Raw genomic sequence first — 56,272 nt, 5'->3', positions numbered from 1 at the left:
GTGGACGTGTATGGCTGCCCTGCCTCGAGCTTTGTCGAGGTTGTCGAGCACGAGCTCGCCTCGGGCGCGCACCTGCAGGAGCAGTGGCTCGAGAACGAGGATATTTTTGATACGCCAGCCGTTCGCGCGCTGGTCAACGCCACTGTCGAGCCACTGCACGATCGTGGCATCGATACCGTGGTGCTCGGCTGTACGCACTTTCCGCTGCTGGTGGGCCCCATCCGTCATGCGTTGGGGCCCGGGGTGCGCGTGGTGAGCTCCGCCGAGGAGACCACCCGCGAGCTGACCGATATCCTCACGCGCCGTGAGCAGCTGGCGGGCAACACCGCCGAGCCGCAGCATCGCTTTGCCACCACGTCCGACAACATTGCCGAGTTTGCGGTGGCGGGCAGCTTTATCTTTGGCCAGCCGCTCAAAAGCATCGAGCATGTCGATATCGACGAACTCGGTTAGGCACGCAATGTCGCCGGAGTCTTCGCCACTCTTTTGCCGAAAGGATAGTTCCATGGAATATATGCAGGTCAACCGCGCCAACGGCCGCGCCGCAAACGAGCTGCGTCCCGTTAAGCTCACCCGCGGCGTCATGAAGCACGCCCACGGCTCGTGCCTGGCAGAGTTTGGCGACACGCGCGTGCTGTGCGCCGCCACCATCGAGGAGGGCGTTCCGGGCTGGCGCAAGGGCGCTAAGGCCGGTTGGGTAACGGCGGAATATGCGATGCTGCCGGCGTCGACCGGCAAGCGCTGCAAGCGCGAACATGCCAACCGCAAGGGCCGTTCCATGGAGATCGAGCGCTTGATCGGCCGCAGCCTGCGCACCGTCGTCAATATGAAGGCGCTCGGCGAGTACACCGTTACCGTTGACTGCGATGTGATCCAGGCCGATGGCGGCACGCGTACGGCGAGCATCACCGGCGCCTGGGTGGCGCTGCACGACGCCCTTGCCATGTGGGTCGAGGCGGGCAAGCTCGAGCGCATTCCGCTTACCGGTCAGGTTGCCGCTATTTCCATGGGCGTCGTCGACGGCAACACCCTGCTCGACTTGGATTATTCCGAGGACAGCCACGCCGAGGTCGACATGAACCTCGTCGCCACCGACTCCGGCGAGATGATCGAGCTCCAGGGTACCGGCGAGCAGGCGCCCTTCGACCGCAAGCGTCTCAACGCCCTGCTCGATCTGGGCGACAAGGGCATCGCCGAGCTCATCGAGCTTCAGCGTCAAGCCCTCGCCTAACCTGCCAAAAGGGGATGTTGATTTTGGCAGGTTTAATCTGCGAAAACGCCGAAGTATAAGACTGCCGTTGATTGAGAGGGGAGAGGCCGAGGCCCTCGTCGTCCTCTACACGGCATTGCTATAAGAGACAAGGAGGCCAGCTATGGCACTTGAGAAGATTGACATCGACACCCTCGACCCGGCGGCGACCATTGTTGTGGCCACGGGTAACGCCCATAAGCTCACCGAGATCGAGGCCATTTTGGGCACGGTCATGCCCGAGGTGCGCTTTGTGGCGCTCGGCCAGCTGGGCGATTTTGAGGACCCCGAGGAAAACGGCACGACGTTTTTGGAGAACGCCATCATCAAGGCGCAGGCTGCGGTCGAGGAGACGGGCCTTATGGCCATCGCCGACGATTCCGGCTTGGTCGTAGACGCGCTGGACGGTGAGCCGGGTGTGTATAGCGCGCGTTATGCGGGCGTACACGGCGATGATGCCGCCAACAATGCCAAGCTTCTCGTTAATCTGGAAGGCGTGGCAGACGAGGATCGCACCGCACGCTTTATGAGCGTCGTTGCGCTCATCGACCAAGACGGCCTGGTCACCTATGGCGAGGGTGCCTGCGAGGGCGTTATCGCACACGAGGGCCGCGGCGACCACGGCTTTGGCTACGACCCGCTGTTCCTGCCGGTCGATACGCCGGGCAAGACTATGGCCGAGCTCACAGCGGACGAGAAGAACGCCATCAGCCATCGTTTCCATGCACTCGAGCACCTGTCCGCCAAACTCACGGGCGAGGAGTAGGCCGTGCGTGCGGTGGTGCAGCGCGTGCTCAACGCCGGTGTGACGGTCGACGGCGAGTGCGTGGGCCGCATTGGGCGCGGCTATCTGGTATTGCTGGGTGTGGGCCATGGCGATACGCGTGCCGAGGCCGATAAACTATGGGGCAAGCTCCGCGGGCTGCGTATCAACGAGGACGAGAACGGCAAGACTAACTTGGCGCTTGCCGATGTCGACGGCGAGGTGCTCGTGGTGTCGCAGTTTACGCTGTTTGCCGATTGCCGCCACGGCCGTCGTCCGTCGTTTACGGATGCTGGCGCGCCCGATGTCGCCAACGAGCTTTATGAGTACTTTCTGACGCTCGTCGCCCAGGACGTCGACCACGTGGCGCACGGCATCTTTGGCGCCGACATGAAAGTCGACCTGGTCAACGACGGCCCGTTCACCATTGTCCTCGATACCGACAATCTGTAAGTAGCCTAATTAGCTACTTGCGTGGGGTTGTAACAGGGTGCTATAGTATTAGAGTTTTGTCTATCTTAGGGGTATTATCCCCTTTTTGAATTGCACCTTCTGGAGGCCCTGTTCATGGAAGAGATGGAAGTCAATTACGTCGACGACATCCACGAGAAGCTGACCGATATGGTGGGCGATCGCGTCAAGGTGAAGGCCAACATGGGCCGTACCCGCGTTGTCGAGCGCATGGGTACCATCAAGAGCGTCCACCCGGCTGTCTTTATCGTCGAGGTTGACGAGCGCCGCGGCCGCAAGTCGCGTCAGTCCTACCAGTACATCGACGTCCTTACCGGTCAGGTTGAACTGTTCGACCCCGAGAGCGGCGAGCACATCTTTACTCCGCTCGGCAACCAGCTCGAGGAGCATTAACGGTGACCGATCGGTCCCTCATCCTTACTGCGCCGGCAAAGATTAACCTCTACCTGGGGGTTCATACCGAGCGCGATACCCGCGGCTACCACAAAGTCGATTCCCTGATGGCAGCTGTCGGCCTAGCCGATACCGTGACGGTCACGCCGGCGCAGGCGTTGACCGTCCAGACGGTTCCGGCATCAGATTTTCCCATGCAAAAGAATACTGCCTACCGCACCGCCGTCGCCATGGCCGATCATTTCGGGCGCGAGGCAAACGTGTGCGTGACGATTGAGAAGCGCATCCCGCTGTGCGCCGGCCTGGGCGGCCCCTCGACGGATGCCGCGGCGGTTATCGTTGCCCTGGCTGAGCTGTGGGGCATCGACCGCACTGATCCTGCGCTGGACGAGATTGCGCGTGGCATCGGCGCCGACGTGCCGTTCTTTTTGCATGCGAGCCCCGCATTCTACGTGGGTGGGGGAGACGTTCTGGCAACTGAGTACCCCGCGCTTCCTGTGACGCCCGTTGTGCTGGTCAAGCCGCGGGAGGCGAGCGTTTCGACAATTGAGGCCTATCGACGTTTTGACGAGGCCCCGGTGCCCGCGACTGCGCCCGGTGCCATTGCATCGGCTCTTAGCGTGAGTGATGCGAAGATGGCGTATTCGCTCATCCATAACAACTTGGGCGTCATTTCTGCTTTGATGGAGCCGCAGATCCAGGCGGTTCTCGACTGGCTGAGCGAACAGGAGGGAACCGTTGCCGTGGACGTGTGCGGGTCGGGTGCCTGCTCGTTTGCCATTTGCGACACCGCCGCCACGGCCGAAAGGCTTGCCGGGGCTGCCCAGCAAAATGGCTGGTGGTCCTGCGCGACTGAGCTTATTCCCAACACGGTTCAAATCGACGCGCCAAAGAAATAAAAATTTCTCTAGCACGTGGCGAAAAACTTTGTTACTATAGTCGAGCTAACGGGTTGTGGCTCAGTTTGGTAGAGCACTGCGTTCGGGACGCAGGGGTCGCTGGTTCAAATCCAGTCAACCCGACCAGAGCATGAGAAGGGACCGCTTCTTGCGGTCCCTTTTTTTAGCTATTGTTGTGATACCGCGATACCCGCGGTATACTCATTCGAGCTTGTCTCGCTGTTTTGTGGAGGTCTACATGTTTGGACTGAGGGCTCCTGAGCTCATCATTATTCTCGTCGTTGTCCTGATTATCTTCGGGCCCAAGAACCTGCCGAAGCTCGGCAAGTCCCTCGGCTCTACCGTCAAGAATATCCGCGAGGGTATGGAGGGCGACGATAAGGACGAGACCAAGCAGGCCGAGGACGTTGTGGTCGAGGAGTCCGAGGAGGACAAGAAGATCGCAGAGCTCGAGGCCCAGCTCGCCGCCGCCAAGAAAAAGAAGGCAGAGGACGGCGACGCGGACGCAGAGTAGTCCCATCCCTTTGGGGTGAGCACCTGACCGGCTTGCCCGCAGGCTAGCCGGTCTTTTTCGTTATGTTGACAGTTGATTGTTACATCATAGTTGGGGAGATATCCGTATGGACGCAAGCCAGATCGTACTGACCGCTGAGGGCCGCCAGAAGCTCGTCGAGGAGCTCGCTTGGCGTGAGGGCGATTACGCCAAGGAGATCGTCGAGGACATCAAGGAAGCCCGCGCGTTTGGCGACCTTTCGGAGAACTCCGAGTACGATGCCGCCAAGGACAAGCAGGCTCAGAATGCTGCTCGCATTGCCGAGATTCAGGCTATTCTCGCCAACGCTCAGGTTGCTGCCACCACGGGCGATCTGACCGTCTCCATCGGTTCCACCGTTTCGCTGATTGATCCCAACGGTGAGGTCATGGAAGTCACGCTCGTCGGTACCACCGAGACCAACTCGCTCGAGCACAAGATCTCCAACGAGTCCCCGGTCGGCCACGCCATCATCGGCCACGGCGAGGGCGACTCCGTCGAGGTCGTTACGCCTTCCGGCAAGACTCGCGTCTACACCATCGCCAAGATCACACGCTAGACCACGGTCCCGCGTAAAGGTATGTTTTCGCTCCCTGGGACCGAATCCTGGGGAGCGTTTTAGTTTGAGGAGCTAACTTATGGCAGAGAACCAAAACGCCGCCGAGCAGGCATCGACGCTCAACGACGAGCGTGCCACGCGCCTGGCCAAGCGCGCCGCCCTGTTCGAGGCGGGCCAGAACCCCTATCCCGAGCACTCCGAGATCGAGGACTACGTTGCCGACATCGAGGCTAAGTATGCCGATCTTGCCGATGGCGAAGACACCGAGGACGTCGTGAAGATCGGCGGCCGCGTGGTCGCCAAGCGTGGTCAGGGCAAGATCATGTTCATCGTCGTGCGCGACGCAACCGCCGAGATTCAGCTGTTCTGCCGCATCAACGACATGGACGAGGCAGCCTGGAATACGCTCAAGGCCCTCGACCTTGGCGATATCCTGGGTGTGACCGGTGTGGTTGTGCGCACTCAGCGCGGCCAGCTCTCCGTCGCCCCTAAGAGCGCGACCCTGCTCTCCAAGGCCGTTCGCCCGCTGCCCGAGAAGTTCCACGGTCTCTCCGACAAGGAGACCCGCTATCGTCAGCGCTACGTCGACCTGATCGCCAACGACGATGTTCGCGAGACCTTCCGCAAACGCTCGCAGATCCTCTCCACCTTCCGTCGCTTTATGGAGTCCGACGGCTACATGGAGGTCGAGACTCCCATTCTGCAGACCATTCAGGGTGGCGCTACGGCTAAGCCGTTCATCACGCACTTTAACGCTCTCGATCAGGAGTGCTACCTGCGCATTGCTACCGAGCTGCACCTCAAGCGCTGCATCGTCGGTGGCTTTGAGCGCGTCTTCGAGATCGGTCGTATCTTCCGTAACGAGGGCATGGACCTCACCCACAACCCCGAGTTCACCACGATGGAGGCCTACCGTGCCTTCTCCGATCTCGAGGGCATGAAGGCGCTCGCCCAGGGCGTCATCAAGGCTGCCAACAAGGCCATCGGCAACCCCGAGGTCATCGAGTACCAGGGCCAGACCATCGATCTTTCCGGTGAGTGGGCAAGCCGCCCCATGACTGATATTGTCTCTGACGTGCTCGGCAAGAAGGTCACCATCGACACGCCTGTCGAGGAGCTTGCTGCCGCCGCGCGCGAGAAGGGCCTGGAGATCAAGCCCGAGTGGACTGCAGGCAAGATCATCGCCGAGATTTACGATGAGCTGGGCGAGGACACCATCGTCAACCCGACCTTCGTGTGCGATTACCCCATCGAGGTCAGCCCGCTCGCCAAGCGTTTTGAGGACGATCCGCGTCTGACCCACCGCTTTGAGCTGGTCATCGCCGGCCACGAGTACGCCAACGCATTCTCCGAGCTCAACGACCCGGTCGACCAGGCTGAGCGCTTTGCCGCCCAGATGGCCGAGAAGGCCGGCGGCGACGATGAGGCCATGGAGTATGACGAGGACTACGTGCGCGCCCTCGAGTACGGTATGCCTCCCGCGGGCGGCATTGGCATTGGTATCGACCGCGTGGTCATGCTACTTACCAACCAGGCTTCTATCCGCGACGTCCTGCTGTTCCCGCACATGAAGCCCGAGAAGGGTTTCCAGTCCGGTGCCGCTGCCGCCAAGGCCGCCGAGGCCGGCAACGCCGCGAGCCCGTTCGTTAAGTCGCTTAAGCCCACGCTCGATTACTCCAAGATCGCCGTTGAGCCGCTGTTCGAGGAGTTCGTCGACTTCGATACCTTCTCCAAGAGCGATTTCCGCGCTGTGAAGGTCAAGGCGTGCGAGGCCGTCAAGAAGTCCAAGAAACTGCTGAACTTTACGCTCGACGACGGTACCGGTGCCGACCGCACCATCCTTTCTGGCATCCATGAATACTATGAGCCCGAGGACCTGGTCGGCAAGACCCTGCTCGCCATCACCAACCTTCCTCCGCGCAAGATGATGGGCATCCCCAGCTGCGGCATGCTCATCAGTGCCATCCACGAGGAGGAGGGCGAGGAGCGCCTCAATCTGATTCAGCTCGACGCTTCCATCCCCGCCGGCGCAAAGATGTACTAGGGGGTTACGCGGTTCTACGAACCGCGTAACGGCTCGACGCTGCGCGCCGCCCAGGGCGACAATTTGTCATTCAAAAGGCAAGGCATGACCAGAAGGTCTATGCCTTGCCTTTTTCATGCCAACTTGTTCGCCCTGGACGTCGCTCGCTGTCGTTGCCAAAACATCGGCGTTGCCGGAGTAGTCGTTGGGGACGTTCTTAAACGACTACCCAACGGCTATTGTGCACATGTCTCGCATGACAGTTGTCTCTTTTATGTTTCCTTTAGCCGTCGCTGTCTAGGATGGGGGTTAGTCGATAGGAAGGGAGCACCGGGATGGACGATGCGAGCGAGCGCGCAATCGAAGAGGACATGCTCGATCAGTTCAATTACTTTGATGATGAGGACGAGGAGCTGATCGACCGTCGCGAGCCAGCGCCGCTTGATTCCTTTGATCTGGTCGATGAAGAGACTGATGAGGTTGAGGACGAATCAACGGAGTCCCCACAGTCTTCGCGCCTTAACTCGCTGCTTTCGAGAGCCCCCATGCACCACGGCGTTCGTGCCGGCGCGCTCCATATGAAAACTGACTGGCACCAGATCGTGACGGCAGGCGATGAATTTGCCGTCGATGCGCCGCTCACCGATAAATCATCCATCGTCTGCCGCACCGGTATGCTTATGCTCGCGAGTGGAACGGGTGCCTGGCGCGTACGCGATACCATGAATCGAGTCGCCGCCGTACTCGGTGTCACCATCCATGTTGACTTAAGTCTCCTGTCGTTTGAGTGTACTTGCATCGAAGATGGCCACTGCTTTAACGAGGTCGTCAGTCTGCCGACAACCGGCGTCAACACCCATCGCATTTGGATGATGGAGAGTTTCCTCAAGGAAATCGAGACCTATGGTCGTCGCTTCACGGTGCACGAGTATCACGAGATGCTCAAGACCGTTGAGAGTTCAAAACCTGATTACGCGCCCTGGCAACAGGGCCTTGCGGCAGCCTGCGCCTGTGGCGCCTTTGTCTTTTTACTTGGTGGCGGTCCCATTGAGATGGCATGCGCGTTCGTGGGCGCGGGTGTCGGCAACTTTGCCCGCTCCCATATTCTCAAGCAAGGCCTTGGTCAGTTCAGCGCTTTGACGCTCGGTGTCGCACTGGCCTGTATCTCATATTTGCTGGCATTGCTCGGCCTCGCCCAGGTTGTTCCGGGTGCAATGTCGCACCAAGAAGGCTATATCGGCGCCATGCTCTTTGTGATTCCTGGCTTTCCGCTCATTACGGCAGGTCTCGACATCGCTAAGCTCGACATGCGAAGCGGTATCGAGCGTCTTTCGTATGCTGTGTCGATTATTGTGATGGCGACCCTCGTAGGTTGGATGGTTGCCGAGTGTGTGGGACTGGCGCCGGACGACTTTGCCCCACTGGGCCTTTCGCCGCTTGCCCTTACGCTCCTGCGCGTGGTGATGAGCTTCGTTGGCGTATTCGGCTTCTCGGTGATGTTCAACAGCCCGGTAAAGATGGCCGCGGCAGCTGGGTTGATCGGCGCCGTGTCAAATACCCTGCGTCTGACCCTTGTCGATGCGCCGACGATGATTCCCTTCCTGGGCCTCAGCACGGGAATGCCTCCCGAGGCAGCAGCGTTTATCGGCGCGCTGGTATCGGGTCTGCTGGCAAGCTTGGCCGAAGTCAAGCTCACCTACCCGCGCATCGCCCTCACGGTGCCTTCGATTGTCATTATGGTGCCCGGTCTGTATCTCTATCGCTCTATGTATTACATGTGCACCTTCGACACAGTCAATATGCTCGGCTGGTTTGTGCGCGCAGTGCTCATCGTAGCGTTTCTGCCCGTTGGGCTGGGTGTGGCGCGTACGCTCACCGACCCTCGCTGGCGCTACACCAGCTAATTGGTACAAGGGGGACAGGTTACTTTGCACCAAATGAGTTGCGGTGAAATAGGGACTGAATTGCTGCTTAAAGGGTCAAAACAGTCCGTATTCCACTGCAACTTATGGGGTCGGGGGATTATCGGTGCCCTGCATCTTCATAAACTCAACGCTTACGAAGCGCGCGCCGTTCGTGTTAGGGTAGTTCCACCACATAAGTAGTCGCAGACGCACGTACCACGGGCGGGCGAGATGAAGTCCCAGTAGCTCCATCTCGCCCGCCCGTTTTTGTTGTGCACCGCGGCGTAACACAGAAAGGATTTTGCCCTTTATGCCTATCAATAAACGAGAGAGCTTGCTGTTTACCTTTATCATGTGCTTTTGCATGGTGCTCTGGATGAGCATCTACAACGTTGCCCTGCAGCATGGGGCCATCAACGGCGAGGTCATTGCCGCCGCGTGGCTCGGCTTCCCCGTTGCCTATATTTTTGCCATGTGCTGCGACTGGTTTGTTGCCAGTCCCCTTGCCAAGGGTTTCGCTTTTAAATTCCTGGTCACGCCGGGTAAGAGCTCACCGCTTGCCATGACGCTCGCCGTCAGCTCCTGCATGGTCGTTCCCATGGTCATCATCATGTCGCTCTACGGCGCGTGCGAAGGCCTGCTCCATATGCCCGGCGGCCCGCTTGCCAATCTGCAGGTGCTGCCGATGATGTGGCTCGTCAACATTCCGCGCAACTTTATCATGGCCCTGCCCTGGAACCTGCTGGTGGCTGGTCCGGTTGCTCGCTTTATCTTCCGCCATGCCTTCCCCATGGGAACCGTCTTTGAAGAGCAGCATATGGAGCTCGTACGTATGCCGGGCGCTCCCGTTGCCGATGTCGTCGATGACGTTGCCGAGAGTATGGACGCCGAGCCCGTCTGCTAGGCAAGAGCCACTAACCTAGAGCGCCCGCCGCACCCGGCGATTCCTTTTTTGTAGACGTTGTCGTATGGCTGCACGCGGAAAAGGCCACAGCGGTTAACATATACTCCATATGGGTAAAGAGACCAAAGCGCCGCCACGAGTGGCGCTTTGCGTTTGAAAAACTAGCTCGTCTAAGAGGAACTAGCATGTTGGACCGTTTTACCGATCGCGCGCGCAAGGTCATGTCCATGGCCAAGCAGGAGGCGCTCGATCTTCACTCAAATAAGGTGGGTACCGAGCATCTGCTGCTCGCGCTCGCCAAGGAGGACGAGGGCATTGCCGCCGAGGCACTGCGCTCACTCGATATCTCCTACGATGACATCATGGACACGCTCAAGGAGGTCCAGACCACCGTTCCCGAGCCCAGCGAGGAGACCGAGGCCGCTAAGCTCGCCTTTACGCCGCTCGTCATCAGCGTGATGGAGCGTTCCTTCCGCGTGGCGCGCGAGAACAACCAGACCTATGTGTCGACCGAGCACCTGCTCATCGGTATCGTCGAAGAGGGCAACGGCATGGCCATGGACATTCTCATGCGCCTGGGTGTTTCGTCCGCTTCCATTAAAAAAGCCATCGAGAAGCTTACCGCCAAGGATCAAGACAAGAAGCGCCCGCTCGCCGGTGCCGGTGCCGGGCGTCCCGGTACAGGCCTGCCGTTCTTTAGCGGCTCGGACGCCTCGCAGCAAAAGGGGAGCGGCACCGACACGCTCAAGCAGTTCGCCACCAACCTTACGCAGAAGGCGCGCGACGGCGAGCTCGACCCGGTGATCGGTCGCGAAAAGGAAGTCCAGCGCATGATGGAGATCCTTTCGCGCCGCACCAAGAACAACCCGCTTATCTTGGGTGACCCCGGCGTGGGCAAGACGGCCATCGTCGAGGGCCTGGCGCAGCAGATCGCTGCCGGCAACGTGCCCGAGAACCTTATGAACCAGAACATCTGGACGCTCGACCTGCCGGGTCTTGTCGCGGGCGCCAAATATCGCGGTGAGTTTGAGGAGCGTCTCAAGAACGTAATCCAGGAGGCAACCGAAGCCGACGACGTCATCCTGTTTATCGACGAGATGCACACCATCATCGGTGCCGGTTCTGCCGAGGGATCCATCGATGCAAGCTCCATGCTCAAGCCCGTGCTCGCGCGCGGCGCTTTCCAGATCATCGGTGCCACCACGGCCGAGGAGTTCCGCAAGTACCTCACCAAGGACCCGGCCTTCGAGCGCCGCTTCCAGACCATCGATGTTGAGGAGCCAAGCGTCGAGGACACGGTCAAGATCCTGACCGCGCTCAAGCCGCGCTACGAGGAGCACCACCACGTGCGCTATACGCAGGGTGCCATCGAGGCCGCCGCGAACCTCTCCAACCGCTACATCCAGGATCGCTTCCTGCCCGATAAGGCCATCGACCTCATCGACGAGGCCGGCGCCCGCGCCCGCATTGCCGCCAACCGTGCGCCTGAGCCGGTGCGCGAGGCCGAGCATCGCGTGGAGGAGCTCAAGGCTGCCGCGCAGGAGGCCACCGAGGGCGACGACATGAACAAGGCCGCCGAGATTACCGAGCAGCAGAAGGCTGCCGAGATTGAGCTCGCCGAGGCCAAGGCAGCTTGGACGGCCGAGCTCGACGCCAGCCCGCTCACCATCGATGTCGCCCAGGTTGCCGACATCGTGTCCGTGACCTCGGGCGTGCCGGTGTCTTCGCTCACCGAGAGCGAAAGCCGTCGTCTGTTGCAGACCGAAAGCGTGCTCAAGACCCGCATTATCGGCCAGGATGAGGCTGTCGAGGCCGTGGCCAAGGCAGTGCGCCGCAGCCGCTCGCCGCTCAAGGACCCGCGTCGTCCCGGCGGCAGCTTTATCTTCTTGGGTCCTACCGGCACAGGCAAGACCGAGCTCGCCAAGACGCTCGCCGAGTATCTCTTTGGCAGCAAGGACGCGCTCATCAGCTTCGACATGTCGGAGTTTGGCAGCGAGTTCGAGGTCTCCAAGCTTATCGGTAGCCCCCCGGGCTACGTGGGCCACGACGAGGGCGGTCAGCTCACCAAGGCCGTTCGCCGTCACCCGTACTCGGTCGTGCTGTTCGACGAGATCGAGAAGGCGCACCCCGATATCTTCAACATCTTGCTGCAGGTGCTTGAGGAGGGTCGCCTGACCGATAGCCAGGGCAAGACGGTCGATTTCCGCAACACCGTGATCATCATGACGTCCAACGTGGGCGCCCGCGAGATTGCGCAGGATGCGAGCGTTGGCTTTGGCACCACCGGTGAGCAGGGTCTTACCTCGAGCGAGATTAAGGGCCGTGCGATGGGCGAACTCAAGCGCCTGTTCCGCCCCGAGCTGCTCAACCGTATCGATGACATCGTGGTGTTTCAGAAGCTTTCGGGCGAGAACCTGACCAAGATCGCTCACCTGCTGGTGGACGACCTGCGCCAGCGCCTGATTGCCAACGGCATGAACATCAAACTCACCGATGCGGCCTACGACAAGATCGTAGCCGAGGGTACCGACCTCACCAACGGCGCACGTCCGCTGCGCCGCGCCATCCAAAAGCTCATCGAGGATCCGCTATCCGAGGAGCTGCTGGCCGGCGAGTGGGGCAGCGGCGATACCGTCATGTGCGACGTGGCCGACGGCAAGTTCGTCTTTAGCCACGGTACGGGCGAGATCCCAGCGCCGCGTCCGGCAGGTGCGCTTGGGGGCGATACCGCTCCGGAAGCGCCGCACACCGGAAACGCCGCGCCTGTGAGCAGTGGCGTAAGCTCGGGCCCCGGCGGCATGATGCAAGCCGGTTCCGGCGCGCTGTAGGGCGTAACAAAACCTTGTGTCCACGAGGGCGTTCCAAAGGAGCGCCCTTTTTTGTTGGAAAGGCCCCTCGTTCAAAGCAAATCTCATTAAACATACCAACGGTGTATGCATAAGCGTTGATCAGGCGTTGAGGTTGGTTGAAGGGTCCAACGTCCCTTCGGCGCGGTCCGTCTACCTGCTTTATCTTAATAAAGCGGCGTTTCTCCGCCGTTAGCCGATGATGCGAGAGCGCTCGGCGTTTTCGACTGGTTTATGCAAACGAAGTCTGGGAATATACAAGGCGCATGTCTTATTGTCTAACCAGTTGCGCCAAGGAGGCACCATGGACTACAAGATCACCGGCTATGAGCCCGCCCAGCTGTTCCATTTCTTTGAGGAGGTCAGCGCGATCCCCCGTGGGTCTGGCAACGAGAAGGGCATCAGCGATTTCCTGGTTGCGTTTGCCAAGGAGCGCGGTCTCGATGTGTATCAGGACGAGGTCTACAACGTCATCATTCGCAAGCCCGCATCTGCCGGTGCCGAGAATGCCCCGACCGTGATGCTGCAGGGCCACATCGATATGGTGTGCGACAAGTTGGGCTCCGTTGAGCACGACTTTACGACCGATGGTATCGATCTGCTCGTCAAGGACGGCGTTCTCACCGCTAACGGCACCACGCTGGGCGCCGACAACGGTATCGCCGTCGCTCTGATGCTCACTGTTCTCGATGACGATTCGATCGTTCACCCCGCCCTCGAGTGCGTATTCACCACCGACGAGGAGACTGGCCTGGTCGGCGCCGAGACGCTCGACAAGTCCCAGATTAGCGCCCGCACCATGATCAACCTTGACTCCGAGGAAGAGGGCGTTGCCACCGTCAGCTGCGCCGGCGGCGTCGTCGTTACCTACACCTGCCCGATCGCGCGCGAGCACAAGACCGGTAGCACCCTCACGTTCGACATCTCCGGCCTGCTGGGCGGTCACTCCGGCAGCGATATCCACCTGGAGCGCGGCAACGGCAACCTCATCATGGCCCGCATCATCGACCGCCTGATGGTTGCCGGCGAGCCCGCCATCGTTAGCTTTAACGGCGGCACCAAGGACAACGCCATCAACCGTGAGTGCAAGGCTGTTCTGGTCTACGCCGACCACGCTGCCGCCGAGGCCGCGGCCCAGATCGCAAAGGGCATTATCGCCGACGTCACTGCCGAGCTCGAGGTCTTCGACCCCGGCTTTACCTGCACTGTCGAGATTGCCGACGACGCCGAGGTCGAGGCCATGGACGAGAAGTCCGCGCTTGCCCTCATCCGCGCCCTGCGTCTTGCCCCCAACGGCGTGATCCGTCGCAACGTCGCTACCGACGGCTCCGTTGAGGTTTCCTCCAACATCGGTGTGGTTGCCACTTCTGACGACGAGGTCAAGATCATGCTGTCCCCGCGCTCCTCGATCACCTCGCTGCAGAACGAGTTCAAGGACCGCCTGCAGACGCTGGCCGATGTCCTGGGCTTCGACGCCAAGTTTGAGTTCGAGTATCCCGGCTGGAGCTATGCCGAGCATTCGCCGGTCCGCGACGTCTTTGTCGAGAGCTATCGCGAGCTCTTTGGCTCCGAGCTGCGCATCGAGTCCATTCACGCCGGCCTTGAGTGCGGCCTGTTTGCCGAGGCCCTGCACGGCCTGGACGCCATCGCCGTGGGCCCGACGCTCTCCGATGTCCACACCCCGGACGAGAGCATGGAGCTCGCTTCTGCCGAGCGCTTCTACGAGCTGCTCATCGACGTCCTCAAGCGCCTTGCCGCGTAAAGGTCGCCTTGGTTAAGCCGCTCTAAAACGGCTGGCTATGAAAACGGCCGCCTGGCGTAATGCCGGGCGGCCGTTATTCGTTACAGTGCGAGGATCCCAAGGTGCTCAAGTAGGATCTTAAGCCCGATGAGGACGAGTACGACGCCACCCACGATGGTGGCGGGTTTTTCGTAGCGCGCGCCAAAGGTGTGACCGATCGCTACGCCGGCGACGGAGAAGATAAACGTTGTGACGCCGATAAGTGATACAGAGGGCACGATATCGACCGAGAGCGCGGCAAACGAGATGCCCACGGCGAGCGCGTCAATCGAGGTGGCGATGGCAAGGATTAGGTACTCGCCCAGGTCGATCTTTTCGGCATCCTTGCCGTCGCCTTCGTCCTCATCCTCGTCTTCGGTAAAGGCTTCCCACAGCATCTTGCCGCCGATAAAGGCCAAAAGGATAAAGGCGACCCAATGGTCTGTGGGACCGATGATGCCCATGAACTGGCTACCGAGTGCCCAGCCGATTACGGGCATGCCGGCCTGAAAGCCGCCAAAGAACAGGCCGAGCACAACGGCGACTTTAAGGTTGATCTTTTTCATGCCGAGACCCTTGCAGATGGAAACGGCAAAGGCGTCCATCGAAAGGCCAACGGCGAGCAACACGAGCTCTGCGAGTCCCATAGTCTGGCCCCCTCTCTGCGGGCGAACCCGATTACACGACCACTCCCTCATTTATATGAGACCCGATGCTACCACATGAGCAGCCAAAAGAGCCCCGTCCCAAATGAGCTACCTAAGCGGTGTTCGCTCATTCTGTAAGCATCGGAATTTGCGGGCGTCACAGGGGCAAACCGTGAGAAACTTATTGACGTTTATGGAGCGTATACGATGGGAGCGATGCCTTGGATAAGAACGAGCTGCAAAAGCGTATGGAACAGGCCATCCGCCTGACGGCACCTGGTCAGCCGATCCGCACCGCCCTTGACATGATCATCGCCGGTCACCTGGGCGCCCTTATCTGCGTCGGCGACACCGAAAACGTGCTCGCTGCCGGTAACGACGGCTTCCCGCTCAACATTTCGTTTACCTCGAACCGCCTGTTCGAGCTTTCCAAGATGGACGGCGCCATCGTCATCGACGGCGACCTTACCCAGATCCTGCGCGCCAATTTCCACCTCAATCCCGACCCCTCGCTCGCCACGAGCGAGACGGGCATGCGTCACCGTACTGCCGCTCGCATGTCGGTGCTCACCGACGCCATCGTGATCTCGGTCTCGGCCCGTCGTGCCGTCGTCAACGTGTATGTGCACGGCAAGAGCTATGAGATTCAGCCCGTCACCACCATCATGAGCTCGGTCAACCAGCTCGTCGCTACGCTTCAGACCACCCGTCAGTCGCTCGACCGCTCCCTGCTGCGTCTGACGGCCCTCGAGCTGGACGACTACGTCACGCTCGCCGACATCACCGGCATTTTCTCGAGTTTCGAGATCATGCAGCAGGCAAAGACCGAGCTTAAGGATTGCATTGTCAAGCTGGGCAACCAGGGCAAGCTCGTGCAGATGCAGCTCGAGCAGCTCGCCGGCTCCAGCATGGATACCGAATACGACTTGATGATTCGCGACTACGCAAGCGATTCCTCCGAGGCAAACGCCGAGAAGATCCGTGCCGAGCTTAGCCGTATGACGCCCAAGGACTTGTCCGACCCGCAGCATGTGGCGGCGGTTCTGGGTTACGACGACCTGGACGAGGACTCCGTCATGACGCCGCTGGGCCTGCGCACGCTTTCGCGCGTGTCCGTCGTGCGCGACGGCGTGGCCGAGAAGATCGTCGACGAGTATGGCTCGCTGCAGGAGCTCATGGACGACATCAGCAAGGATCCGGAGCGCCTGGGCGACTTTGGCGTTAACAACCCTGCCATTCTTGCGGACTCCCTGTACCGCATGAAGGGCACCAAACAGGGGAACGCATAATGGCGCCCGTATGCGCCGTGGTCGTTGCCGGTGGCAGCGGCCAGCGCTTTGGTAATCCCGGTGGCAAGCAGCTCGTCAATGTAGCGGGCCGTCCGCTTATGAGCTGGTCCATCCGCGCGTTTGACCGTAGCGATAAGGTCGGCCACATCGTCGTGGTTTGCCCTGCCGAGCGTCGTGCCGAGATGCGCCGCCTGGCCATCAGCCCGTATTCGTATAACACACCCATCAGCTTCGCCGATGCCGGCGATACTCGCCAGGACTCCACTCGTGCCGGCGTGCATGCGGTGCCGGCAGGCTTTGAATACGTCGCCATTCACGACGGCGCTCGTCCGCTCATTACTACCGAGGCCATCGATCACGCTATCGACGTGCTCGTGAGTGACCGCTCGCTCGACGGTGTCGTGTGTGGCCAGCCCGCGATCGACACGCTCAAGATCGTCGATGGGGACAACATCGTCGAGACGCCGCCACGCGAACTCTATTGGGCCGCGCAGACGCCGCAGATCTTTAGTGTCGACGCCATGAAACGCGCCCATGCCGCGGCGATTGCCGAGGGCTTTATCGGTACGGACGATTCGTCACTGGTCGAGCGCATGGGTGGGCGCGTCCGCTGCGTCCAGAGCCCGCGCGACAACCTTAAGGTGACGGTGCCCGAGGACTTGCGTCCCGTAACCGCGATTTTGCTCGGGCGGATGGCCGAGAGAGAGGACCTTCCCCATGTTCAGTAACCTGCGCATTGGCCACGGCTACGACGTCCACCGTTTGGTGGAGGGGCGTCGATGTATCATCGGCGGGGTCGACATTCCCTACGAGCGCGGCCTGCTGGGCCACTCGGATGCCGATGTGCTCGCGCACGCGCTGTCCGACGCTATTCTGGGCGCCTGCCGCGGGGGAGACATTGGCAAGCTGTTCCCCGACACCGACCCCGCCTACGAGGGTGCCGACTCGATGGTGTTGCTTGCCCGCGTAATGGACTATGCGCGCGAGCTGGGCTTTGAGTTTGTCGATGCCGACTGCACCATTGCCTGCCAGCAGCCTAAGATCACCCCGCACCGCGATGCCATGCGTGCCAACTTGGCCCACGCCCTGGGCGTTGACGTCGAAAACGTGGGCGTCGCCGCCACCACGACCGAAAAGCTCGGTTGGGAAGGTCAAGGCGAGGGAATTGGCGCCTGGGCCGTCTGCCTGCTACAGAAAACCGTTAAGGAGTAACGAATGCGTATCTACAACAGCGCTACCCATAAAAAGGAAGAGTTCCAGCCCATCGAGCCCGGCAAGGTCCGCATGTACGTGTGCGGCCCCACGGTTTACGACAACATCCACATCGGCAACGCACGCACGTTCATCAGCTTCGATGTGATTCGACGCTGGCTCATCGCGAGCGGCTACGAGGTCACGTTCGCCCAGAACCTCACCGATGTCGACGACAAGATCATCAAGCGCGCCAACGAGCAGGGCCGTACGGCCGCCGAGGTCGCGACGGAGTTCTCGGATAAGTTTATTGGCGTCATGCGCGCTGCCAACGTGCTCGATCCCGATGTGCGCCCTCGCGCCACCAAGGAGATCGGCCCCATGATTGCCATGATCAAGGCGCTCATCGAGCAGGGCCACGCTTACGCCGCCGATAACGGCGACGTGTACTTTTCCGTGCGCAGCGATCCCAACTACGGTCAGGTCTCGGGCCGCAACATCGACGACCTTATGGTGGGTGCGCGTATCGAGGAGAACGAGGACAAGAACGACCCGCTCGACTTTGCCCTGTGGAAGGCCGCCAAGCCCGGCGAGCCCAGCTGGCCGAGCCCCTGGGGCGAGGGCCGTCCCGGTTGGCATACCGAGTGCGCCGCCATGGTGCACCGCTACCTGGGTACCCCGATCGACATTCACGGCGGTGGCTCCGACCTTGCCTTCCCGCATCACGAGAACGAGTGCGCCCAGGCTGCCTGCGCCTGGCACCAGGGCTTCTCCAACACCTGGATGCACACGGGCATGCTGCTGGTCGACGGCGAGAAGATGTCCAAGTCGCTTGGTAACTTCTTTACGCTGGCCGAGGTGCTCGAGCAGCACTCCGCTGCCGCCCTGCGCCTGCTGATGCTGCAGACGAGCTATCGCTCGCCGCTCGACTTCTCCTGGGAGCGCCTGGAGGGTGCCGAGAATTCGCTCACGCGTATCGCCGGTACGGTCGAGAACCTGCGCTGGGCCGCGAACCATGCGACGGCCGATGCCGATGAGGCAGCATCTGAGGCGTTTGCCGCCAAGGCTGCCGAGACCCGTGCCACCTTTAAGGAGTGCATGGACGACGACTTTAACACCGCCGGTGCCATGGGCGCCGTCTTTGGTTTTGTCACCGAGTGCAATCAGTATCTGGAGCAGGCGGGCGACGCTGCCGACAAGGCCGCGGCTCTTGCTGCCGCCGATACGCTGGTCGAGCTGCTCGATACGTTTGGCGTTGAGCTTCCCGAGCCCAAGGTCGAGCTGCCGCTGGGCCTTTTGGGCGTTGCCGCCGGCTTGGTCGCCTACACTGGTGACGACGTGGACGAGGCCGCTGCCAAGATTCTCGAGGCTCGCGCCGAGGCCCGTGCCGCCAAAAACTGGGACTTGGCAGACGCCATCCGCGATCAACTCAAGGACCTGGGCCTGACGATTGAAGATACCGCCGCCGGCACCCGTATCAAATCCCTCTAACCCCTGCGGGTTTCCCAAGCACCCGACCGCCCGAGCCACGGCACCTTGCCTTTCAATCGTCGGGCATGACCTCAAGGTCTATGCCCTCTTCTTTCAAGGCAATCTGCCGCACTTCGGGCGGTCGGTCTATTTGTTTCGTTTGATAGTTGTATTTAGGAGGCCGTCCTATGGCCGACAATCGCAAGCGCGCGCCTCGTGGCGGCAAACAGGCCGCTTCTGGCTCGCGTCCGATTCGCCGAAATGACCGCGCTGCCGCTTCCAAGGGCCAGCGCGATCGCACCCAAGCTGCGCGTCCGCAGCGCGATCGCAACCGCGACGCTGTCCAGGCTCCCAAGGGCGAGTTTATCGAAGGTCGTCGCGCTGCCGTCGAGGCGCTGCGCACCGGTTTTCCCATCAAGTGCGCGCTCATTGCCGAGGGCGGGGAGCGCGATGCCGCCCTGTCTCGTCTGGTCGATGACCTCAACGCCGCGGGTGTCCGCATTAAGTATGTGCCGCGCGCGCAGCTCGATGCGCTGTCGAGCCATGGCGCTCACCAGGGCATTGCGCTCGAGGTGGGTAACTTCCCTTATGCCGATGTCGCCGATATCCTCGACCGTGCAGGCGAGGGTCCGGCACTTGTCGTGGTGCTCGACCACGTGACCGATGACGGCAACTTTGGCGCCATCGTGCGCTCCGCCGAGGTTGTAGGCGCCGCGGGCGTCATTATTGCCAACAAGCGCGCTGCCGGCGTGACCGTGGGCAGCTACAAGACCTCAGCCGGCGCCGTCATGCATCTGCCTATCGCACAGGTCCCCAATATCGCTCGTGCACTCGACGATCTTAAGGCCGCTGGCTTTTGGGTGGGCGGTGCCTCCGAGCACGCCGAGGGCAGTTGCTGGGATGCTCCCTTCGAGGGCCGCGTGGCGCTTGTCATGGGCTCCGAGGGCGACGGTATCTCGCGCCTGGTACTCGAGAAATGCGACTTTTTGACCAAGCTTCCTCAGCGTGGCATGACCGAGAGCCTCAACGTTGCCCAGGCAACGACGGCACTGTGCTTTGAGTGGCTACGTCGCAACGCCGGCGAGCTCATGGGGGAGGAGTAGCGCATGTCCAAGAAGAACCGCGCCAAGTCTAAGGCCAAGCGCTTTGGCGAAGGCTCGGCCAAGCCGATTGTCTCGGCCGCGACCTACGGCGTAGGCGGCAATGCGTTTGCGCAGGCTATCGCCGACCCGGTCTCCACGGTGCACTCCAATAAGCCCGAGCTGCTGGTGGTCGACGGCTACAACGTGATCCACTGCACGCCGCGCTACGAAAAGCTCGTGTACGACCATTCCGACGATCCGTATTCCAGCGACGTTCACGATATGGCGCGCACCGCCCTTATCAACGACGTTGCCGCCTTTGCCCAGGGCCGCTACGAGGCCGTGATTGTGTTTGACGGCGCTGGCAATATCTCTAGCGAGCGCCCCAACCTGCCGGCTCGCGGCGTGCGCATCGAGTTTTCGCCGACGGGTGTATCGGCCGATACCGTGGTACAAAAGCTCTGCATTGAGGCGCGCGAGGAAGGCCGCGCGTGCTCCGTGGTATCGAGTGACGGCACAATTCAAGCCGTCGTCATGGGCAAGGGCGTTACACGCATCTCGAGCCGCATGCTGGTGGACGAGATCAAACAGATCGATAACGACGTCCGCGAGGCAGAGGAGGCTCCGCAGATCAAGATGACTCTGGGCAGTCGCCTGAGCCCCGAGGCACTGGCCAAACTCAAGGCCCTGCGCGGGAGGTAGGTAAACCTTCTATGGGGAGCTGCTTTCTCGATTGATCAACCAACTGGTTTGTAATCAATGGGTTGCGGCTTGGCATCGCCAAAACGAATAGTTTTTGGTTCTGGCGAACAGATAAAACTATTCGTTCTGACGAATAGTTTTGAGATATGGTCGATCAAAGGGCCTGTTGCGCCCCGTCCGCAATTCCTTTATTCTTAATTGGCTTCGCGCGAAAGCGCCAAGTGTGCCAGTGTGGCGCAACGGTAGCGCAACTGATTTGTAATCAGTGGGTTGCGGGTTCGATTCCTGTCACTGGCTCCATGAGAGTTTCGGGCTCTGTTCCCTAGTGGGACAGGGCCCGTTTCTTGTGGGCAGCTAGATTCGACTGCCCGCCGTCAGTTTAAAAGCTTTCAGGTACAAGATGCCGCCGATAACGTACATGCAGGCATCAAGCGGATCTGGGGTACTAAACTCGAGCACCATGGGCGCAAGTACTTCCCAGCAGATTGAGCATCCCACCGATAATGCCAAGCTACTTGCAAAGTTGCATATCGGCGTTTTCCCACTCACCACTTCGCAGAGGACGTTTACGTAGGCGGGAAAAATGATTCCTCCGCACAGATCTCCGAGCTGATAATGGGCGAAGTCGTAGGGGAGGAAAAAGTCGAAGCTCGCAATGTATCTGTTAACGAGATACACGATGCCGGCAAGCAGCGGCAGAAGATTTGCGCTGGAAATAAGCGCAGATCTGAATCGTTTAGCCACAGACCGCAAACATAGTCAGGCCAAGGCAAATGCCCAAAGCAATGATGATGATCTGGCTGCAGCCGTTACCCGAAGGGACCATGACACTCTCTTTCTCGATACATTAGTAAATTAAAGTATGCCACAGCCAGCAGCGTATTTGTTGAGCAACAACCCGTGGCCGCCGGCACGCTTTCGGTTTGTATCGCCTAAAACGTCAGTCGAATGACCGGGTGCCCGCCGTGATAACTCTTGACAATAGCGCTGGCGTTATCGACAGCCACGAGATTCCTGAGCCTATTGGGGAATCCGCCCGCAATGAGGGCAAATACGACGGCGATGGCAAGGGCACAGTACGTGACCAAGCGTGCCTTCTTGCGAAATTCCCCAAGCTGATCGACCTTATCTCAGTAAAACATTCTGGCGATGATTAGTTGCTTGTGGAGTGTCGCACATGCGGAGGTAGAGGGTGGGGCGTCTCGGCGACGTTGCGTATGGGTGCACCTGCAACGGTATGTCATTCCGCCCAGTTAACCCTCCAGCCCACAATAACCAAGCACTGCTTGGTCGTTTGATATGGCCCCACAAAAGAGAATGGGATCAACAAGGTCAGCGAAACGGAATCGTTGGCATCAGGTCTACGGAAAGGAAAAAGACCATGATTTACCCTCTTTGCGACATTGCCGGCAGGGACAGGGAAACAGATAAGCCGATCGTCAGTACTTGTGTCATGGATATGCAGATGCAGCTACTACGCTACTTTCGCGATTATGGCTTGGATAACGATCCGGATTGGCGCGAGTCCCTCGATGCCATTCTCGAGTCTCAACGAGAAGACGGTTGTTTTCCTCTGAGCAGCTATTGCCATATGCCCAGTGATGCACGTGTCGATTTTCTCTATCGACCTACGTACGCTTGCTGCCAGATCATGATGCGAGCCCTATTGGGTGGAAAGCTATCGGACGAGCAGGAGCAACGCGTCAAAACTGCCCTGTCTCGCGGCCTTGCTTTTTCCTGCGGGCGTGGTCTTAATGGTCACGGTATCGAAGATCTTGAGCGCCAGTGCGAGGATGTTGCCGATTTTGGCCATGCGGGGATTACGGAAATGGCCGAGCGTTATCCCATGCTGTGCCCCGAGTTTTTCTCTCTCATTAACAAAATTGGAGACGAATACGTTGAGCGAATCGCCAACGGGGATGTGATTTACTACTTTGGATCAAATCTTGCACAGAAGATTTTGACGGCGGCAGAGTCCCTGGGCCGGACCAATCTGTCGCTCGACAAAATCCAGCGCTATCTTGAGGTGGACTCGAAGAGAAAAAATCGATAGGTTAAAGATTAGAAAGGCGGGCGCCGCCAATGCTGCTTGGACAGTTCATAAAAAGAAACATGCCATATGCGGCCGAGCTCAACGATATGATTTCCCGTCCAGGCGAGGGATATGCTATTAGCCAGATGGCGGTAGCGCCCGTCGATACGGGGAGCTTGCACATGCGCATCAAAGCATATGCAAATGGACCCGATGGTCCATATTTGGAGGGACGCCTTGCTCTCTACCATCAGGTGCACGAGCTTTTTGCGCTGCTTGCGGCCGAGCCGCCCAACAAAGGCATGAAGGGCTACGAGCTCAAGGATTCCTTTATTGGCGGTGAAGAGGCAGACTTGATTATGCTCACCGTTTCCCACGAAGAGCGCTCGCAGGAAGACATCGCCTATAACGTTTTGCTGTGTAGCAAGAACGCGGTGGGGGAGCGCCGTGCCAGGATTCGCGATGGCGTGCGTATCGGCGGCATGTGCGTAGCCGAGGAGTTTGGGTATCGCGGCGAATTCAGGTCCTCGGTGCACCCGCTGGCGCTGCCGCTCAATTTGAGCGAGGTCTATGTGCTTATGGACGCGCTGGCTGCCTATGAGCGCGGATGCAGCCGGTTTGATCCCCATGGTAGGACGGCTCGGCGTATTGCAGGCATGATCAAGCGCGAGCTGAGCGGTTACGCTAAGGAGAAACTTGGTTCGCGTTTGGAGGGGATGGGCTTTGCTCAACTGGAGGAGGTCGACCCTATGTTTGTTCCTGATATTCCAGGGGATAAAGTGCCTGAGGGCAGATCTTCGCAGGTTGCCAATTGGCTCTTATATGAAAAGGCTGGTCGCTGGGCGCGTGTGTGTCTCGCGGGTGGCGGGAGCGTGCAAGGGATTATCTTGCCGCGAGATGAGCTTGGCCGCTTCTTTGCGAGTCGTCCACAAGCGGCGAGGGATGGTGCGGCCCAAGCGGATTCACGACCCAAGTGTGTCGTCTGGCGAAGCGATGATGACTACGACGTTATCGATTGGGCAGATGTCGTGGATGTAAGGCGAGAATAGATAAATGTCTCGATCTGTAACACGAAGGGGCGGAAAACCGTTCTAACTGTTACAGAATGAGACGTAAGCTAGGGTCTCTGCGAAACATCTCAATCTGTAACAACTAGGGAAGGAAAACCGTTCTTGCTGTTACAGATTTAGATAAACGGGAGACCGCCAGGGAAACATCTCGATCTGTAACAGATAGGGGAGAAAATGTTCTCTAAATGTTACAGATCGAGACAAAGGCCGGACCGGTCCCAGTCATCCTGGTTGAGCGAGGATATTCGGACGCACGAGGATCGTTATCGAAAGTCGATACCGCAAGGGTACTCCACCACACCAAAGTGTTCCCTCGGGAAATGTCGCCAGCGCAGCCAAATCCGCCGTTCTTCATATCTAAATTCAGCAAAACCGCAGGTCAAAGGTATATAGATACGCCCGGCACCGTGTATTTAGAGGTTTTCGTTGACAGCCCCCAAGGTTGCATCGTATTATCTTTTTCGTTCGCGGGGGCGGAGGCCCAAAAGACCAAAGAACCTGCGGATACTTGAACGATTGGGAGTTTGCCCGAGTGGTTAATGGGGACGGGCTGTAAACCCGTTGGCTCTGCCTACATAGGTTCGAATCCTATAGCTCCCACCCGTCAAGTGCCTGTATAGCTCAGTCGGTAGAGCACTTCGTTGGTAACGAAGAGGTCACCAGTTCAAGTCTGGTTGCAGGCTCCATCCGGCGGTGTAGCTCAGTTGGTTAGAGCACACGGTTCATACCCGTGGCGTCACTGGTTCGAATCCAGTCACCGCTACCATAGGTAACACGGTGGCTTCTCAATAGTATGTTGAGAGGCCACTATGGTATAAAGGCATAGTCCCGTCCGGGGACGACCTGTTTAGAGGAGGGCTTTATGGCCAAAGAGAAGTTTGAGCGCACTAAGCCGCATGTTAACATCGGCACCATCGGTCACGTCGACCACGGCAAGACCACGCTGACCGCTGCCATCACCAAGGTTCTCTCCGAGACCGAGGGCTGCAAGGCTGACTTCACTGCGTTCGAGAACATCGACAAGGCTCCCGAGGAGCGCGAGCGCGGCATTACGATCTCCGTCTCCCACGTCGAGTACGAGACTGCTGCCCGTCACTACGCTCACGTTGACTGCCCGGGCCACGCTGACTACGTCAAGAACATGATCTCCGGTGCTGCTCAGATGGACGGCGCCATCCTGGTCATCGCCGCTACCGACGGCCCCATGGCTCAGACCCGCGAGCACATCCTGCTCGCCCGTCAGGTCGGCGTTCCCTACATCGTCGTCTTCCTGAACAAGTGCGACATGGTCGACGATGACGAGCTCATCGACCTCGTCGAGATGGAGACCCGTGAGCTCCTTTCCGAGTACGAATTCCCCGGCGACGACATCCCCGTCATCCGTGGTTCCGCTCTGGGCGCTCTCGAGGGCGACGCCAAGTGGATGGACGCCATTCGCGAGCTCATGTCTGCCGTCGACGAGTACATCCCGACGCCTGCTCGTGACAACGACCTCCCGTTCCTGATGGCCGTTGAGGACGTTATGACCATCTCCGGCCGTGGTACCGTTGCTACCGGCCGTGTCGAGCGCGGTGAGCTCAAGCTCAACGAGCCCGTCGAGATCGTCGGCATCAAGGATACCCAGAACACCGTCGTTACCGGTATCGAGATGTTCCGTAAGTCCATGGACTTCTGCGAGGCTGGCGACAACGTCGGTCTGCTGCTCCGCGGCATCAAGCGCGAGGACATCGAGCGCGGCCAGGTTCTCTGCAAGCCCGGTTCGGTTACCCCGCACACCAAGTTCACCGGTGAGATCTACGTTCTGACCAAGGAGGAGGGCGGCCGTCACACCCCGTTCTTCGATGGTTATCGTCCTCAGTTCTACTTCCGTACCACCGACGTTACCGGTACGGTCAAGCTCCCCGAGGGCACCGAGATGGCTATGCCTGGTGACCACATCACCATCGAGGGCGACCTCATTCACCCGATCGCTATGGAGGAGGGCCTGCGCTTCGCTATCCGCGAGGGTGGCCACACCGTCGGTTCGGGCATCGTCTCCACGATCATTGAGTAAATTAGCTCTCTGATACAGCTGACTTAGAGAACCCGGCACTTATATGGGTGCCGGGTTCTTTTCTACGTGGGTCTTTTTGCCTGATGATTACGCTTAGCTCGCTCTTAAGTTGAGCGTGAGGAATCGATTAGATCTCGTTGGCTCCATTGATGTGTTCCAAATATGAATGGATCTACCGAGAACCAATTGATTCGAGGTTTTCGTTGACAGCACTTACGTAGAGCTGATAAAGTACCAACTCGTGCCCGTACGGGGCGGATATGAAAGGTTCAGGATACATGCGTACTCTAGTTACTCTTGCGTGCACTGAGTGCAAGCGCCGCAACTATACGACCACTAAGAACAAGGCGAACATGCCTGATCGTATGGAGATCAAGAAGTATTGCCCCTGGTGCCGTCACCACACGCTGCACAAAGAGACTCGCTAGTCTCTAGTCACATACGCCAGTAGTTCAATTGGTAGAGCATCGGTCTCCAAAACCGAGTGTTGAGGGTTCGAGTCCTTCCTGGCGTGCCAGTCATTATTCCGTAAGCTCCCATTTGGGGGCTTACGGTTTACTCATGTATAAGCGCATTGCGCGGAGGTAACCCAAATGGCCAACAAGAAGAACAAGAAGAAGGCACAGCAGCAGGCGCCTGTCAACAAAGCTGCCGCCAACTCCAAGGTTGAGGCCAAGAAGGCCGTTGCCAAGAAGAGCGAGAAGGCTGCGAAGTCCAAGAAGAACGAGAAGCCCGGTTTCTTCGCCCGCACCAAGAAGTATTTTGCTTCGGTGAAGTCCGAGATGAAGCGTGTCACGTGGCCCGATAAGAAGGAGCTCGTGAACTACTCGGTCGTCGTTTGCGCTTCTCTGATCGTCGTCGGCGTCGTCATCGCTCTGCTCGATGCTGGCTTTGGCGAGGCTCTTGCTCTGTTCTCTGGATTGAGGGGCTAAACCATGTCTAAGCGTTGGTACGTCGTCCACACTTACTCTGGATACGAGAACCGCGTTAAGTCCGATCTCGAGCATCGCATCGAGACCATGGGCATGCAGGATCGTATCTTTGATATTGAGATTCCTATGGAGCGCGTCACCGAGATCAAAGAGGGTGGCAAGCGCGAGACCAAGGATTCTAAGATCTTCCCGGGTTATGTCCTGGTTCGCATGGAGATGGATGACGATGCATGGACGTGTGTTCGCAACACGCCCGGCGTCACCGGTTTCCTGGGCGGCAACGGCAAGCCCGCTCCGCTTTCCCGCGACGAGTACAATAAGATGACTCGTCGTCCCGGTAAGGGCGATTCGCCCAAGCGTACGTCGGTTGATATTGAGGTTGGTACGTCCGTCCGCGTCACCGATGGCCCGCTTACCGACTTTGATGGCAAGGTCTCCGAGGTTAACGCCGAGGCAGGCAAGCTCAAGGTCACGCTGATGATCTTTGGCCGCGAGACGCCGGTCGAGCTTGACTTTAACCAGGTCGCTGTCATCGCTTAAGTTTTCGTCCGTTCGCGCGAGCGTGCTTCTTCTGTGACTGCTCATCTCAGGAGTGCTTCTAACACGTGCGTGCTTACGATATAGCAAGTACTTCACACTCGTGATTCGAAAGGAATGACCATGGCTGAGAAGAAGGTTGCCAACGTCATTAAGCTCCAGATTCCTGCTGGTGCCGCTAACCCCGCTCCTCCCGTCGGCCCCGCCCTGGGCGCTGCTGGCGTGAACATCATGCAGTTCTGCCAGGCCTTTAACGCCGAGACGCAGGACAAGAAGGGCGACATTATCCCCGTTGAGATCTCTGTCTACGAGGATAAGTCCTTCTCCTTCATCACCAAGACTCCGCCGGCGGCTCACCTCATCAAGAAGGAGCTGAACCTCAAGTCTGGTTCCGCTAAGCCCCAGGCCGACAAGGTTGGCCAGCTCTCTCAGGAGCAGCTCACCAAGATCGCCGAGATCAAGATGCCGGACCTCAATGCCAACGACATTGACGCCGCCAAGAAGATCATCGCCGGTACCGCCCGTTCCATGGGCGTCACCATCGCTGAGTAGCGTTTTTCTAGGTAACGACGGGTGCTCCGACCGGGGCGCCCGTTAAATGTGTGCAATAGGGCACACGATACGATGTGGGAGGGCTCACGCCCGTTTAACCACAGGAGGTAATGCACATGGCTAAGCATGGTAAGAGCTATAACGCCGCTGCCGAGAAGGTCGACCGCGCCACGCTCTACACCCCCCTTCAGGCTGCCAAGCTCATCAAGGAGCTCGACACCGCCAAGTTCGACGAGACCGTCGAGGCCCACTTCCGTCTGGGCATCGATACTCGTAAGGCTGACCAGAACATCCGTGGTTCCATCTCCCTGCCCCACGGCACCGGCAAGACCGTTCGTGTTGCCGTCTTCGCCGAGGGCGAGAAGGCCCGTGAGGCCGAGGCTGCCGGCGCCGACATCATCGGTTCCGACGAGCTCGTCGCCCAGATCCAGAATGGCGAGATCAACTTCGACGCCGCTATCGCTACGCCGAACATGATGGCCAAGGTTGGCCGCATCGGTAAGATCCTTGGTCCCCGTGGCCTCATGCCGAACCCCAAGCTCGGCACCGTGACCATGGACGTCGCCAAGATGGTCTCCGAGCTCAAGGCCGGCCGCGTTGAGTATCGCGCCGACCGTTATGGCATCTGCCACGTGCCCCTGGGCAAGAAGTCCTTCTCTGAGCAGCAGCTCGTTGAGAACTACGCTGCCCTGTACACCGAGATCCTGCGCGTCAAGCCCTCTTCTGCTAAGGGCAAGTACGTCAAGTCCATCTCTGTGTCTTCCACCATGGGCCCTGGCGTCAAGGTCGATCCCGCTGTCCAGCGTGACTTCCTGGCTGAGTAACTTCTAGTTACTGCCTGAGCAAAGCAAGCATTGCTAAAGGAACCCGGTTCTGTCTCGTGCAGGACCGGGTTCCTTGCTATTTCGGGCCAAAACCAACACGAAGGAGATAGGCGCCTTTGTGGTGGTTTTGGTTCAAAATCCCCGTTGCGCGTCGTTTTGCCTGTGTTACACTTTAGCCTAATGTAGTGAATACCCGAGGCTGAAAGGAGCCAGACATGTTCTATAACAAACAGCAGCTCCTAGGCCTAGCGCTACTAGATTGGATAGCGCGCTAGGGTTGTAATTTCGCTATAACGATTAGTTGTACCCGGGTGCGCTATCTTCCGCCGCTTTTGGGCGTGATGAGCGACACGGGTATTATTCTATCTTGAGGCACTCCATCTCTCCTGAAAGCCATCTGTATCTTTAGCCTGTCAGGAGGAAATCATGAGCCGCAAAATCGCAATCTTTGACACAACGCTTCGTGACGGGGAGCAGTCTCCCGGCGCCAGCATGAATACCGAGGAAAAGCTCGTTATTGCACGCCAGCTGGTACGTATGAATGTCGACGTGATCGAGGCGGGATTTCCTATTTCGAGCCCCGGTGATTATCGTTCCGTACAGGAGATTGGCAAGATCGCGGGTGACCGGTGCACGGTATGCGGTCTCACCCGTGCGGTCGATAAGGATATCGAAGTGGCCGCAGAAGCCCTCAAGACGGCTCAGAGGCCCCGTATCCATACCGGTCTGGGTGTGAGCCCCAGCCATCTGCGTGACAAGCTCCATATGACCGAGGATGAGGCTATCGAGCGCGCTATTCACGCCGTAAAGCACGCTCGTAAGTTTGTCGACGATGTCGAGTTTTATGCCGAGGATGCGGGCCGCTCCGATCAGGAGTTCCTGGTCTGCATTATCGAGGCAGCGATCAAGGCCGGCGCTACGGTCGTGAATATTCCGGACACCACGGGCTATAACATGCCTTGGGAGTTTGGTGCTCGTATTCGCGATCTGCGCGAGCGCGTGGCCGGAATCGAGGACGTTACGATTTCGGTCCACACGCATAACGATTTGGGCATGGCCACAGCCCTTGCACTCGAGGCGGTCCGCAATGGCGCGACGCAGATCGAGTGCACCGTCAACGGCTTGGGCGAGCGCGCGGGCAACACGGCGCTCGAGGAGGTCGTCATGGCCATGAGGATGCACGAGCAGGACCTGGATGCACATACCGATATCGTGACGACCGAGCTTACGCGCGCATCCAAGCTCGTCAGTTCAATTACTGGTATTAACGTGCAGCCCAATAAGTCCATTGTGGGCGCTAATGCGTTTGCCCACAGCTCGGGCATTCACCAGGATGGCGTGCTCAAGGCGCGTGACACCTACGAGATTATCGATCCCAAGGACGTGGGTGCAGCGGGATCCGAGATTATCCTTTCGGCACGTTCGGGCCATGCGGCGCTGCGCCATCGTCTCGCTGAGCTGGGTTATACGTTTGGCGATGAGGAATTCGAGTCGATCTATCAGCGCTTCTTGGAGATTGCAGATCAAAAGAAGGAAGTCTTTGACGAGGACCTGGAGTCGATGATTCAGGAGCGCCAGCGCGAGGTCAAGGCGATCTACACCCTCGACGCGCTCCAGGTTTCCTGCGGCGACCCGCTTATTCCTACGGCCACGGCAACCATCACGGACGAGGACGGCGCGACACGGGTGGTTTGCTCGACGGGTACCGGTCCGGTGGATGCGGCGTACAAAGCGGTTGACAAGGCCATCTCTGCCCATGGCGAGCTGACGGAGTTCAACGTTAAGGCCATTACGCGTGGTATCGACGCCATCGGCGAGGTGACGGTGCGCATCACCGCCGAGGACGGCAAGATCTACACCGGCCGCGGCGCGGATACCGACATTATCGTGAGCTCGGCCAAGGCTTACATCAACGCTATTAACCGCATGATTCAGACCAACCGTTCCAAGGCGGGCAAGTAACGATATTCGGCAGGGCAAAGCCCGCTTGAGAGGGGAATCACATGGCACGTCCCATGACCGTAGCAGAGAAGATTTTGGCGGCACACGCAGGCCTGGACGAGGTAAAGCCGGGCCAGCTGGTCGAATGCGACCTGGACATCGTGCTCGCCAACGATATTACCGCACCTATCGCGATCGATGTCTTTCGCGAGCTGGGTGCCACCGAGGTGTTCGATCGCGACCGCGTTTGCCTGGTGCCCGATCACTATGCGCCCAACAAGGACATCAAGAGCGCCGAGCAGACCAAAAAGATGCGAGATTTTGCGCACGAGCAGCATGTGACGCACTATTACGAGCAAGGCTGCGCGGGCATTGAGCATGCCCTGCTGCCCGAGCGCGGCGTGGTGGTCCCGGGCGATCTGATTATCGGTGCCGACTCGCATACCTGCACGTATGGCGCCTTGGGTGCGTTTTCGACCGGTGTGGGCTCAACAGACGCCGGCGTGGGCATTGCCACGGGGCGCGCATGGTTTAAGGTGCCGCCGACGATTCGCTTTGAGATTAACGGCGAGCTTGAGGACGGCGCCACCGCCAAGGACATCATCCTGCACATTATCGGCATGATCGGCGTGGACGGTGCTCTGTACCAGGCCATGGAGTTTGCCGGCAGCACCATCGAGGGCCTGTCGATGGAAGGTCGCATGACAATTTCGAACATGGCGATCGAAGCGGGCGGCAAGGCGGGCATTATCGAGGTCGATGATGTTGCCCGCGCCTGGCTCAAGGGGCGCTGCGAGCGTGATTACGTTGAGTATCACGCCGATCCAGACGCCGAGTATGCCCAGGTTATCGCCATTGACGCGGCCGACATTAAGCCGTGTGTATCGTGGCCGCATCTGCCCAGCAACACCCATCCGGTGAGCGAGAGCCGTCACATCATGATCGACCAGGCGGTAATCGGCTCGTGCACCAACGGACGTATCGAGGATATGCGTGCTGCGGCCGAAGTCATGCGCGGCCATAAGGTTGCCGACGGGGTGCGTTGCATCGTGATTCCGGCGACCCAGGCGGTCTTCCGCCAGTGCATGAAGGAGGGATTGACCGACATTTTCCTAGATGCCAACTGTGTGTTCTCTACGCCCACGTGCGGTCCGTGCCTGGGCGGCTACATGGGCATCTTGGCGGCGGGGGAGCGTTGCGTTTCTACGACCAACCGCAACTTTGTCGGCCGTATGGGCGACCCCACGTCCGAGGTCTATCTGGCCTCGCCGGCCGTGGCGGCTGCTTCTGCCGTGGCGGGGCACATATGCTTGCCGTCTGACCTGTAGGGGCTACGGGGTCCTTCGACCTTTGCTCGCTACGGCGGACAGTCCTGGCACTTTTTTGTTCGCCGAAGGCGAACGCTAACTTTCCATTAGCTTTTTTGTAGCCGAAACGCGAACGAGGGATTTGATATTTGCTTGCGTCGAGTTCCGCACGAGCCGGAGAGCACTTAATGTGCTCTCCGTGCGAGCAGGACTGTCCGAGTAAGTAAGTAAATATCAAATCCCCCGCATTCCATGTTTGAACGGAGAATGATATGAACTTTGAAGGTTCGGTTTTTCGATATGGTCGTGACGTTGATACAGATGTCATCATTCCTGCTCGGTATCTGAACTCGTCCGACCATGCGCACTTGGCGGCGCATGCTATGGAGGATATTGATCCCGCGTTTGCCTCTGCCGTGAGGCCCGGTGACATCATTGTGGCTGAGGAGAACTTTGGTTGCGGTTCTTCGCGTGAGCATGCCCCGGTTGCCATTAAGGCTGCAGGGGTGTCGTGTGTTATTGCCAAGAGCTTCGCACGCATCTTCTATCGCAATGCCATTAACGTGGGCCTGCCCATTATGGAGTGCCCCGAAGCTGTCGATGCGATTTGTGCCGGCGATACCGTGAAGGTCGATACCGATGCGGGTGTCATCACCAACGAGCGTACTGGCGAGACTTTTACAGCTGAGCCGTTCCCGCCATTTATTGCCGAGATTATCGAAGCCGGCGGTTTGGTTGCGCGCACGCGTGCCAAGATTGTCGCGGCAAAGGGTCAGGAGGCGTAAGCGATTATGACGGTCAAGCTGGATAATCCGTTTGCAAACGGGCCGAGTAGCGAGAGCTGGAGCTGCAACGTGAAGAAGACCTATAAGATCTGCTGTCTTCCTGGTGACGGCATTGGGCCCGAGGTTATTACCGAGGGTAAGAAGGTGCTGGCTGCTGTGGGCAAGCGCGCTGGCGTAGAGTTTGCCTTTGAGGATCACCTGATTGGTGGCGCGGCGATCGATGCGTGCGGCAATCCGCTGCCCGATGAAACCCTTGCGGCGGCAAAGGCGTCGGACGCCGTGCTGTTGGCATCCGTCGGTGGCCCAAAGTGGGATTCGACCGATCCGGCGGTCCCGCGCCCCGAGCAAGGCTTGCTGCGTATCCGCAAAGAACTCGGCCTCTATACCAACCTTCGCCCCGTAAAAATCTACGACGCACTTGCCAGCGCATCGACGCTTCGTCCCGAAGTCATCAAGGGCGTTGACATGGTACTCGTCCGCGAACTTACCGGTGGCATTTACTTTGGCAAGCACGAGCGCTTTTATGACGAGGGCGGTGCGGGCACCGACGGTGTGGCTGGCCAGCGCGCGGTTGACGTAATGGAGTACCGCGAGTACGAAGTTGAGCGCATCGCCCGCCAGGCGTTCGAGGCGGCTCGCAAGCGTCGCGGCAAGGTGACAAGCGTGGACAAGCGCAATGTATTGGAGACGAGCCGCATGTGGCGTGAGGTCGTGCATCGCGTGCATGACGATGAGTATCCAGATGTAGAGCTTGAGGACCTGCTCGTCGACAACGCCGCCATGCAGCTCATTAACCGACCGGCCGACTTTGACGTCGTAGTTACGGAGAACATGTTCGGCGACATTCTCTCCGACGAGGCGGCGCAGATTACCGGATCGCTCGGCATGCTTGCCTCGGCTTCGCTGGGCGATGGCGTGTCGCTGTTTGAGCCGAGCGCCGGCAGCGCGCCCGACATCGCGGGGCTCGGTATCGCTAACCCGCTTGCGCAGATCCTGTCGGCGGCAATGCTGCTCACGTACGCGCTCGACATGGGTGAGCAGGCTGCTTGGATCGAAAATGCCGTGGGACGTGTGCTTGATGAAGGCTGGCGTACCCGCGACATCGCCGATGCCAGCACCCCTGCCGATAAGATCCTCGGCACGACCCAGATGGGCGATAAGATCATCGCCGCGCTGTAGTGTCGAGATGTCCGGAACCACCACAAAGGCACCTGTCCCCTTTGTGGTGGTTACCAGGGGGTTCTGGCGGTTGAGGACTCTATTGCCTCGTGGCGCTTGAGCTCGCGGCGCATGGTTTGCGAATTGAGCCAGGCTGCCTGCCAGCCACGGATGGGGTAGCGCGCTTCGTCCAGCTCAAACTGCGTATAGCCGCAGGCGTTGATAATCGTCGTTCCGCATGCGTGCTGGCGTTCGCGTTGAAAGTCGCGAACATAGCATTGGTGCACATGCCCGTGCACCATGTAGTCGGGATTCCATGTCTTGATCGCTGTGTTAAAGCATTCGAATCCCCGATGCGGCAGATCGTCCAGATCGCCCATGCCGGCGGCGGGCGCATGGGTGAGCAAGATGTCGCAGCCGCCGACCATCCTCACTTTGCGGGACAGCTTGCGCACGCGCTTGGCCATCTCGCGCTCGGTGTACATGTTAGCGCCATCTCGATAGCGCATGGAGCCGCCAAGCCCCGCAATGCGGACGCCGCGATACACGTACACGGTGTCTTCGACACAGATGCAGCCGCCCGGTGCATGACGCGCGTAGCGGTCATCGTGATTGCCACGCACGTAGATGAGCGGTCTGTTGATGACCGTGACCAAAAACTCAAGATAGTCCGGGTCTAGATCGCCAGCGGACAAAATTAGGTCGACACCCTCAAAGCGTTCCTTGCGAAAGCACTCCCATAGGCATCGTTCTTCGGCATCGGCTATGGCAAGTATTTTCATAGGGCGTGGACTTTCGGCTCATCGTCGGGCTGCGGAATGGTGCCCACCACGTTGTCGGCCAGCCAGTCCATCTCGACGATTTGCGTGCTCGGCAGTGGGGGAAAGCCCTCAATCTGCACCACGCCGTCTTGGCTGTGGAGCTCGCCGCCAAATGGATTGATGGAGCCCTCGACGATGCCATTGCGGAGGAGCTGAACAAGCTTGCGCGTCTGATAGGGCAGGCCCGGAGCGTAGCGAATGTCGATAACGCCCGAGCTCATGCCATACCAGTAGTTGACGGCGCGAACCTGGCTGTCGTCACTGGTCTCATCCCAGGTGCCATGCAGTAGACTTCGCACGATAAGCTCGTAGTATCGGCCCCAGTTCCATACCGGCATGGCAATGCCGGTAACCTTGCCATCGACCAGGCGGTGGAGTCCGTAGGCCGTGGGGTCTTCGAGCGACTTTGACATGTCGGCGCCGGTCATGACGCTCACGCCTTCGCGGCACATGGCCTCGGCAAGGCCTCCGGCGGGCACATCGCCCCAGGTCAGGATAATTTGCGCACGGGGGTCGAGCAGCGAGGCGCCAATCGCAAAGGCGTTGATCTCGCTGAGTGCGCCCGAGGCGAAGACCGACGCGTGGTAACCGATGCGGTGGTTGTCCGCCATGCTGGCGGCAAGGGCGCCCAGGAGAAACTTGGCTTCGTACATCTTGCCAAAGTACGAACGGACGCTTTGGTGGGGAAGGCCGATGGAGCAGTTAAGGAACCGAACCCGGGGATATTCAACGGCAGCCCTGAGCGTGTATTCCATCAGGCGGTGCGAGGTCGAGAAGATGACGTTTGCTCCATGTTTGACAGCCGTTTCCACGGCGGCGTAGAACACGTCCGGATCGTGACAGTCCTCAAACGCCTCGGTGCGCACGATACCGCCAAAGTGCTCATCGAGATACTGACGCCCTTGGTCGTGCAGGCTGTCCCAGCTCGACGTCGCACAGGTGAATTCATGGATAAAGGCGATGCGCAGGGGGTTGGCCGCCGAATAGACGGTCTTGCCCATAAAGAAGTTGAGCATGCCGGAGGTGGACTTGGCGGGCAACCCCTCCTCATCGACGTTCGGCGCTTCGACAAGATCGACCTTGTCCTCGTCACTTTTCCCGGCAATGACCAGCTCGCGCCAAATCTTGCACAGGCGGTTTACGACGATATCTGTCGGCGTATCCAGCAGGCGGTCCTGGTTGTACACATTGAGGTACACGAGCATGGCGTCGGCGGGCGTAATGTCCAGGTGGTCGCCGCCCGCGCGAAGGTAGGCGCGCTTAAAGAGTAGGAAGGTGTGGCGCAGGTAGTCGACCTTTTTCTGGGGCCATTTTTCGATAAGGTTCTGACCGAGCATCTTGGCGAGCGTTTCGTAGCTTCCTTCGCGCGAGAACTCGATCTCGTATAGGGGGCAGACACGCCAAAACGCGCAGAACTCGCCGTACAGGCGGCTTTCGACGGAATCCCATTTGCCGGGGTAGAGGCGGGTGACCTTGGCCGAAACCGTCGGGGCGTCCAGGAATTTGAGGACGCTGACGCGCTTGTTGCCCTCCTGGACATAGAACCGATGCATGAACTCGGTGACGATGATGGGGTCGCGATAGCCCTCGGTTACCTGAATGTCGTAGAGGTTGGACCACTTGCGGGCGAACTCGGTGCTAAACGGCAGCAGGGGCATAAAGTTGCATGAAAAGGCGGACTGACGGCCCTTGGTAACCGTGCCGACAACCATTTCGAGCGGAATATCCCGCAGGCCGACATTCTCTCGCTGACCTAGGGGGAGCTGGGCAACCAAACTGTCGAGGTCCGTAAGGTATGGATGCTCGCATTGGCTAATGGCGCGTCGACGTCCTTGCTCGCCGCGCTTGCGTGCTTGACGGTAGGCCTCTTCCATAGTTTGCTCCCTTAGTCGTTTAAACAACTGTATGAACTATGGTACCACGAATGAAAACCTCCCATTTCCCGATGTCAAAGAAATGGGAGGCAGTTCACTGTCCCCTTTGTGGCGGTTTAGGCGATGATGGGGGCGATGGCGCGGATGCAGGCGTCGGCTGCCGTGAAGGTGGTGCTGTCGTCGCTGACGATAAAGATGATCTTGCCCTTGATGCCAAAGTCGCCGATTTCGCTAAAGAGCACGTAGGGCTCCTGGTCAAAGCCCGAGATGGGCGAGATGGCCGTTTTGGTGGCGCTGACGAGCTCGTCTGCTAACGCATCGAGTGATGCCCATTTGGAGGGGTCTTTTACCGCGAGGGGCACGGCCACACGTCCAAAGGGCATCAGATGCACGAGCGTGTCCTTGGAGATGTTGGAGTTGGGCACAATGATGGTCTGCCCGTAGGCATCCTCGATGGTCGTGTGGCGCCAGGTGATGTCCTGGACCACGCCCGACACGCCGCCAACCTCGATATTGTCGCCGGGCTTGATGATGCCCATAAAGGTCACCTGCATGCCGCCGATAAGGTTCGACAGCGTGTCCTGAAAGCCGAGCGAGATGGCAATGCCGCCGACGCCAAGAGCGGCGACGAGCGCGTTTGCGTTAATGCCAAAGCAGTTGTCTAGGATAAAACTGCCGCCGACCATCCAGATGACGGCGCGCGCAATGTTGATGAAGATGCTCGATGCCGGAAGCGGGTTATCGTCGCGGTTGAGCAGGTGACGCAGCGTCTTGGAAACGACTTTGGCGGCGACGGCGGTACCTATCGCCAAGATGCCGGCCCAGATGATGTTGTGGACCCACCGCTGTTCAAAGAAATGAAGAATCGGCTCAAACAATTCCATGTAGGGAAAACCTCCTCAAGATCGTTCAACCATGATACCCACCAAAAAGCCCGTCCGATCACATTGGACGGGCCGATAACTTGAGATGGGGCGTCCGCGGTGGCGTAAGCTGGGGCACCGGCGAGTACGCCGGCAAGGAGTGCGGCGGTCAAGCAAGACGAGGAAGAGATCCTCTCATGGCAGTTTCCTTAGTTCTTAACCTGTGGTCCCTGCTGACGCTGGATTATCGACATAATATGCGAAAACCGCCGCAAAGGTGTCTGTCCCTTTGTGGCGGTTTTGACGTCTGCGCAGATAAAACCTGCCAAAATAAACCTGTCCCTTTTTGGTAGGTTTAGCTCAGCAGCATGCGGTCGTTGGCGAGCTCGCCGCCCGAGACCTCCTCGAACTTCTGAAGCAAGTCGGCCACGGTGAGCGATTTCTTCCCATCGCCCGCCACGTCGTAGATTACGTGGCCCTCGTGCATCATGATCAGGCGATTGCCCAGACGGATGGCGTCGTTCATGTTATGCGTGACCATGAGCGTGGTCAGGTGGTTCTCGTCGACGATCTCCTCGGTCAGATTGAGCACCTTAGAGGCCGTCTTGGGGTCAAGTGCCGCGGTGTGCTCGTCGAGCAGTAGCAGGCGCGGCTTGGTGAGCGTGGCCATGAGCAGGGTGAGTGCCTGGCGCTGGCCGCCCGAGAGCAGGCCGACCTTGGCGTTGAGGCGCGTGTCCAGACCAAGGTCCAGGCGTTTGAGCAGCTTGACGTACTCGTCCTTCTCGGCCTTGGTGACGCCCCACGAAAGGCCGCGACGCTGGCCGCGACGCTTGGCGAGTGCCAGGTTCTCGGCAATTTGCATGTCGGCTGCGGTGCCGCGCATGGGGTCCTGGAACACGCGGCCCAGGTACTTGGCACGCTGCGACTCGCTCAGACGCGAGATGTCGGTGCCGTCGAGCTCGATAACGCCCGAATCGAGCGGATACACGCCGGCGATCATGTTGAGCAGCGTGGACTTGCCGGCGCCGTTGCCGCCAATCACGGTTACAAAGTCGCCATCGTTGAGGGTAAGGTCGACGCCGGTAAGAGCGCGCTTTTCGGTGACGGTGCCCTTGTTAAAGGTCTTCTTGACGTGCGAGAGCTTAAGCATCTGCCTCATCCCCCTTCGTATAGGAGCTGCGGAGCTTATAGCGCTCCCAAACCACGGGCACGCATAGGGCCACGGCGACAATCACGGCGGAGAGCAGCTTCATGTCGTTGGCGTCCATGCCCAGCTGCAGCACGATGGCGCGGATGAGGAAGTACACCACGGAGCCAAAGACGGCGGAGGCAAGACGGACGCTAAACTGCGTGAGACCGCCGGGCAGCAGGCGGCCGAGCACCTCGCCGATAACAATGGCGGCGAGACCGATAACGATGGCGCCGGTGCCCATGCCAATGTCGGCGTACTTCTGGCTCTGGCAGATGAGCGCGCCCGAAAGGCCAATGAGGGCGTTGGAGAGCACGAGGGCGATCATCTTAGTGGAGTTGGTGTTGACGCCCAGGGCGCGGATCATGTACTCGTTGTTACCGGTGGCGCGCAGCGCCGAGCCGATCTCGGTGCCAAAGAACCAATACAGGATGGCAACGATAGCCACGGCGAGCAAGATGCCCAGGATGATGGCAACGGTGGACTGCGGCAGACCCGTCATATTGCTGACGGCCGAGAACACGGTGCCCTTGGCAAGGATAGGCGTGTTGGATTTGCCCATGATGCGCAGGTTGATGGACCACAGGCTGATCTGGGTGAGGATTCCGGCGAGGATCGCGGGAATCTCAAAGACGGTAGTCAGAATGCCCGTGACCGCGCCCGCAATGGCGCCGGCGCACATGCCGGCCAAAACGGCGAGCAACGGGTCGGCATTGTTGTTGACGATGAGCACGGCGCAGACGCAGCCGCCGAGGGCAAAGCTGCCGTCGCAGGTCATATCGGGGATGTCGAGCAGGCGGAACGTGATAAACACGCCAAGCACCATAATGCCCCAGAGGACACCCTGCGAAACGGCGCCCTGCAATGCAATGAGCATGCTTCATACCTCCTAGGATAGGGTGGACACGTGATTTTCCATAATAGCGGTACCAATGCATAAAAGAGCAGCGGACGGACATTTTGTTTTACCAAAAACAAGCAGGGCGAACGCCGGTCTTTAGCGTTCGCCCCAATGACTCAGATATTGAATAACGCAGCTATGGCGCAAGCGCGTGCCTAGCTGCGTTACCGCGCATGGCGCTACTCGTCTAGAGCGGAAAGGTCGATACCCAGGGCCTCGGCCATCTCGTCGTTCTTGACGACGACCAAATCCTTGCTTGGGAGGTGCTTGATCGGCATATCCTCGGGCTTGGCCTCGCCCTTCAGAATCTTAACGGCCATCTCGCCCGCGGCGTAGCCCAGGTCCTCATAGTTGATGGAAAGGGTGAACAGGCCGCCGGCCATGCACATGCCCTCCTCGCCGGTCACAAAGGGAAGCTTGTTCTCCTTGCAGATCTGACCGACCTGCGCAGCGCCCGCGGCGATGGTGTTGTCAGTGGGAGAGTAGAGCGCGTCGACCTTGCCCACGGCAGACTCGACGACGGACTGGATCTCGTTGGAGCTCGAGACGGTGAAATCGGTGTACTCCAGGCCCAGCTTGTCGAGTTCTTTCTTGGCGGCCTTGATCTGGACGTCGGAGTTGGACTCGGCGGTGCAGTAGAGCAGTCCGACCTTTTTAACGTCGGGCAGGACCTTCTGCATCATCTCGAGCTGCTCGGCGACCGGGGTGAGGTCGGAGGCGCCGGTGACATTGGTGCCGGGCTTGTCGTTGTCCTGGACCAGGCCGGAGGCGGCGTAGTCGGTGATGGCGCAGCCCACGATGGGGATATCGGCCGTGGCGCCGGCGGCAGCCTGTGCGGCAGGCGTGGCGATGGCGTAGATCAAGTTGACGTTGTCGCCCACAAACTTGTCGGCGATGGACTTACACGTGGACTGGTCGTTCTGGGCGTTCTTCTGGTCGATCTTGACCTTGAGTCCGCTCTTCTTGATGGCCTTGACAAAGCCGTCGTTGGCGGCGTCGAGCGCGGAGTGCTCAGTGAGCTGCAGAACGCCGATGGTGTAGTCGGAACCGGCGGCTGCAGAGCCGGAACCAGAGTTGCCGCCGCATCCGGCGAGCGGGGCCAGTGCGAGCAGGCCGGCGGAGACCAGAAGGCTCCTGCGGCTGATGGTGATGTCGTTCATGTCATTACCCCCCGTATAGAAATTGCTGGAAACACTGCACTCAAACAAAGTGCAAGTGGGTCTATAGTAGCGCCGATGCCCATTTTTTCAACAACCTGTCGGGTTTTTTAATACTGAACCGGATGGACGGCGGGGGATTTGGCGGGCAACGGCAAGACTTAGGCGGCGGGCGCGGGCCGCTCCCCCTCGTCCAGCGCGGCAAAGAGCTTCTTGCCGTCGAGCAGGCGCGTGCTAACGTTTCTCATGCGGCCGACCTCGACGGTGCGTAGGGTGTCGTCGGAGCCGTGCTCGTCGACGACCGTTCCCAGCAGATACGAGACGCCGTCTCGCTGTTTGATGGCAAAAGGCCGAACGGTCATCCGCGTCACTTCGATCTTGTCATGTGTCGTGACGCTTGAAATGTCAAAGCTCACCGTGGTTCCGTGGTCGATGGCCCGCTCGATGAGCTCGCAGGTATCGATGCGTTTGGCGGGCGGTCGTGTGGCCTTGGCGGGTTTGCCTTCTGCGCTTGGTGCCGGCTCGGACGTATCGAGATAGCCGCGAACGTCGGCGCTTGCCATGGCGACCAGATGGCGCGCTATGCTTTTTCTGGTCGCGATGGGTGTGGAGCGGTTGCGCATGACCATGCCATGGAGTCGAATGATTTCCTCGTCGGAGAGCGGTCGGGTGAGAAGTCGGTAGCCCGCGCCGCGCTTGTACTCAATCTCGTATCCGGCATGTCGCAGGGCGGAAATCGCGGTATGGATACTGCGCCGCGCTGCCGAGATGGGCATGCGAGCGGGGTCGTCGGGATGGGCGAGGCGCTCGATCAGCTCATCGGGAGGAAGCGCTTTGTCCTCACCGGTATGCTCGCTTAAGAGTTGCAGGATGCGCACAGCGCGATAGGCTGCCATGGAAGCAGCACCCCTGGTCGTGGCCTCGTAGTTCTCAACAGCGGGTTTGGCCATTGCGTTCACGTCCTTTCCGTTTTTGGGTGATGACGCTACGGAGCCTAGGACACGGGGTTTGCTTAGGGGCACAGGGCACTCTGGGTGGTCGGTAGTCGTCGGCAAGCGGCGGGTCGAGTTTTCAACAGCCCTGATCAGCTGACCAAAAGCTTGACAAAAGCTTGACGGATGCTGTTGAAAAAAGCGCCCCTCGGCTTGCCGAGAGGCGCTGGTGCGACACGCTGTAACGCGCGGGGCGGAGCTGTGGCGATTAGAAATCGGCGTTGCCCACGGTGCGGGGGTGCGGAAGGACGTCGCGGATGTTGCCCACGCCCGTCAGGTACATTACCAAGCGCTCGAAGCCCAGGCCGTAGCCGGCGTGTTTGCAGGAGCCATAGCGGCGCAGATCAAGGTAGTACTTGTACTGCTCGGGGGCCATGCCCAGGTCCTTGATGCGGGCCTCGAGCAGATCCAGGCGCTCCTCGCGCTGGGAGCCGCCGATAATCTCGCCGATACCGGGAACCAGGCAGTCGGCGGCGGCGACGGTCTTGCCGTCGTCGTTCATGCGCATGTAGAAGGCCTTGATCTCGGCCGGGTAGTCGGTCACGAAGGTCGGGCGCTTAAAGTGCTCCTCGGTCAGGAAGCGCTCGTGCTCGGTCTGCAGGTCAATGCCCCAGCTGACAGGATAGTCAAACTTGTGACCGGCGGCGACGGCCTGCTCCAGGATCTCGACGGCCTCGGTGTAGGTGACGCGGGCAAAGTCGGAGTTGGCCACGTGGTTCAGGCGCTCGATCAGGCCCTTGTCCACAAACTTGTTGAGCATGTTGAGCTCGTCGGGGCAAGTGGCCATAACGTCCTTAAGAACGTACTTGAGCATGGCCTCGGCGTTATCCATGTAGTCGTTCAGGTCGGCAAAGGCCATCTCGGGCTCGATCATCCAAAACTCGGCGGCGTGGCGCGTGGTGTTGGAGTTTTCGGCGCGGAAGGTGGGGCCAAAGGTGTACACGTCGCCAAAGGCCATGGCAAAGTTCTCGGCATTGAGCTGGCCGGACACGGTAAGGCTTGCGTGCTTGCCAAAGAAGTCCTGGCTCCAGTCGACCTCTCCGGACTCGGTGAGAGGCGGATTTTTGGGGTCGAGCGTGGTCACGCGGAACATCTCGCCGGCGCCCTCGCAGTCACTCGTGGTGATGATGGGGGTGTTGACGTAGACAAAGCCCTGCTCTTGGAAGAAGCGGTGGATGGCGGCAGCCGCGACAGAGCGGATGCGGAACACGGCGCGGAACAGGTTGGTGCGCGGGCGCAGGTGCTGCTGGGTGCGTAGGAACTCGACGGTTGCGCGCTTCTTCTGCAGCGGGTAGTCCGGGGCGCTCGTGCCCTCTACCTCGATGGAGGTGGCAGAAAGCTCGAAAGGCTGGGGCGCATCGGGGGTCAGCTTGACGGTACCGGTGCAAATGAGTGCAGCCGAGACGTTTTGGTGGGCGATCTCGTCGTAGTTGCCGAGCGTCTCGCGGTTCATGACGACCTGCAGGTCGCGGAAGCAACTGCCGTCGTTGAGCGTGACGAAGCCAAAGTTCTTCATGTCGCGGACGGACTTGACCCAGCCGGCGACAGTGACGGTCTTGCCGCCGAGCGACTCGGCATCGGCATAGAGCTGCGCGATTTTGGTGCGGTTCACGTATCCTCCCATAACGGTTGAATGATAGTTATCCATACAGTTCGATATTCTAGCAGCTCGGCTCATTTGGGCTATACAGATAAGGCATTGACGGGACGGTTTTCAAACGAAAAGCGCCCGCGGCCAGATGGTCGTGGGCGCTTGGCGTGTTGCCTATTGGCTGTACGGCGCAGGACTCGTTACTTGGTCTTAGCCACCAGCAGCGGGTCGCCCAGCTTGACGAGCGGGTTGCCGGCGATAAGCGTTCCAGACTCGCCGACATGGTCGATGCTCTTAAGACGATCGAGCTCGGAGATGATGATGGTCACGATGTCCTCGTGGCCAGCGGCCTTAATGGCATCGCGGTCGAAACTGATGAGCGGCTGGCCTGCTTTGACCACATCGCCCATCTCGACAAAGCGGGCAAAACCCTTGCCGTTCATTTGTACGGTGCCCAGGCCGACATGGATGAACACGCGAAGGCCGTCCTCGGTGATCATGCCAATAGAGTGGTTGGTGACGGTGGTGGCGCCGATGCGGCCGTTAGCGGGCGCATAGATGGTGCCGGTGATGGGCTCGATGCCGTAGCCCTGGCCGAGCATACCCGAGGCGATGGTCTCGTCGGGAATCTCGTTTAGATTGACGAGCACACCGTTAACGGGAGCGTAGATGACGCCTTCGCGGGTGGCGAAGCTTGCTGCGGGCGGTACGGACGCCTCGCCCGACGAGTTGAACGTGGACTTGAGCGAATCGAGCAGACCCATAGATGCCTCCAACGTATCAAGTGCGCATGTGGCGCACGCGTAGTTTTGCCGGAAACGTTTCGTGTGTGTTTACCGGCTCGGTCAGCGTCCCTATTTTACGCTGCTCAACGACGGCCCTGAGCTGGGATTATGTGATATATCAGTTGAAGGGAAACTTATTGCGGATGCGTTTCGATGCCGTGCGTCCAAGTGGGGTACGCTTGAAGGCGATACATGACGTGCGCACGAATCGCGCGAAGGGAGCATATATGATTGTCGAGAGCCATGCGCTGTGGGGCGAGGAGCCGACCGAGGAATATCCGGCGACGTTTACCTATATGGGGGCCGAACCGCTGCCCGGCAAGCCCAATGGTCGTCGCCCGGCAGTGATCATCTGCGGCGGAGGCGCGTTTACGCACATCGCCCCGCATGAGCAAGATCCGGTGGCGTTTGCCTTTTTGGATCACGGGTACCAGGCCTTTGTTCTCAACTATGTCACGAGTGGCACGGGTGACGTGAGCTTTCCGCACCCCCAGGCAGATCTTGCCAAGATGGTCGCCACGGTTCGTGCGAATGCCGACGAGTGGCATGTCGATCCCAAGCGCGTGTGCGTTGTGGGATTCTCGGCGGGCGGCATGATTTGCGCCTCGCTGGCAACGCAGTGGAAGACCGGCCCCTTCGCGGCACTTGTCGGGGCGCGTCCGGACGACATTCGTCCCGATGTCGTGGTGCTGGGCTATCCGTTGCTCGACCTTGCCTATGTCCGCGACATGCAGACGCGCGATCCGCGCATCGACTTGCGCGTGCCCAAGACAGGTGGCAAGACGGGGCGCGATTTGCTCAACGACTACCTGTCGATGGTGACCGGTGGCGAGGCCACCGAAGAGCACCTGGCCGATATCTGCCCTACCACGCATGTTTCGCGTCAGATGCCGCCGACCTTTGTGTGGGGCGTGTCCGATGACAAAACGGCGCCGATCGCGCAGGTCTATCCGTTTGCTCAGCGTATGGCCGAGGAGGGCGTCGCTTGCGAGATGCACGTCTTTGACCAAGGCGGTCACGGCCTTTCGCTCGGCAATGCCAATACCGCGGTCGACAACGAGGACAAACAGGTGGCAGTCCGCCCTTGGATTCGCCTAGCCTTCCGCTTCCTGGAGCGCCATCTGTAAGAGTAAGAGGGCCAGTCCCTCCCGTCCCTCATAACTTGCGGTGAAATAGTTCCTGTTTTTGCTGGTTAAAGCCCCAAACAGGAACTATTCCACCGCAACTTCGTTTTGATGCCCGGACCGGAAACCGCGTCCCAGTTTTGTCCGCAGTCCCGCTTCGGAGTGGGACGCGGTTTCCCCGAGAGGCCCCATCGGGAAATCGGGGACCGGAATTCGCCTGAGTAGTGGGATGCAGTTTCCGCAGCAGGCTCGTCTGGAAAACCGGGGTCCGGAATCCCCATTGCAACAATCTGTTGATTGAACGTCGCTGCATGTTCGCGCTATCATGCATGGTTAAAATTGGTTAGCCATGGCAAACGGTTAGCAATGGTGAACATAAATGCAACGCCCTGTGGGCGTCGGGGGAGGAACACGTACGTGAAGCTCGATACACTCGAGATTGGAAAGGACGCCGTTGTCGCATCGGTGGCATCGGACGATCAGGCACTCCGACAGCATATTTTGGACATGGGCTTAACGCCGGGCACCGAAGTCACCATGATGAAGTACGCCCCCATGGGCGACCCGCTCGAGATTCGCCTGCGTGGCTACGAGTTGACGCTGCGCAAAGACGATGCTGCTCGCATTGAGCTCGTGGGTATTCACGACACCGATACGAGCCCGCGCGTTAACGCCGCAATCGGTACGACGGAGCACCCGGCGCTCGGTGAGGGGACGTATTCGCCCCGCGCGGCAAAAACGGCCGTGCCCGAGGGCGCGCCGCTGCACTTTGCCCTCGCCGGCAACCAAAATTGCGGCAAGACCACGCTGTTCAACCAGCTGACGGGTTCCAACCAACATGTTGGTAACTTTCCCGGCGTGACGGTCGACCGCAAGGACGGTACTGTCCGTAACCACCCCGAGGCGAGCGTTACCGACCTGCCCGGTATTTATTCGTTGTCGCCGTACACGGGCGAGGAGATTGTCAGCCGTCAATTCATCCTTGACGAGCATCCCGACGCCATCATCGACATCATCGATGCCACCAATATCGAGCGCAACCTCTACCTGACGCTGCAGCTTATGGAGCTCGACTGCCCCATGGTTATCGCGCTCAACATGATGGACGAGGTGACGGCCAACGGCGGCGCCGTGGACGTCAACCTGCTCGAGAGCCTGTTGGGCGTGCCTGTTGTCCCCATTAGCGCTGCCCGCAACGAGGGTATCGGCGAGCTGGTGGATCACGCTCTGCATGTGGCGCGGTTCCGCGAGCGCCCGGGTCGCCTGGACTTCTGCGCGCCCGATGGCCCGGACGGCGGTGCGCTGCATCGCTGTATCCACGGCATTGCCAACCTGATCGAGGACCATGCCGTGACGGCCCACATTCCGCTGCGTTTTGCGGCGACCAAGCTGGTTGAGGGCGACGAGCTGGTGACCGAGGCACTTCACCTGGATCGCAACGAACTTGACGCTATCGAGCACATCATTACCCAGATGGAGGGCGAGGCTGGCACCGACCGCCTGTCCGCGCTGGCCGATATGCGCTTTAGCTTTATCGGCGACGTGTGCGGGCGCTGCGTGGTGAAGCCGCACGAGAGCCGCGAGCACGTGCGCTCCGTTAAGATCGACCGCATCCTGACGGGTCGCTACACGGCCATCCCGGCGTTTCTGGTGATCATGGGCCTCGTCTTTTGGCTGACGTTTGGCGTGATCGGCGCGGCGTTGCAGGGACTTATGGAGGACGGCATCGCTGCCATCATCGCCTCGGCCGATGCGGGTCTCAAGGCGTTCGGAACCAACGACGTGGTGCGCTCGCTGGCTGTCGACGGCGTGCTTACGGGTGTGGGCAGCGTGCTGACCTTCCTGCCGATTATCGTCGTGCTCTTCTTGTTCCTCTCCATTCTGGAAGACTCCGGCTACATGGCGCGCGTGGCCTTTGTCATGGATAAGGTGCTGCGTCGCTTTGGCCTGTCGGGCCGCAGCTTTGTGCCCATGCTCGTCGGTTTTGGCTGCACCGTGCCGGCTATCATGTCGACCCGTACACTCCCATCCGAGCATGATCGCAAGATGACGGTCATGCTCACGCCGTTCATGAGCTGCTCGGCCAAGTTGCCGGTTTACGGCTTGCTGTGCGGAGCATTCTTCCCGCAGGCGACGGTCCCCGCCATGGTCTCGCTCTATCTGATTGGCATTGCGGTCGGTTGCATCGCGGCTTTGGTGCTCAACCGCACGGCATTTAAGGGCGACCCGGTGCCGTTTATCATGGAGCTACCCAATTACCGCCTGCCGAGCATCAAGACGACGGTGATGCTGGCGTGGGATAAGGCCAAGGACTTTATTACCAAGGCCTTTACCATCATCTTTGCCGCCACCGTGGTCATTTGGTTCCTCCAGACGTTTGACATCCGCTTTAATGTGGTCGCCGATCAGTCGCAGAGTCTACTTGCCGGTCTGGGTAGCATCATCGCGCCGGCGTTGGCGCCGCTTGGCTTTGGCGACTGGCGTGCATCCACGGCGCTCGTCACCGGACTTATCGCCAAGGAGAGCGTCATCTCGACCCTCACCGTGCTTTTGGATGCAACGTCACCCGCGGCGCTGTCGACCATGTTTTCGCCGTTTACCGCCTACGTGTTCTTGGTCTTTACGCTGCTGTACCCGCCCTGCGTGGCGGCAATCGGTGCCGTCAAGAGCGAGTTGGGCGCGCGCTATGCCGTTGCCGTGTTCGCGTTTCAGGTGACGGTCGCCTGGATTGTGGCGTTTGTCGTGCATTCGGCGGGCATATTGCTGGGGTTGGCTTAGCTATTTATTGACGGCGCAACCTCTGTGTATTGAGTTGTTGATTGCGGCCCCGCATCTGTGCTGACGGATGCGGGGCCGTTGCTATATAATCGCCCACCGCCCAAGACAATCGGAGAGGTTTCCTACATGACTCAGGCAAGACAAGATGGCATCTCGCTCAAGCAGTGGCTCCCGCTTATCGGGCTCGCCTGCTGCGCGTTCGTGTTCAACACATCGGAGTTCATGCCCATCGGCCTTCTGACTGATATTGCCGTATCGTTCTCGCTCACCGAGGCCCAGGCAGGCATCATGATTTCGGTCTACGCCTGGGGCGTCATGCTGCTGTCGCTGCCGCTTATGGTGTTTGCCTCGCGCTTTGAGTTCAAGCGTATGCTGCTCGGCGTGCTCGCTGTGTTCTCTCTGGGTCAGTTCCTGTCCGCCGTGGCGCCCACCTATCCTATTTTGGTCTGTGCACGCCTGGTGGTCGCTTGCGCACATGCCGTGTTCTGGTCGGTCGCCTCGATTATGGCGTCGCGCCTGGTCGACACCCGTCACGGGGCGCTCGCCATCAGCATGATCGCCACGGGCTCGTCCATCGCACAGATCTTTGGCCTGCCGATCGGCCGCGCCATCGGGCTGGCTGTGGGCTGGCGCATGACATTCGCTGTGGTCGGGGCCTTCTCTGCCGCCGCGGTGGTGTACCAGGCAGCGGTGTTCCCTGCCATGCCGGCGGGTGAGCGCTTTGCCGTTAAACAGCTGCCCGAGCTGCTCAAGAACCCGTTCCTCATCGCGCTCTACGCGGTCACGGTTTTTATGGCGACCGGCTATTACGCAGGCTACAGCTATATCGAGCCCTTCCTGGCGCAGGTCGCGCACGTCGACGCGGGCGCCATTACCATGACGCTGACGGCGTTTGGCTGCTCCGGTCTGGTGGGCAGCTGGCTGTTTGGCCGCCTGTTCGATGGGCACCGCTTCCCGTTTTTGGCTATCACGCTCTCCGGCGTGCCAGCGGCCCTGCTGCTCATGGGTTCGGCCGCATCGTCGCTCGCAGCAGTGCTTGCCGTCTGCGTGCTGTGGGGCTGCTGCGCCACGGCCTTCAATGTGGCATTTCAGGCCGAGCTTATCAAGTACACGCCGGCGGATTCGTCGGCTGTCGCCATGTCGATCTTCTCGGGCCTGTTTAATTTGGGTATCGGCACGGGCACCGCGATCGGCGGCGCCGTGGTTTCGGGCCCCGGTATCGCCTGGATCGGCTTCGCGGGCGGGGCGATTGCCGTCGTGGGCGTCATCCTCGCCATCACCGTACTGTTCCCAGCCATCCGTCGCACCAAGCCCGTCGCCTAATCACGTTCCCTCATCAGTTGCGGTGGAATAGTTCCTGTTTAAGGCCTCTGAAGGCCCAAGCAGGAACTATTCCACCGCAACTTATTTTGGGGGAGGGGATACAAGCCGGGCATACAATGGATGTCGTTGTGTTGAGCTTACCGGGAGGTTGCTATGTGGGCATACGAGACGACGTTCTATCAAATCTATCCGCTGGGCTTTTGTGGAGCTCCGCGCGAAAACGCCGCGCCCGTTGCCGAGGATGAGCTTGCCCAGGCTGCCAACGACGCGCCCAACCCCGATGCCCCCTTCATGAAAATCGCCCAATGGGCCGACTACCTGCAGGAACTCGGTATTGGCGCTGTGCTCATCAACCCACCGCTCGAGTCCGATAGCCATGGCTACGACACGCGCAGCCTGCGCCACATCGACCGTCGCCTGGGTGGGGATGCCGACTTTGCCGCCGTGTGCGAGACGCTGCATGCCCACGGCATCCGCGTGGTGCTCGACGCCGTCTTCAACCATGTGGGCCGTGGCTTTTGGGCCTTCCGTGATGTGCAGGAGCGCAAGTGGGACTCGCCCTACAAGGACTGGTTCCACATCAGCTTTGACGGCGACTCGTGCTACGGCGACGGCTTTTGGTACGAGGGCTGGGAAGGCCATTTTGAGCTCGTGAAGCTTAACCTGCAAAACCCCGCCGTGGTCGATTACCTGCTCGAGTCCGTGCGCCGTTGGGCCGAGGTCTTTGGCGTCGACGGTCTGCGCCTGGACGTCGCTTACATGCTCGACCGCGACTTTATGCGCCGCCTGCACGCCTTTGCCCGTGAGCTCAAGCCCGACTTTGTGCTGATCGGCGAGACGCTCCACGGCGACTACAACCAGATCGTCAACGACGAGATGCTCGACTCCTGCACCAACTACGAGTGTTACAAGGGACTGTACTCCAGCTTTAACTCGATCAACATGTTCGAGATCGCCCACTCGCTGCACCGTCAGTTTGGCGGCGACCCGTGGTGCATCTACCGCGGCAAGCACCTGCTGTCGTTTGTCGACAACCACGACGTGCCGCGCCTGGCGAGCATTCTCACCGACAAGTCGTGCCTGCGTCCCGCCTACGGCATGCTCTTTGGCATGCCGGGCATCCCGTGCATCTACTATGGCAGCGAGTGGGGAATTGCTGGCGAAAAGGGCGGCCCCGATGGCGACTGGGCGCTGCGCCCTGCGCTCGATGAGCCTGCGCCCAACGAGCTGACGGCGTTCGTCACACAGCTTACGCACCTGCGCTCGGCCGACGACGCGGCGGCCCGTGCCCTCAACTACGGTGCGTATCGCAACGTGATGATTCAGAACAAACAGCTGCTGTTCGAGCGCGCCTGCGACGACGCGACGGTGCTCGTGGCGGTCAATGCCGTGAACGAGCCTTATACCTTTGGAGCCGGCGAACTCAACGGTTCCTTCGTCGACCTACTTGCCGACGATGCGCCCACGGTCGAGCTGACGGGTGCGCTTGAACTTGCGCCCTACGAGGTGCGCTATCTGTTGAGGGCCTAGGTCATGGCGGTGTCAGACGAGGGCTATCAACATATTGAGCATGGGTTTGAGCCCGTGTTTGACCAGCACTCGCGCGTTTTGGTGCTCGGGTCGTTTCCCTCGGTGCTTTCGCGCGCCAATGCCTTTTATTACGGCAACCCTCAGAATCGCTTTTGGCGCGTGATGGCCACGTGCCTCGGTGTGCCTGTGCCGCCCAACGAGGGCGACCCTTTGGTGGGCGGCGAGCCCGCGACGCTCGACGCCTCTATTGCCGCCAAGCGATCCATGCTGTTGAACGGTGGTGTGGCCCTGTGGGATGTGGTCGAGAGCTGCGACATTAAGGGGTCGAGCGACGCGAGCATCAAAAACGTTGTGCCGGCATATATCGAACGCATCACTGGAGCTGCGCCCATCGAGCGGGTGGTATGCAACGGAGGTACGGCGGGGCGCCTCTATAAGCGCTATCTACAGGAGCGGACGGGTCTGTCCGCTGTCGTGTTGCCGTCAACTAGTCCCGCTAACGCGGCCTGGCGCCTGGAGCGGCTTGTCGAGCGCTGGCGCGAGGCAGTTGACTGGACCGCACGGTAATCTAGATCCTTTATTGAGCATGGGTGCCGAGGCGTTTGATGATGGCATGCCAGATTGGTGCGGGCACGGCGGGCTTGACGCGCACCATGCCGTCGACATCGACACTATCGGCATCGCCGCCGCCAAGCAGCTGCGCATGCTCTATGGAGCAGCCCATGCGCACGGCGCCTACAAGCTTATCCATCGCTTCGGAAAATGGCCGGCGTAAGAGGCCCATACGCGGGGAGTGGCGAAGCGCCGCAATACCGCTGCCGGCGCAGATGACAACGCCACCGCACCATGGCAGGTCACGAAGACGACAGGCCCGGCGCAGCCGCACGGCGGTTTCGTGTGCCCGTTCGGCGTCCTCGGACCCAGCAAGAACGACGACATAGACGCGTGTCTCTGTATCCCCGAAGCGATCGAGTATCTGCTCGACAGCGATTATCGCCTCATCATCAAATGCATCATCAACAGCGAACACCATGCCATCGACAACACCGGTGTCATTTGCCTTCAAATCAACCGGACGGGGGAGCGCGGTGCCGGAAAGCTGAGCATAGGCGGCGATGGCATCCTGCAGGTCCCAGAGTAAAAACTCAAGATCGGCGCTCTCGGGAATACTGATATACGCAATGGTTTGCAGCGTTTTTGGTACATCGCCGCGTGCAGTTGTCTCCATGCCGCCTCCTTTCCGGTTGGTTTCCGTTTAGGTTACACCGTCTGGTGGCGCGCGGGCGCGCTATCCTAGTGCAACCCTTACGAAAGGAATGCCATGCGACTGCCCATGAACACCTCGCTTGCCACGCTCAAGCCCTCCGGCATCCGCCGGATCAACGCGCTCGCCGCCCAGCACCCGGGGTGCATCGCGCTCGCGCTTGGCGAGCCCGATTTTCCCACGCCCGATGTGATTAGCGCCGAGGTGACCGCCGCGCTGGGCCGCGGTGACACGCACTATCCGCCCAACAACGGCCGTCCCGCCCTGCGCGAGGCACTGTCTACCTACATGGGAGACGCGGGCCTTACGTTTTCGGCCGACGAGGTCATCCTGACCGACGGCGCGACCGAGGCCCTGTCGGCAACATTTATGGCCATGCTCAACCCCGGCGACGAGGTTATTATCCCCACGCCAGCCTTTGGTCTGTACGAGAGCATCGTCGTGGCCAACCATGCCAAGGCGGTCTTCTTGGATACGGAGCCCGCGCAATTCCAGATTGACGAGGACGCGCTTCGCGCCTGCGTGACGCCGGCGACTAAGGCCATCGTCATCTGCACGCCCAACAATCCTACGGGCTGTATCCTCGACGCGGCATCGCTCGACGCCGTGGCACACGTGGCAGAGCAAGCGGGCATCTACGTAATCTGCGACGACGTATATAACCGCCTGGTCTATGTGGATGGCTATGAGCGCTTTGCCCAGCGCCACCCGGAGCTGCGTGAGCAGACGGTGGTCATCGAGAGCTTCTCCAAGCCATGGGCTATGACCGGCTGGCGCTTGGGCTGGCTCGCAGCTGCAGCCCCCGTCATCGCCGAGATCGCAAAAGCTCACCAATACCTAGTATCGAGCGCCGTCTCCTTTGAGATGGACGCCGCGGCCCGAGCCCTGACCGTCGACCCAACCCCTATGCTCAAAGTCTACCGAGCCCGCCGCGAACGCGTGCTCGCAGCCTTAGACACCATGGGCCTCGACGTAGTGGAACCAGCCGGTGCCTTCTACGCTTTTCCCAGCATCAAACAATTCGGCCTAACAAGCGAAGACTTCTGCATCAAAGCCATCAAAGAAACCAACGTAGCCCTAGTCCCCGGAGACTGCTTCGGCACCGAAGGCCACATCCGCTTAAGCTACTGCGTCTCCGACCAAGATCTGGACGAAGGCCTCCGCCGCCTGTCCAACTTCGTGTCAACCCTATAGCCCACCGGGACCCAAAACCATCAGCCCACCGACCCAAGCATTATGAGTGGGGCGCGCCGGCCAACGGAAAACCGGGCTGCCCCATAGTTGACGCAGGCCGCGCCGCCAAAGGCCAGGCGCAAGCTTTTCGTAGATTCCGCACGAGCCGAAGAGCACTAAATGTGCTCTTCGTGCGAGCCCAGGACCTGACCGAGCGAAAAGCTTGCGCCTGGCCTTTGGCGGCGCGACCGAGATGGTGGAATTGTGTGCAGCCAGGGTTGCCGTTGACCGACGCCGGGGTCCCCGCCATAATACTTTCGGTTCACGCACGAATCCGCTGCCAGAGACAGCCGGTGCAAACGGGCATTGCCCGCGAGCTTAATGGGATATCCCGCCAGCCGAGGTGGTCGAGTAGATATGTCTTCTCGCCCCCGTCGCTCATGCAGCGCGGGGGCTTTCTTTTTGGACATGCCCCCGTCACGTCCTTGTGGCGGACCGTGCCCGGAAAGAATTCGAGGAGGTGTAATTCATGCCCCAGCAGTACAAAATCGACAAGGTTGCAGAGATCGAGTCCCGTATCGCCGAGAATGCCGGTCTGTTCGTCGTCAACTACAACGGTCTGACGGTTAAGCAGGCTCAGGAGCTGCGTCATCAGCTTCGCGAGTGCGGCGCCGAGATGAAGGTCTACAAGAACAACCTGGTCAAGATCGCTCTCAAGAACCAGGAGCAGCCCGAGCTCGACGAGATCCTCGCCGGCCCCGTCGCTTATGTGTTCTACGAGACCGAGCCGGTCGAGGCCGCTAAGACCCTTAAGGACTTCTCCGCTAAGTCCAAGGGCGTCCTTGAGATCAAGGGCGGTATCTCCGACGGCAAGGCCGTTTCCGCTGATGATGTTAAGGCTATCGCCGAGCTGCCCACCAAGGACCAGCTTCTCGGCCAGATCGCCGGTCTCATCTCCGGTTTCGCTCGCGACATCGCTGTCTGCGTCAACGGCGTTTCCTCTGGTCTCGCTCGTTCGATCCAGCAGGTCTCCGAGCAGAAGGCAGCCTAGTCGCTGTTTTCACCCGCGGCGGCAACGCCGCACCCCTGGCGCATTCGCGCCGTGTTTTAACTGATCTCCGTGCACAGACACGGAAACCGAAAGGACTTAGAAATGGCTAAGCTTACCACCGATGAGATCATCGATGCTCTTAAGGAAATGACCCTTCTCGAGGCTTCCGAGCTCGTTAAGGCTATCGAGGACACCTTCGGCGTTTCCGCCGCTGCTCCTGCCGCTGTTGTCGCCGCTCCCGCTGCTGGCGCTGCTGAGGCCGAGGAGAAGACCGAGTTTGACGTCGTGCTCGAGGGCTTCGGCGACAACAAGATCCAGGTCATCAAGGCCGTCCGTGAGCTCACCAACCTTGGCCTGAAGGAGGCCAAGGAGGTCGTCGAGAGCGCTCCCAAGGCTGTTCTCGAGGGTGCCAAGAAGGAGGACGCCGAGGCTGCCAAGGAGAAGCTCGAGGCTGCTGGCGCTGCTGTCACCCTCAAGTAATCAGGCTTTCTCGCCAGATTTCTTTGCAGACGGGGTTCGCATTGCGAGCCCCGTCTTTTTTGTTTTGCCCCCTCATTCCCATTGCTCGGCACGCAGAACACTGCTGTCTTCGCCGTGCCAATCCCGTTACCGCTGGGGCATAAAATTGCACCATTCGAGCAATAATTTGCGTTGACCTGCTGAAGAATTGCGTTTGCCTTACGGCGACGTATGTCTCCGGCGGTAAGATACTTCGGTATCGCAATTTGGTCTGCGGCCGCCGTGCCGCACGCTTGGGGCGCTTTGCGCCTGCGAAAGGATCCTTGAATAATATGAAGGCAATCATCCCCGCCGCCGGTCTAGGCACGCGTTTTCTGCCTGGCACTAAGTGCACGCCCAAAGAGATGCTGCCGGTTCTCGACAAGCCGGTTATCCAGTATGTCGTCGAGGAGGCGCTCGCTCCCGAGGAGGTCGATGATGCTATCATCGTCACCTCTCCCGGTAAGCCCGAGCTGCTGAGCTACTTCCAGCCCGACCGTTCGCTCGAGAACCTGCTGCGCGAGCGCGGCAAAGATGCATATGCCGATGCCGTTGCACACGCAGGCGGTATGCCGGTCGACTTCCGTTATCAGTACGAGCCCAAGGGCCTCGGCCATGCCATTCGCTCGGCGGCCGATGCTGTGGCGGGGGAGAACTTCCTGGTTCTTCTGGGCGACTATGTTGTGCCCAACCATGACATTTGCGACAAGATGCTTGCCGTCTCCAAGGAGCATGGCGGCGCTTCGGTTATCGCTGTTGCCGCGTGTGCTCCCGAGGAGGTCAGCCGCTATGGCGTTATCGCCGGCGAGCGCGTGGGCTCCCTCGAGGGCGCTGAGGGCGTTGGCGATGCCGAGCCTGGCGCCGTGTGGCGTATCGGCGGCTTGGTGGAGAAGCCTGCTCCCGAGGCTGCGCCTTCTAACCTTTACATCGTCGGACGCTATCTGCTGAGCCCGCTGGTCATGGAGCTGCTTGCCGACCAGCAGGCCGGCAAGGGCGGCGAGATCCAGCTGACCGACGCCATGGCCCGTTCGCTCGACCGCGAGGCCATGTACGCCGTCGTCATCGATCCTCTGTCGGGCTACGACACCGGCACGCCTTCTGGCTGGATGGCCACCAACGCCCTTATGGCCGCAAGCGATCCTCGCTTTGCCGATGCCTTCTGGGATGCCATCGACGAGCGCGGCGGCTTGATGCGCAAGTAAACAGCGCTTACGGGTGCGGACTTCGGTCTGCACCCGTTTTTTTGCGAACTGCCGCTTAGCTCCGGAAAGTGCGACCCACAATTTGGTCGAATTCTGGGATGCGCTTTCCGGTTGGAGTCCCTAGCGGAAAGCGCATCCCAGAATATCGGCGGGACTGCGGACAAAAAGTTGGACCGTTGAGGTCCGGAACGGAGTCCGCATGGCATACAGTAGGAGAATGGTGGAGAGGGCCAGGGCGCTTCGCGGCGCCGGGCTCACCGT

54 protein-coding genes and 6 tRNA genes (1 of these 60 cut by a window edge) are annotated in these 56,272 nt (G+C 59.8%); 46 read left to right on the top strand and 14 right to left on the bottom strand.

Annotated elements, in window-relative coordinates:
• The 11 genes from murI to ACTQ40_RS02285 form a co-directional block, all read left to right on the top strand.
• Nucleotides 1-453: the 3' portion of a glutamate racemase gene (gene murI / locus ACTQ40_RS02335; protein ID WP_117769301.1), read on the top strand. 432 nt of this gene lie to the left of the window's left edge; the window shows 453 of its 885 coding nt (coding positions 433-885); the start codon falls outside the window, past its left edge; the stop codon is at nucleotides 451-453.
• Between the two features lie 52 nt (nucleotides 454-505).
• Nucleotides 506-1,231 (top strand): ribonuclease PH, encoded by a 726-nt coding sequence (gene rph, locus ACTQ40_RS02330; protein WP_117799672.1) that lies wholly within the window; start codon nucleotides 506-508, stop codon nucleotides 1,229-1,231.
• Nucleotides 1,232-1,373: 142 nt separating this feature from the next.
• The gene (gene rdgB, locus ACTQ40_RS02325; protein WP_441535958.1) at nucleotides 1,374-2,015 is read left to right on the top strand and encodes an RdgB/HAM1 family non-canonical purine NTP pyrophosphatase; all 642 of its coding nucleotides are present in this window, start codon (nucleotides 1,374-1,376) and stop codon (nucleotides 2,013-2,015) included.
• A gap of 3 nt (nucleotides 2,016-2,018) precedes the next feature.
• Nucleotides 2,019-2,465, top strand: coding sequence for a D-aminoacyl-tRNA deacylase (dtd, locus tag ACTQ40_RS02320; RefSeq protein WP_117797049.1), 447 nt, complete (start codon nucleotides 2,019-2,021; stop codon nucleotides 2,463-2,465).
• Between the two features lie 114 nt (nucleotides 2,466-2,579).
• Nucleotides 2,580-2,876, top strand: coding sequence for a Veg family protein (locus ACTQ40_RS02315; RefSeq protein ID WP_118206416.1), 297 nt, complete (start codon nucleotides 2,580-2,582; stop codon nucleotides 2,874-2,876).
• Nucleotides 2,877-2,878: 2 nt separating this feature from the next.
• On the top strand, nucleotides 2,879-3,775 hold the full coding sequence (gene ispE, locus ACTQ40_RS02310; RefSeq protein ID WP_441535959.1) for a 4-(cytidine 5'-diphospho)-2-C-methyl-D-erythritol kinase: 897 nt from the start codon (nucleotides 2,879-2,881) through the stop codon (nucleotides 3,773-3,775).
• A gap of 49 nt (nucleotides 3,776-3,824) precedes the next feature.
• A tRNA-Pro gene (locus ACTQ40_RS02305) sits at nucleotides 3,825-3,901 on the top strand.
• A gap of 112 nt (nucleotides 3,902-4,013) precedes the next feature.
• The gene (gene tatA / locus ACTQ40_RS02300) at nucleotides 4,014-4,289 is read left to right on the top strand and encodes a twin-arginine translocase TatA/TatE family subunit (RefSeq protein ID WP_195838497.1); all 276 of its coding nucleotides are present in this window, start codon (nucleotides 4,014-4,016) and stop codon (nucleotides 4,287-4,289) included.
• 106 nt (nucleotides 4,290-4,395) lie between these two features.
• Complete coding sequence (gene greA, locus ACTQ40_RS02295) at nucleotides 4,396-4,866, top strand: transcription elongation factor GreA (protein WP_441535960.1); 471 nt, start codon at nucleotides 4,396-4,398, stop codon at nucleotides 4,864-4,866.
• Between the two features lie 79 nt (nucleotides 4,867-4,945).
• Nucleotides 4,946-6,910, top strand: coding sequence for a lysine--tRNA ligase (gene lysS / locus ACTQ40_RS02290; RefSeq protein ID WP_154514782.1), 1,965 nt, complete (start codon nucleotides 4,946-4,948; stop codon nucleotides 6,908-6,910).
• Nucleotides 6,911-7,224: 314 nt separating this feature from the next.
• Nucleotides 7,225-8,793 (top strand): threonine/serine ThrE exporter family protein, encoded by a 1,569-nt coding sequence (locus ACTQ40_RS02285; protein ID WP_441535961.1) that lies wholly within the window; start codon nucleotides 7,225-7,227, stop codon nucleotides 8,791-8,793.
• Nucleotides 8,794-8,895: 102 nt separating this feature from the next.
• Here ACTQ40_RS02285 and ACTQ40_RS02280 read toward each other — a convergent pair whose 3' ends face one another.
• On the bottom strand, nucleotides 8,896-9,177 hold the full coding sequence (locus ACTQ40_RS02280) for a hypothetical protein (RefSeq protein WP_427727022.1): 282 nt from the start codon (nucleotides 9,175-9,177) through the stop codon (nucleotides 8,896-8,898).
• On the opposite strand from ACTQ40_RS02280, the gene ACTQ40_RS02275 reads away from it, so the two are divergent.
• From ACTQ40_RS02275 to ACTQ40_RS02265, 3 genes are all read left to right on the top strand, one after another.
• Nucleotides 9,170-9,697, top strand: coding sequence for a DUF2798 domain-containing protein (locus ACTQ40_RS02275; RefSeq protein ID WP_441563242.1), 528 nt, complete (start codon nucleotides 9,170-9,172; stop codon nucleotides 9,695-9,697). The genes ACTQ40_RS02280 and ACTQ40_RS02275 overlap by 8 nt on opposite strands.
• A 185-nt stretch (nucleotides 9,698-9,882) precedes the next feature.
• Nucleotides 9,883-12,525, top strand: coding sequence for an ATP-dependent Clp protease ATP-binding subunit (locus tag ACTQ40_RS02270; protein WP_441535963.1), 2,643 nt, complete (start codon nucleotides 9,883-9,885; stop codon nucleotides 12,523-12,525).
• A gap of 322 nt (nucleotides 12,526-12,847) precedes the next feature.
• On the top strand, nucleotides 12,848-14,305 hold the full coding sequence (locus ACTQ40_RS02265; protein ID WP_154514776.1) for an aminoacyl-histidine dipeptidase: 1,458 nt from the start codon (nucleotides 12,848-12,850) through the stop codon (nucleotides 14,303-14,305).
• 80 nt (nucleotides 14,306-14,385) lie between these two features.
• Here the strand turns inward: ACTQ40_RS02265 and ACTQ40_RS02260 are convergent, their stop codons facing one another.
• Nucleotides 14,386-14,970 carry a manganese efflux pump MntP gene (locus tag ACTQ40_RS02260; RefSeq protein ID WP_441535964.1) on the bottom strand — a complete coding sequence of 195 codons (585 nt, stop codon included), beginning with the start codon at nucleotides 14,968-14,970 and terminating at the stop codon, nucleotides 14,386-14,388.
• 248 nt (nucleotides 14,971-15,218) lie between these two features.
• On the opposite strand from ACTQ40_RS02260, the gene disA reads away from it, so the two are divergent.
• The 7 genes from disA (at nucleotide 15,219) to ACTQ40_RS02225 (ending at nucleotide 21,004) form a co-directional block, all read left to right on the top strand.
• Nucleotides 15,219-16,259, top strand: coding sequence for a DNA integrity scanning diadenylate cyclase DisA (disA, locus tag ACTQ40_RS02255; RefSeq protein WP_370450554.1), 1,041 nt, complete (start codon nucleotides 15,219-15,221; stop codon nucleotides 16,257-16,259).
• Nucleotides 16,259-16,987, top strand: coding sequence for a 2-C-methyl-D-erythritol 4-phosphate cytidylyltransferase (ispD, locus tag ACTQ40_RS02250; RefSeq protein ID WP_154514770.1), 729 nt, complete (start codon nucleotides 16,259-16,261; stop codon nucleotides 16,985-16,987). The genes disA and ispD overlap by 1 nt, the downstream gene beginning before the upstream one ends.
• A complete protein-coding gene (gene ispF, locus ACTQ40_RS02245; RefSeq protein WP_427796171.1) occupies nucleotides 16,977-17,471 on the top strand; it encodes a 2-C-methyl-D-erythritol 2,4-cyclodiphosphate synthase in 495 nt (164 codons plus the stop codon). The genes ispD and ispF overlap by 11 nt, the downstream gene beginning before the upstream one ends.
• A gap of 3 nt (nucleotides 17,472-17,474) precedes the next feature.
• Nucleotides 17,475-18,941: a cysteine--tRNA ligase gene (gene cysS / locus ACTQ40_RS02240; protein ID WP_441038940.1), complete on the top strand. Its 1,467-nt coding sequence runs from the start codon at nucleotides 17,475-17,477 to the stop codon at nucleotides 18,939-18,941.
• A gap of 167 nt (nucleotides 18,942-19,108) precedes the next feature.
• The gene (gene rlmB, locus ACTQ40_RS02235) at nucleotides 19,109-20,023 is read left to right on the top strand and encodes a 23S rRNA (guanosine(2251)-2'-O)-methyltransferase RlmB (RefSeq protein ID WP_427796169.1); all 915 of its coding nucleotides are present in this window, start codon (nucleotides 19,109-19,111) and stop codon (nucleotides 20,021-20,023) included.
• 3 nt (nucleotides 20,024-20,026) lie between these two features.
• Nucleotides 20,027-20,704, top strand: a complete 678-nt coding sequence (locus ACTQ40_RS02230) for an NYN domain-containing protein (protein ID WP_154514764.1) — start codon at nucleotides 20,027-20,029, stop codon at nucleotides 20,702-20,704.
• Between the two features lie 225 nt (nucleotides 20,705-20,929).
• Nucleotides 20,930-21,004, top strand: a tRNA-Thr gene (locus tag ACTQ40_RS02225).
• Between the two features lie 54 nt (nucleotides 21,005-21,058).
• On the opposite strand, the gene ACTQ40_RS02220 is transcribed toward ACTQ40_RS02225, so the two are convergent.
• Together ACTQ40_RS02220 and ACTQ40_RS02215 are read right to left on the bottom strand one after the other, a co-directional pair.
• Nucleotides 21,059-21,448, bottom strand: a complete 390-nt coding sequence (locus ACTQ40_RS02220; RefSeq protein ID WP_441015100.1) for a hypothetical protein — start codon at nucleotides 21,446-21,448, stop codon at nucleotides 21,059-21,061.
• Nucleotides 21,449-21,636: 188 nt separating this feature from the next.
• Complete coding sequence (locus ACTQ40_RS02215; protein ID WP_441563241.1) at nucleotides 21,637-21,792, bottom strand: hypothetical protein; 156 nt, start codon at nucleotides 21,790-21,792, stop codon at nucleotides 21,637-21,639.
• Between the two features lie 293 nt (nucleotides 21,793-22,085).
• Here ACTQ40_RS02215 and ACTQ40_RS02210 point away from each other — a divergent pair, with 293 nt between their 5' ends.
• The 16 genes from ACTQ40_RS02210 (at nucleotide 22,086) to leuB (ending at nucleotide 33,916) form a co-directional block, all read left to right on the top strand.
• Nucleotides 22,086-22,757, top strand: coding sequence for a hypothetical protein (locus ACTQ40_RS02210; RefSeq protein ID WP_441563240.1), 672 nt, complete (start codon nucleotides 22,086-22,088; stop codon nucleotides 22,755-22,757).
• A gap of 86 nt (nucleotides 22,758-22,843) precedes the next feature.
• Nucleotides 22,844-23,785, top strand: a complete 942-nt coding sequence (locus ACTQ40_RS02205) for a hypothetical protein (protein ID WP_441563239.1) — start codon at nucleotides 22,844-22,846, stop codon at nucleotides 23,783-23,785.
• Between the two features lie 539 nt (nucleotides 23,786-24,324).
• Nucleotides 24,325-24,406 (top strand) — tRNA-Tyr (locus tag ACTQ40_RS02200).
• Between the two features lie 10 nt (nucleotides 24,407-24,416).
• Nucleotides 24,417-24,492, top strand: a tRNA-Thr gene (locus ACTQ40_RS02195).
• Between the two features lie 3 nt (nucleotides 24,493-24,495).
• Nucleotides 24,496-24,572: transfer RNA gene (locus ACTQ40_RS02190), tRNA-Met, on the top strand.
• Between the two features lie 96 nt (nucleotides 24,573-24,668).
• A complete protein-coding gene (gene tuf, locus ACTQ40_RS02185) occupies nucleotides 24,669-25,859 on the top strand; it encodes an elongation factor Tu (RefSeq protein ID WP_154514756.1) in 1,191 nt (396 codons plus the stop codon).
• A 278-nt stretch (nucleotides 25,860-26,137) separates the two neighbouring features.
• A complete protein-coding gene (gene rpmG, locus ACTQ40_RS02180; protein ID WP_102372646.1) occupies nucleotides 26,138-26,287 on the top strand; it encodes a 50S ribosomal protein L33 in 150 nt (49 codons plus the stop codon).
• A gap of 13 nt (nucleotides 26,288-26,300) precedes the next feature.
• Nucleotides 26,301-26,376, top strand: a tRNA-Trp gene (locus ACTQ40_RS02175).
• Between the two features lie 76 nt (nucleotides 26,377-26,452).
• Entirely contained in the window at nucleotides 26,453-26,791 is a 339-nt protein-coding gene (secE, locus tag ACTQ40_RS02170; RefSeq protein WP_441563238.1) for a preprotein translocase subunit SecE, read from the top strand.
• A gap of 3 nt (nucleotides 26,792-26,794) precedes the next feature.
• Nucleotides 26,795-27,331 (top strand): transcription termination/antitermination protein NusG, encoded by a 537-nt coding sequence (nusG, locus tag ACTQ40_RS02165; RefSeq protein ID WP_427718370.1) that lies wholly within the window; start codon nucleotides 26,795-26,797, stop codon nucleotides 27,329-27,331.
• Nucleotides 27,332-27,451: 120 nt separating this feature from the next.
• A complete protein-coding gene (rplK, locus tag ACTQ40_RS02160) occupies nucleotides 27,452-27,880 on the top strand; it encodes a 50S ribosomal protein L11 (RefSeq protein ID WP_022093893.1) in 429 nt (142 codons plus the stop codon).
• A 116-nt stretch (nucleotides 27,881-27,996) separates the two neighbouring features.
• Nucleotides 27,997-28,704 (top strand): 50S ribosomal protein L1, encoded by a 708-nt coding sequence (gene rplA / locus ACTQ40_RS02155; protein ID WP_441563237.1) that lies wholly within the window; start codon nucleotides 27,997-27,999, stop codon nucleotides 28,702-28,704.
• Between the two features lie 426 nt (nucleotides 28,705-29,130).
• Complete coding sequence (locus tag ACTQ40_RS02150; RefSeq protein ID WP_441042004.1) at nucleotides 29,131-30,666, top strand: 2-isopropylmalate synthase; 1,536 nt, start codon at nucleotides 29,131-29,133, stop codon at nucleotides 30,664-30,666.
• Nucleotides 30,667-30,707: 41 nt separating this feature from the next.
• Nucleotides 30,708-31,973: a 3-isopropylmalate dehydratase large subunit gene (gene leuC / locus ACTQ40_RS02145; protein WP_441056809.1), complete on the top strand. Its 1,266-nt coding sequence runs from the start codon at nucleotides 30,708-30,710 to the stop codon at nucleotides 31,971-31,973.
• A gap of 251 nt (nucleotides 31,974-32,224) precedes the next feature.
• Entirely contained in the window at nucleotides 32,225-32,737 is a 513-nt protein-coding gene (locus ACTQ40_RS02140) for a 3-isopropylmalate dehydratase small subunit (protein WP_154514746.1), read from the top strand.
• Between the two features lie 6 nt (nucleotides 32,738-32,743).
• A complete protein-coding gene (gene leuB, locus ACTQ40_RS02135) occupies nucleotides 32,744-33,916 on the top strand; it encodes a 3-isopropylmalate dehydrogenase (protein WP_441563236.1) in 1,173 nt (390 codons plus the stop codon).
• Between the two features lie 50 nt (nucleotides 33,917-33,966).
• Here the strand turns inward: leuB and ACTQ40_RS02130 are convergent, their stop codons facing one another.
• The 9 genes from ACTQ40_RS02130 to ACTQ40_RS02090 all read right to left on the bottom strand — a co-directional run bounded on the left by ACTQ40_RS02130 (nucleotide 33,967) and on the right by ACTQ40_RS02090 (nucleotide 44,047).
• Nucleotides 33,967-34,677 (bottom strand): metallophosphoesterase family protein, encoded by a 711-nt coding sequence (locus ACTQ40_RS02130; protein WP_441563235.1) that lies wholly within the window; start codon nucleotides 34,675-34,677, stop codon nucleotides 33,967-33,969.
• Nucleotides 34,674-36,590, bottom strand: coding sequence for a BMP family ABC transporter substrate-binding protein (locus ACTQ40_RS02125; protein WP_441563234.1), 1,917 nt, complete (start codon nucleotides 36,588-36,590; stop codon nucleotides 34,674-34,676). Before ACTQ40_RS02125 ends, ACTQ40_RS02130 begins: the two co-directional genes overlap by 4 nt.
• A gap of 116 nt (nucleotides 36,591-36,706) precedes the next feature.
• Nucleotides 36,707-37,474 carry a mechanosensitive ion channel family protein gene (locus tag ACTQ40_RS02120; protein WP_441563233.1) on the bottom strand — a complete coding sequence of 256 codons (768 nt, stop codon included), beginning with the start codon at nucleotides 37,472-37,474 and terminating at the stop codon, nucleotides 36,707-36,709.
• A gap of 334 nt (nucleotides 37,475-37,808) precedes the next feature.
• On the bottom strand, nucleotides 37,809-38,603 hold the full coding sequence (locus ACTQ40_RS02115) for an ABC transporter ATP-binding protein (protein WP_441563232.1): 795 nt from the start codon (nucleotides 38,601-38,603) through the stop codon (nucleotides 37,809-37,811).
• On the bottom strand, nucleotides 38,596-39,519 hold the full coding sequence (locus tag ACTQ40_RS02110) for an ABC transporter permease (protein WP_427718394.1): 924 nt from the start codon (nucleotides 39,517-39,519) through the stop codon (nucleotides 38,596-38,598). Before ACTQ40_RS02110 ends, ACTQ40_RS02115 begins: the two co-directional genes overlap by 8 nt.
• A gap of 203 nt (nucleotides 39,520-39,722) precedes the next feature.
• Complete coding sequence (locus ACTQ40_RS02105; RefSeq protein ID WP_441563231.1) at nucleotides 39,723-40,703, bottom strand: ABC transporter substrate-binding protein; 981 nt, start codon at nucleotides 40,701-40,703, stop codon at nucleotides 39,723-39,725.
• Between the two features lie 158 nt (nucleotides 40,704-40,861).
• Nucleotides 40,862-41,650, bottom strand: coding sequence for a hypothetical protein (locus ACTQ40_RS02100; RefSeq protein WP_441563230.1), 789 nt, complete (start codon nucleotides 41,648-41,650; stop codon nucleotides 40,862-40,864).
• Nucleotides 41,651-41,900: 250 nt separating this feature from the next.
• A complete protein-coding gene (gene asnS / locus ACTQ40_RS02095; protein ID WP_427796158.1) occupies nucleotides 41,901-43,304 on the bottom strand; it encodes an asparagine--tRNA ligase in 1,404 nt (467 codons plus the stop codon).
• 179 nt (nucleotides 43,305-43,483) lie between these two features.
• Complete coding sequence (locus ACTQ40_RS02090; RefSeq protein WP_441563229.1) at nucleotides 43,484-44,047, bottom strand: PTS sugar transporter subunit IIA; 564 nt, start codon at nucleotides 44,045-44,047, stop codon at nucleotides 43,484-43,486.
• 248 nt (nucleotides 44,048-44,295) lie between these two features.
• On the opposite strand from ACTQ40_RS02090, the gene ACTQ40_RS02085 reads away from it, so the two are divergent.
• From ACTQ40_RS02085 to ACTQ40_RS02065, 5 genes are all read left to right on the top strand, one after another.
• Nucleotides 44,296-45,195 (top strand): alpha/beta hydrolase, encoded by a 900-nt coding sequence (locus tag ACTQ40_RS02085; protein WP_441563228.1) that lies wholly within the window; start codon nucleotides 44,296-44,298, stop codon nucleotides 45,193-45,195.
• A gap of 414 nt (nucleotides 45,196-45,609) precedes the next feature.
• Nucleotides 45,610-47,970 (top strand): ferrous iron transport protein B, encoded by a 2,361-nt coding sequence (gene feoB, locus ACTQ40_RS02080; protein ID WP_441563227.1) that lies wholly within the window; start codon nucleotides 45,610-45,612, stop codon nucleotides 47,968-47,970.
• A 126-nt stretch (nucleotides 47,971-48,096) separates the two neighbouring features.
• Nucleotides 48,097-49,293, top strand: coding sequence for an MFS transporter (locus ACTQ40_RS02075; protein WP_441547197.1), 1,197 nt, complete (start codon nucleotides 48,097-48,099; stop codon nucleotides 49,291-49,293).
• A gap of 153 nt (nucleotides 49,294-49,446) precedes the next feature.
• Nucleotides 49,447-50,823 carry an alpha-amylase family glycosyl hydrolase gene (locus ACTQ40_RS02070; RefSeq protein WP_441563226.1) on the top strand — a complete coding sequence of 459 codons (1,377 nt, stop codon included), beginning with the start codon at nucleotides 49,447-49,449 and terminating at the stop codon, nucleotides 50,821-50,823.
• Between the two features lie 3 nt (nucleotides 50,824-50,826).
• A complete protein-coding gene (locus ACTQ40_RS02065) occupies nucleotides 50,827-51,390 on the top strand; it encodes a uracil-DNA glycosylase family protein (protein WP_441563225.1) in 564 nt (187 codons plus the stop codon).
• Nucleotides 51,391-51,400: 10 nt separating this feature from the next.
• Here ACTQ40_RS02065 and ACTQ40_RS02060 read toward each other — a convergent pair whose 3' ends face one another.
• The gene (locus ACTQ40_RS02060; RefSeq protein ID WP_441563224.1) at nucleotides 51,401-52,051 is read right to left on the bottom strand and encodes a hypothetical protein; all 651 of its coding nucleotides are present in this window, start codon (nucleotides 52,049-52,051) and stop codon (nucleotides 51,401-51,403) included.
• A gap of 93 nt (nucleotides 52,052-52,144) precedes the next feature.
• Here ACTQ40_RS02060 and ACTQ40_RS02055 point away from each other — a divergent pair, with 93 nt between their 5' ends.
• The 4 genes from ACTQ40_RS02055 to ACTQ40_RS02040 all read left to right on the top strand — a co-directional run bounded on the left by ACTQ40_RS02055 (nucleotide 52,145) and on the right by ACTQ40_RS02040 (nucleotide 56,011).
• Nucleotides 52,145-53,281: a pyridoxal phosphate-dependent aminotransferase gene (locus tag ACTQ40_RS02055; RefSeq protein ID WP_441563223.1), complete on the top strand. Its 1,137-nt coding sequence runs from the start codon at nucleotides 52,145-52,147 to the stop codon at nucleotides 53,279-53,281.
• Between the two features lie 508 nt (nucleotides 53,282-53,789).
• Nucleotides 53,790-54,311, top strand: a complete 522-nt coding sequence (gene rplJ, locus ACTQ40_RS02050; protein WP_117646079.1) for a 50S ribosomal protein L10 — start codon at nucleotides 53,790-53,792, stop codon at nucleotides 54,309-54,311.
• 102 nt (nucleotides 54,312-54,413) lie between these two features.
• Nucleotides 54,414-54,791 (top strand): 50S ribosomal protein L7/L12, encoded by a 378-nt coding sequence (gene rplL, locus ACTQ40_RS02045; protein ID WP_154514707.1) that lies wholly within the window; start codon nucleotides 54,414-54,416, stop codon nucleotides 54,789-54,791.
• A gap of 311 nt (nucleotides 54,792-55,102) precedes the next feature.
• On the top strand, nucleotides 55,103-56,011 hold the full coding sequence (locus ACTQ40_RS02040) for a UTP--glucose-1-phosphate uridylyltransferase (protein ID WP_441563222.1): 909 nt from the start codon (nucleotides 55,103-55,105) through the stop codon (nucleotides 56,009-56,011).
• Nucleotides 56,012-56,272: the final 261 nt, after the last annotated feature.

The organism is Collinsella sp. Sow4_D11 (assembly GCF_052116465.1).
Classification (GTDB): Bacteria; Actinomycetota; Coriobacteriia; order Coriobacteriales; family Coriobacteriaceae; genus Collinsella.
This window is presented reverse-complemented; position numbering and strand designations above follow the sequence as displayed.

Bases quoted from the DNA above. Each gene is read 5' to 3' on its own strand.
- greA (WP_441535960.1), top strand. From the start codon at position 4,396: ATGGACGCAAGCCAGATCGTACTGACCGCTGAGGGCCGCCAGAAGCTC.
- cysS (WP_441038940.1), top strand. From the start codon at position 17,475: ATGCGTATCTACAACAGCGCTACCCATAAAAAGGAAGAGTTCCAGCCC.
- lysS (WP_154514782.1), top strand. From the start codon at position 4,946: ATGGCAGAGAACCAAAACGCCGCCGAGCAGGCATCGACGCTCAACGAC.
- ACTQ40_RS02065 (WP_441563225.1), top strand. From the start codon at position 50,827: ATGGCGGTGTCAGACGAGGGCTATCAACATATTGAGCATGGGTTTGAG.
- ACTQ40_RS02090 (WP_441563229.1), bottom strand. From the start codon at position 44,047: ATGGGTCTGCTCGATTCGCTCAAGTCCACGTTCAACTCGTCGGGCGAG.
- leuB (WP_441563236.1), top strand. From the start codon at position 32,744: ATGACGGTCAAGCTGGATAATCCGTTTGCAAACGGGCCGAGTAGCGAG.
- ACTQ40_RS02055 (WP_441563223.1), top strand. From the start codon at position 52,145: ATGCGACTGCCCATGAACACCTCGCTTGCCACGCTCAAGCCCTCCGGC.
- ACTQ40_RS02075 (WP_441547197.1), top strand. From the start codon at position 48,097: ATGACTCAGGCAAGACAAGATGGCATCTCGCTCAAGCAGTGGCTCCCG.
- leuC (WP_441056809.1), top strand. From the start codon at position 30,708: ATGGCACGTCCCATGACCGTAGCAGAGAAGATTTTGGCGGCACACGCA.
- rplL (WP_154514707.1), top strand. From the start codon at position 54,414: ATGGCTAAGCTTACCACCGATGAGATCATCGATGCTCTTAAGGAAATG.
- tuf (WP_154514756.1), top strand. From the start codon at position 24,669: ATGGCCAAAGAGAAGTTTGAGCGCACTAAGCCGCATGTTAACATCGGC.
- ispF (WP_427796171.1), top strand. From the start codon at position 16,977: ATGTTCAGTAACCTGCGCATTGGCCACGGCTACGACGTCCACCGTTTG.
- ACTQ40_RS02130 (WP_441563235.1), bottom strand. From the start codon at position 34,677: ATGAAAATACTTGCCATAGCCGATGCCGAAGAACGATGCCTATGGGAG.
- ACTQ40_RS02275 (WP_441563242.1), top strand. From the start codon at position 9,170: ATGAGCATCTACAACGTTGCCCTGCAGCATGGGGCCATCAACGGCGAG.
- nusG (WP_427718370.1), top strand. From the start codon at position 26,795: ATGTCTAAGCGTTGGTACGTCGTCCACACTTACTCTGGATACGAGAAC.
- ACTQ40_RS02105 (WP_441563231.1), bottom strand. From the start codon at position 40,703: ATGAACGACATCACCATCAGCCGCAGGAGCCTTCTGGTCTCCGCCGGC.
- ACTQ40_RS02100 (WP_441563230.1), bottom strand. From the start codon at position 41,650: ATGGCCAAACCCGCTGTTGAGAACTACGAGGCCACGACCAGGGGTGCT.
- ACTQ40_RS02315 (WP_118206416.1), top strand. From the start codon at position 2,580: ATGGAAGAGATGGAAGTCAATTACGTCGACGACATCCACGAGAAGCTG.
- disA (WP_370450554.1), top strand. From the start codon at position 15,219: ATGGAACAGGCCATCCGCCTGACGGCACCTGGTCAGCCGATCCGCACC.
- tatA (WP_195838497.1), top strand. From the start codon at position 4,014: ATGTTTGGACTGAGGGCTCCTGAGCTCATCATTATTCTCGTCGTTGTC.
- rplK (WP_022093893.1), top strand. From the start codon at position 27,452: ATGGCTGAGAAGAAGGTTGCCAACGTCATTAAGCTCCAGATTCCTGCT.
- rlmB (WP_427796169.1), top strand. From the start codon at position 19,109: ATGGCCGACAATCGCAAGCGCGCGCCTCGTGGCGGCAAACAGGCCGCT.
- rph (WP_117799672.1), top strand. From the start codon at position 506: ATGGAATATATGCAGGTCAACCGCGCCAACGGCCGCGCCGCAAACGAG.
- secE (WP_441563238.1), top strand. From the start codon at position 26,453: ATGGCCAACAAGAAGAACAAGAAGAAGGCACAGCAGCAGGCGCCTGTC.
- rplA (WP_441563237.1), top strand. From the start codon at position 27,997: ATGGCTAAGCATGGTAAGAGCTATAACGCCGCTGCCGAGAAGGTCGAC.
- ACTQ40_RS02140 (WP_154514746.1), top strand. From the start codon at position 32,225: ATGAACTTTGAAGGTTCGGTTTTTCGATATGGTCGTGACGTTGATACA.
- ACTQ40_RS02210 (WP_441563240.1), top strand. From the start codon at position 22,086: ATGATTTACCCTCTTTGCGACATTGCCGGCAGGGACAGGGAAACAGAT.
- ACTQ40_RS02115 (WP_441563232.1), bottom strand. From the start codon at position 38,603: ATGCTTAAGCTCTCGCACGTCAAGAAGACCTTTAACAAGGGCACCGTC.
- ACTQ40_RS02085 (WP_441563228.1), top strand. From the start codon at position 44,296: ATGATTGTCGAGAGCCATGCGCTGTGGGGCGAGGAGCCGACCGAGGAA.
- ACTQ40_RS02230 (WP_154514764.1), top strand. From the start codon at position 20,027: ATGTCCAAGAAGAACCGCGCCAAGTCTAAGGCCAAGCGCTTTGGCGAA.
- ACTQ40_RS02040 (WP_441563222.1), top strand. From the start codon at position 55,103: ATGAAGGCAATCATCCCCGCCGCCGGTCTAGGCACGCGTTTTCTGCCT.
- ACTQ40_RS02285 (WP_441535961.1), top strand. From the start codon at position 7,225: ATGGACGATGCGAGCGAGCGCGCAATCGAAGAGGACATGCTCGATCAG.
- ACTQ40_RS02260 (WP_441535964.1), bottom strand. From the start codon at position 14,970: ATGGGACTCGCAGAGCTCGTGTTGCTCGCCGTTGGCCTTTCGATGGAC.
- rpmG (WP_102372646.1), top strand. From the start codon at position 26,138: ATGCGTACTCTAGTTACTCTTGCGTGCACTGAGTGCAAGCGCCGCAAC.
- ACTQ40_RS02150 (WP_441042004.1), top strand. From the start codon at position 29,131: ATGAGCCGCAAAATCGCAATCTTTGACACAACGCTTCGTGACGGGGAG.
- ACTQ40_RS02125 (WP_441563234.1), bottom strand. From the start codon at position 36,590: ATGGAAGAGGCCTACCGTCAAGCACGCAAGCGCGGCGAGCAAGGACGT.
- ACTQ40_RS02070 (WP_441563226.1), top strand. From the start codon at position 49,447: ATGTGGGCATACGAGACGACGTTCTATCAAATCTATCCGCTGGGCTTT.
- rplJ (WP_117646079.1), top strand. From the start codon at position 53,790: ATGCCCCAGCAGTACAAAATCGACAAGGTTGCAGAGATCGAGTCCCGT.
- ACTQ40_RS02120 (WP_441563233.1), bottom strand. From the start codon at position 37,474: ATGGAATTGTTTGAGCCGATTCTTCATTTCTTTGAACAGCGGTGGGTC.
- ispD (WP_154514770.1), top strand. From the start codon at position 16,259: ATGGCGCCCGTATGCGCCGTGGTCGTTGCCGGTGGCAGCGGCCAGCGC.
- ACTQ40_RS02280 (WP_427727022.1), bottom strand. From the start codon at position 9,177: ATGCTCATCCAGAGCACCATGCAAAAGCACATGATAAAGGTAAACAGC.
- ACTQ40_RS02205 (WP_441563239.1), top strand. From the start codon at position 22,844: ATGATTTCCCGTCCAGGCGAGGGATATGCTATTAGCCAGATGGCGGTA.
- rdgB (WP_441535958.1), top strand. From the start codon at position 1,374: ATGGCACTTGAGAAGATTGACATCGACACCCTCGACCCGGCGGCGACC.
- ACTQ40_RS02060 (WP_441563224.1), bottom strand. From the start codon at position 52,051: ATGGAGACAACTGCACGCGGCGATGTACCAAAAACGCTGCAAACCATT.
- ACTQ40_RS02265 (WP_154514776.1), top strand. From the start codon at position 12,848: ATGGACTACAAGATCACCGGCTATGAGCCCGCCCAGCTGTTCCATTTC.
- ACTQ40_RS02110 (WP_427718394.1), bottom strand. From the start codon at position 39,519: ATGCTCATTGCATTGCAGGGCGCCGTTTCGCAGGGTGTCCTCTGGGGC.
- ACTQ40_RS02270 (WP_441535963.1), top strand. From the start codon at position 9,883: ATGTTGGACCGTTTTACCGATCGCGCGCGCAAGGTCATGTCCATGGCC.